The sequence below is a fragment of the Mesobacillus foraminis genome (assembly GCF_004340465.1).
Taxonomy (GTDB): Bacteria; Bacillota; Bacilli; order Bacillales; family Cytobacillaceae; genus Mesobacillus_B; species Mesobacillus_B foraminis.
The window spans coordinates 1-56,877 of the sequence record NZ_SLVV01000009.1 but is presented as its reverse complement, the minus strand read 5'-3'; the positions used below and the strand labels follow the sequence as shown (position 1 = coordinate 56,877).

The window sequence follows — 56,877 nt, the reverse complement described above, 5'->3', positions numbered from 1 at the left end:
GCAACCATAAAAAGAATGTATATAAAACCAAAAAGGGTAACCCATTGGGCATATTCTTTCTTCCCGACCTGATCCAAAATCGTATGCAAAAAGGCGACAACGATTCCCACACCGGCAATTTTAAATATGATATCTACATCCAGACCCATCTTTTTTTCCTCCCATTAACTACATCAGTAAGATGATTAATAACAGACCCGATAAAAACCCGAGGCTCTTCACCATTTTTTCGTATTTTTGCTGTTTGTCGCAGGCATCTGCTTCCTCACGTTCCAGATGAGTTATGGTAAGGATAATCTGTTTTTGCTGTGAGTATTTATCATGACGCCCTAATGTTTCTCCAAATTGCCGCAGGATTTCATACTCGCCCTGTTTGAAGGCGGTCAGCCTCCAAACCTCTCCCAGGCTCTCTTCCCAGGCTTCCTTGACCGTTGTTTCTTTTTCAGTCAGTCTTGCCGCAAAGCCTTCGAAGATCCAGGAAATCGGCTTGGCTAGCTGTGAAGCGAGTTTTCTTGCCGCCTCGTGGAGCGGCGTGTGGCCATACATGATCTCTGCTTCCAATGATTGCAAGGCGGATTTTAGCAGCCGCAGCTGTTTAGGACGTTCACTCAAGTGCCTGGAAGCCTCGATGCCCGTCCAAGTTGTGGCTGCAATAATAAATGCTGCTCCAAATAGCTTCAACATTTAAGTCACACTCGCTTTTTGAAGAATCCTCTGGCCTGATTCATCCCGGATGCAGGCTACCGTCCCAGGGCCTGCGCTTCTGGATAATTCAATAAACCTGTTGAATATTCCTAATTTGACCAGCGGTTTTAATGTGGGTCTTTTTATTAAATCCTCTAAGGAATTTCCATGGGTTGTCATGATTAATTTTATGCCTGCATGAACAGCTTCCATGATGGCCAATGCATCCTCTGTTCTTCCAATTTCATCGACAATCAGGACGTCCGGGCTCATGGAACGGATCATCATCATCATCCCTTCAGCTTTTGGACAAGAATCCAGAACATCCACTCTGGGACCGAATGTTAATTGGGGAACGCCGTTAACACAGCCAGCAATTTCTGAACGTTCATCAACAATTCCCACTTTTAAAGGAGGCAGATTCCTGGCCGTCACTCCGGTGGAGATCATTCTCGCCAAATCTCTTAAAAGGGTGGTTTTCCCTGTTTGGGGGGGCCCGATAATCATGGTATGAAGCCATTCTTTAGCGAATATGGATGGAATCAATGGTTCCGCTATTCCAATCTTCTCTCTGGCAATGCGAATATTGAAGGAGGAGACGTCCCGGATGGCCTTAACTTGTCCCCCGTCAAGAATGACCTTTCCCGCAAGTCCAACCCGATGCCCTCCCGCAATGGTGATGTACCCCTTCTTTAATTCTTCTTCGAGCGTATACATCGAAAAATTGCCGAGCTTATTTAACAGCTGGACAGCATCCTCGGGTAAAACAATATAAGATAAAAAATAAGGAACTCCTCCTGCGGTCACTTCCAAGGGCCTGTTTATCCTGACCCTTATTTCTTCCACACCTTCTTCCAGCAAAAGAGAACGTGTTTCCAGGGCATCTACAATTCGTTTCGGCAAAAAAGTCAGTATCTGTTGCATCCTCAGTCCTCCCTGAATAATCCCTCTCATTACTTAAAATGTATGCGGGCCTGGCCGCATTATGACTTTCAAACCTGAAGGTGGAAAGATAAAAAATTAATTGAAAGAACTTTAGACAAAAGACAGCAGAGAGTGGTAATTAGGAAAATTGCAGAAATAATCGGGAGTTCAGGAGGAAGCTGTAGCACAATAACAGCCCTATTTTCAACAAAGAAATATGGTACCCAGCAAACCGCTTATAATATTGGCTTATTTGCTCATAATGAAGGTAGAAGGGAGGCATGCTGAATGGTTAATGAAAATCATAAAAAGTTTCAAAAAGAACAAAAAGACTTAGAAAACAGATATTTGGGCGGAGCCCGCAATAACAATACAAAGGCCCAGTCCGACCCTGAATATAACAGCGGCAGCAATACGGATATTTCCCCTGGAGCCACAGGGAGACAATAAGAAAAAAAGAATGTTATCCTGATGAAACCATATCTATATAGAAAAAACAAAGCGGGGAATCAGGATGCAGCAAACTCAGTATCAACGTGATAAGTGGCCCTTTCTCGTTGTCCATGGCGAGGGCATTGTAAAGGCTAGCCCGGATACAGCGAGAATAGTAGTTGGAGCCAGGACTGAAAACGAGCATCTTCAAAAGGCCCAGGAGGAGAACGCAGACCGGATAGAAGGAATCCGAACTGTCCTGCATTTGAATGGAATTCGGAAAGAAGAAATTCAGACAACTGATTACAGAATCGAAACGGTTTACCATTATGCGGACGGGAAACAGACCTTTGCTGGCTATCTGGTTTTACATTTGCTTGCTGTGACAGTCCTCGGACCAGAAAAAGCAGGGGCGATAGTAGATATGGCTGTTAAAAATGGTGCAAACGAAGTTTCAGGGATCACCTTTTCATCTTCTAAATCACAAAACCTTTACCTCAACGCACTGTCTCTGGCACTGACGGATGCGAGGGTGAAAGCGGAGACAATTGCCAGGGCCTTTAGAGCAAAACTTCGGCCTGTGCCTATTTCAGTTATAGAAGCTGCATCTCCTCCCGCACCGGAGCCCTTCCTGAAGGCAGCATTTGACAGCTCGTCCACTCCTTCCACTCAAATTGAAATGGGAAGCATTCAGGTGAGAGCTTCAGTGGAGGTCAAGTATACTTATTACTAGTGGTCCGTTATGCTCTGGATCAGGTCCTGAAACAAAAATCCATTCTACGCAAAAAAACCTGCCCTCTTGAGAAGGCAGGTTTTTTCTTGATTTATTAGGCTCTTGAAACGTAAGAGCTATCTGTCGTGTTGATGATCAGACGGTCGCCCTGATTAATAAAGAATGGCACTTGTACAGAAAGCCCAGTTTCAAGGATTGCCGGCTTAGTTCCGCCTGAAGCCGTATCCCCTTTAATGCCTGGCTCCGTCTCCGTTACTTCAAGTTCAACTGTATTTGGAAGTTCCACTCCAAGAGTTTCACCCTGATACATCATAATGGAAACTTCCATGTTTTCCTTCAGGAATTTCAACTCGTACTCAATTGATGCTGCTGGCAATTCAATTTGCTCGTAGGATTCATTATCCATAAAGACATGCTGGTCGCCATTTGCGTATAAGTACTGCATTCTGCGGTTGTCAATTTGTGCTTTTGCAACCTTTTCTCCGGCACGGAAGGTTTTTTCCTGAACCGCCCCAGTACGAAGATTACGAAGCTTGGAACGCACGAATGCAGCTCCTTTTCCAGGCTTAACGTGCTGGAAATCCATTACTCGCCAAATCCCGTTATCCACTTCAATTGTTAAGCCTGTGCGAAAATCGTTAACTGAAATCATGTAGTAAATCCTCCTAGGTATTCTTAAAGAATAATCAGCTCTTTATCAGAGTATGTCAGTCTCTCATTATGATCTTCAGTGATCACAATATCATCTTCAATTCTTACACCGCCCAGACCAGGTATATAGATTCCCGGTTCGACAGTAACAACCATTCCGGGTTCCAAAACTATATCCGATTTCATGGAAAGAGCAGGACCTTCGTGAACTTCAAGCCCGATCCCATGCCCGGTTGAGTGCCCAAAATATTCTCCATATCCATGTTCAGCTATATAATCCCTGGTCAAAGCATCTGCCTGCTTCCCGGTCATCCCTGGCTTAATTTTGGAAACGCCCAGTTTTTGTGCTTCAAGGACGATATTGTAAATATCCTTAAGCTTATCAGCTGGCTCTCCGACTGAGATGGTCCTAGTTATATCGGACACATACCCTTTATAATAGGCACCGAAATCCAGAGTAACAAAATCCCCGGTCTCGATCAATTTGTCACTGGCCACACCATGCGGAAGAGCCGAGCGGTAGCCCGAGGCAACAATGATGTCAAATGATGAAGAAGCAGCTCCTGATTTTCTCATAAAGAACTCTAATTCATTCGAAACTTCAAGCTCTGTCAAGCCTGGACGAATAAAATTAATAATATGCTTAAATGCTGCATCGGCAATCTCCGCAGCTTCCTTTAATATCTTAATCTCAGAAGCAGTCTTAATCAAGCGTAACTTTTCAATTTCCCCTGAAATTGGGACTAGCTCGGCAGCAATCCCTTTCTCCAAAACTTTGTATAGAGAGAAAGTGACATGTTCCTCCTCAAACCCAAGCTTTTGGATTCCCAGCTTTTTTACCTGGGAAGCAACTTCTTCCGGTATGCTCCCTTTTTGTCGGATTATCTCATAACCAAGGCACTGCTCTGCGGCCTGTTCTGTATAACGGAAATCAGTGATAAATAAGGCTTTATTTTTTGTGATCAGTGCAGCTCCGGCCGTACCGGTGAACCCGGTGATGTATCTCCTGTTATAGGTGCTCGAAATCAACATACCATCAAGCCCAAGCTCTTCCAGCCTGCCTTGAAACTTTAGTAATTTTTCCATGTGCTTCCCTCTCCTAACTCGAAAAAAAGAATGTTCCCGTAAGAACATTCTAACATAACAGAATTCTTAACCACTACTGCGGGACATCAGCTTTGAAATTCTTTTTTTCCCTGTTCCCTGGCCTTTCTTTCAGACTCTTCGAACGAAATGGAATAGCCGACAAAAACGCCAAAAAGAATATAAAAGCACAGCGAAGTGACCAGCGTATTCTTCGAGAGATCCCAAAATGGCTTAATACCAGGAAAAATAGGGTTCAATACTAAAAAAACAAGCAGAAACAAGGCAATTCCATAGGCGATGCCAACCCACATGCTTTTTAACTTTCGTAAAATAACGTAATAAATCAATGATGCTACTATTGATAAGAGTCCAATAGCTAAAATGGAGAAAACCGTTCCAATCCACCCTTTTTTCCAATCCCCGATTGCCCATGGTTCCAGGATGATAGTGGGACGAATATCGGTCAAGTTTAAGGCATACGCAACCAGGGCTAACGAGCTCCAGAAAACTCCGCCAACCAGTCCGGTAATGATGGCCATAGTGATAGCGGACATCGGTTTCTCTCGTTGATTTTGTTCCAGCTTCTGTTGTTGTTGTTCTTCTCCCATACATCGCACCTCCATTCACCATTATGCCCATATCCAATGCATCCCTTGCATGATTGCAAAGATTCCTGCACTTATTTTAGGAAGGAAAATTTAATAGGGTAGAGGTTTTTAGGTTTTTTTAGTAAAATATAGGTAAGGTATATATGTATGGAAGTGATCATCGTATTGCCCAGAAAAAATGTAGGTTGGTGTATGCATGTCAAACGAACAAAAACCGGTTTATGGTGGTCAGGCAGTCGTTGAGGGTGTGATGTTTGGGGGCAAGCATCATTACGTGACTGCCGTCAGAAGGAAAGACCGTTCAATTGAGTACTTCGAACTTCCGCGCAAATCAAATCCTGTTGTTGCTTCTTTAAAAAAGATCCCTTTCCTCCGAGGAATTGTGGCGATTATTGAATCCAGTGCAAATGGTTCGAAGCATTTGAACTTTTCAACCGAGAGATACGATGTGGATCCTGCGGATGACCATTTAATCAAGGAACAGGAGCCTTCAAAGCTCTCAATGATTTTGGGTGTAGCCGCAATCGGAGTGCTGTCCTTTTTATTCGGCAAGTTTGCCTTCACATTAATACCAGTGTTCCTCGCCGATTTAACTTCACCCATCTTTCCAGGAAAGACACAGCAAATCCTTATCGAAAGTATTTTTAAATTGATCCTGCTTCTTTCATACATTTACTTTGTCTCCCTTACTCCCATCATAAAAAGGGTGTTCCAATATCATGGTGCTGAGCATAAAGTAATCAATACCTACGAAAGCGGCAAGGAATTGACCATAAAGAATGTCCAGGCACATTCACGTCTCCATTACCGATGCGGCAGCAGCTTTATCCTATTTACGGTGATCATCGGAATGTTCCTCTATTTCTTTTTTCCTACCGATTCTTTATGGATAAGAATCCTGACCCGAATTGCCCTGATTCCATTTGTATTGGGCATATCGTTTGAAGTTTTGCAGCTGACGAACAAACTGCGGGATGTTCCTGTTCTTAAATATCTTGGTTATCCCGGACTTTGGCTGCAGCTTCTTACAACAAAAGAACCAAACGATGATCAGGTGGAGGTGGCCATCCTTTCGTTCAATCGATTATTAAAAAAGGAAAAAGAGGCAGGAAAACAGCAAGAGACTGAAGAAATTGTATAAATAATTCAAATGTAAGTTTAAAAGCGGAAAAAATTGCTCATGATGCTCTTAGGAGGTGGCTTTCTTGAAAAATCGGACATCATTTTATATAGTGATTGGTTTAATTCTCCTTGCGGCTATTGGAATCATATCACAGCTGATTCATGATCCCGGCGTTTTCCTGAGGACAATTGCAGGTATGGTGTTAGTTGTCGCAGTAATCTACTTTCTAATTAATCGTTTTTCTAAAGCTAGCCCTCAGAAACACGAGCAGCGAGCATTCTATAAAGCAGCTAAAAGGTCCAAAAAACGGTTCAAACATAAGGACAGTGCCCCCCCTCAGAGACGTTCTACAGTAGGGTCACTGTCAGCTGCAAGGAAAAAAAAGAAAGATGCTTCACATCTGACTGTCATTGAGGGAAGAAAAGGAAAGAAAAAAAATCGAGCCTCGTTCTAAGGCTCGATTTTTTTAGTCGGGGAAACTCGTCAATACCCCCACTTTTTGAAAAAATCCATCGCGCAATCCCATCCAGCCTGCATCAGTGCCTGCTTTTTTTCTGCTGTCAGTTCAAATTCGGTTGTCAATACGCCATCTGTAGGAATAAAGATAATGTTCTTTTCATGCTTCCGGGATATATACCTGGCATCATGGGCGTCCTTCATTGTTTCAAAGAGGGCCTCAAACATCTTAACAGCATTTTTCACTTCATTTCTCGGACGCTCCGCAAGATTGTGACTTAGCTTGATTCCCAGTACAGGGCGCAACTTTTTTACATTCTCCCTGTCAAATAGCCACATTGGGAAATTGCTTAGTACCCCTCCATCCACTATAATGCTAGTTCCTTCATAATCCTTTAGCTTAACAGGTTCAAAGAAATAAGGAAGGCTGCAGCTCATCCTAATGGCTTTTGCAACTGAAAAGTTTTGAGGGTTGATTCCATACTTCGGCAAATCGTCAGGAATAATGAAAAGCCTTCCATTCGTCAAGTCGGAAGCAATGACCCGAAGCGACTCGGGAGCAATGTCTCCGAACGTCCGAACCCCCTTAGCCGCAAGTTTTTCTTCAATCCACTTTTCCAGCTCTTTCCCTTTATACAATCCAAGCCTCCAGTAAACAAACAGCCACTTCGCAAACTTGGAAGGAATGAACGTATTTCTCGAGTCCATGAAACTTTTTAAATCCATCTCATCCACCAGCCGGGTGACTTCCGCGCTTGTATAGCCAGCGGCTATAAGGGCAGCAATAAGCGATCCGGCACTGGTGCCTGCTACCCGTTTAAAGCGGAACCCCTTCTCCTCTATGGCAGCGTATGCCCCGATTAGAGCAAAGCCTTTTATGCCGCCACCGGAAAAAACGCCGTCTATATACATACAAGTCCACCCCTGTCAGTAACTTGCTTGTTACATTTTTAAGCAGGACTTTTGTAAAATAGTACGGCGTACAAGTATAAAAATTCACTTTTCAGGTAAAATATTGAATTTCTGCCTTCGGAAAAAAAGTATGAATATATTCCCGAATGGTATTTTCAAGCTCGTTTGCCTCCTCTGTAGGGTAGACATACTTTCCAATTCCATAACGGCCCCATTTATATTTCCGTTTTTCTTCATCCATTTCAAGCCTGGTTTTCGGGTACCTTTTCATAATGACTTTTTTAGCAGGCTTGGTATATCGATGCTGAATCAGTTCGAATGTAAGGTTGTCCAGGTCCACACCTGCCAGCGAATTATTTAACCGCTCAAACAATTCGTGATACCCTTCCTTCCAGCCTTCATGCTTGTAGATAGGAGCAACAATAAAGCCCAAAGGATACCCTGCGGCAGCTACCTTCCTTGCTGCTTCAAGACGTCCATCAAAAGAAGAGGTGCCTGGTTCAAAATTCTTAATAACATACCGCGAATTAATGCTGAACCGGAATCTCGTTTTCCCATTATGCTTGGCATCCAGCAAGTGATCAACGTGCTCAAACTTGGTGACAAACCTTAATTGGCCATACTCCTTGTCTGCAAAAAATTCTATGGTTTTTTTCAGTGCATGTGTCAGGTGGTCAATCCCGACAATGTCGGAGGTACAGGCAGCTTCAAACCTCGTTATTTCCGGTTTCCTCTCCTCCATATACTTATCAGCCTGTTCAAAAATCTCTTCAAGATTCACATAAGTCCTAATATAAGGCTTGCTGCCAAGTGTAGTCTGAAGGTAGCAATAATGGCAATGGCCCATGCACCCTGTTGCGAGCGGTATCGCATATTCGGCGGAAGGTTTGGAAGTGTCAAATTTCAGTGTCCTCCTCACTCCCACCACCAAGGTGGATTTCGCATTGCGATACTGCTGGAGTTCATTGTCTCCAGGTATTCCCCTGACCTGATTGTGGGAGGTAGTTTCTCTTATTTCCAGGCCCATGCTTTCAAACTTATCCTTCAACTCGCGGCCAAGAGGATACTCTAGCGCTTGAGGCTCAATATAGACAAGCTGCGGTACAAACGGCTTCATGGTTCACCCTCATTTCATTGATAACAAAGTTAACAATAGTATGGGCAAAATCAAAACAAGCTTCAGTATTAATTATTTCCAGTGTTCAGATGAAGAGTTCCTAATAGGGGGGGAGTTACAGCCGGCTGTCATAGAATTAATTTTGTTTACGTTGCCTTTCCTCTAGAAATCCTAAGGGACAGGCTCGTACCTTCGGTTTACGCTATCTTCCCCAGGAATAACCCGAACCTCAGTCACATCAAACGAACACATTCCAATAAGGATGCAGATAAATCGTTTAGCTCTTTGTTTTACATAGAAAAAAAAGGTGCCCCATGATCTGGGACACCTTCCTTAGTGATTGTTATAGTCCGCACTTTAACTGTGCATTACAGTTTGTACAAGTGTTGCAGCCGCCGATTTCTTTTACTTCCCCTTTACGGCAGACCGGGCAGGTGTTTCCTACCTCTGATCCAATGGTTACGTTCGTTGAACGCAGTTCATGGATAGTATCGACCAGGACAACATGCTGCTTAGCTTTTTCCTTTTTGGTCGCTTGTTCTTCTTCAAAGCTGTTTTCTTCCGCTTTTAGTGTCAGTACCTGGGTGTCGCGGGAGCCGTCCACATAAACCGTTCCGCCCTTGGCACCGCCTCTGTACAGACGCTCATACACCTTTTCAACCTGTTCAACGCTGTAGCCCTTCGGTGCGTTAACCGTTTTACTGATAGAGCTGTCAATCCATCGCTGGATGACACATTGGACATCCGCATGTGCTTCAGGAGCCAACTCCATGGCAGCTACAAACCAGCTTGGAAGGTTCTCCGGATCTGCTTCAGGATTTTGATCGAGGTATTCCTGCACAATATCTGCTTTCACTTCAATAAATTTCCCCAGACGCCCGCTTCTGAAATAAGAGAAGGAGAAGTAAGGCTCAAGTCCTGTAGAGACTCCAACCATTGTACCGGTCGATCCCGTCGGAGCAACAGTAAGCAAATGTGAATTGCGAATACCATTTTCAAGGATTGCCTGGCGTACGTCCTCAGGCATCTTTTTCATAAAACCAGTGTTGATAAAAGCATCTCTTAAACGATCCGTTTCTTCCTCTGTGCCTCCGTTAAGGAACGGGAAGCTGCCTTTTTCTTTGGCCAGTTCAATAGACGCACGATAGGCACTTGTTGCAATCGTTTCAAAAACTTTATCAACTAGCTCGTTGCCTTCTTCTGAACCGTATTCTGTTTCGCAATAGATCAGCAGGTCATGAAGCCCCATGACACCAAGGCCGACACGGCGCTCGCCAAGAGCTTGTTTCTTGTTGTCTTCAAGGAAGTATGGAGTCGCATCGATTACATTATCCTGCATGCGTACGCCCACTTCCACTGTGCGTTTCAGCTTTTCAAAGTTTACTGTCTTAGTTTCCTTGTCAGCCATTTCAGCGAGGTTCACTGCTGCCAGGTTACATACACTGTATGGTGCAAGTGGTTGTTCACCACACGGATTCGTTGCTACAACCTTCTGTCCATATGCCTGGGCATTTGTCATGTCGTTAGCATTGTCAATGAAGAAAATACCCGGTTCAGCCGAGTAGGTTGCACAAATATTAATCAAATTCCAAAGTTCTTTTGCCTTGATCGTCTTATAGGTGCGCACCTTGTAGCCCAGCTTTTCCCACTCGCGGACATCGCCGACTTTATGCCATTCTTCATTGTAGATTTTCATTGTTTCGGCATCATAAGATTCGACATCCGGGAAGCGAAGTTCATAATCGCTGTCATTTTCCACAGCTTCCATAAAATCCTTTGTCAGGGTAACGGAAATGTTTGCGCCAGTAAGGAATTCTGAGTTGTGTACAGTGAAGTTGCCGCCTGTCTGCAGCTTTTCTTCAGCATTTTTAATGATTTCAGCACTGAAGCCGCCGTAGCCAGGAATATTTTTATAGTTAACGATTCCCTGGTACATCGCTTCTTCCTGCAGTGACAGCGGGGTGAACTTAAGCTTTTCTTTAGCGTGTTTTTTTATGGTTTCATCCTGCGTGTTTTCGATCAGGAAGCGCAGGATACGAGGGTTTTGCATTTTGGAAATAATAAATTCAACAATATCCGGGTGCCAGTCTGACAGCATGATCATTTGAGCTCCCCTGCGGCTTCCGCCCTGCTCTACTAAATGCGTCAGCTTGGCGATGTCGTCCAGCCAGGAAACCGAGCCAGAGGATTTGCCGTTAACACCTTTCGCCAGGGTATTGCGCGGCCTGAGGGTAGATCCGTTTGTGCCGACTCCGCCGCCGCGGCTCATGATTTCCATTACCTGCTTGCGGTGTTCCGATATTCCTTCCCGTGAATCCTGAACAAATGGCATTACATAACAGTTGAAATATGTAACATCCGTGTCAGCCCCGGCACCGTATAGAACACGGCCTGCAGGAATGAAGTTCAGGCTCGACAGTTCCTGATAAAACTTCTCGAACCATTCCTGGCGCTTTTCTTCCGTCTTTTCAACCGAAGCCAGTCCAGTTGCATTGCGCTTTGCGATTTGCTCGTAAAATACTTCCAGCGGCTTTTCTATTACATCAAGAGATTTTTTAATGATGCCTGTCCTAGCTTCCTCTGGATTATCCAGCACCCCGCGAAACTCTTCTTCAACCTGAACGGTAGCAGTTTTCCTCTCCCAATCAAGCTCTAAAATAAACCCCAGGCCTCTTGCCGGAAACTTGGGATCCTCTTTAATAGTCAGAACTACAAAGTCTCCCTCGGACAATGTTACTTTTTCTGTATCCTTAAAGGTATAACGATCCAGCATAACAAGCCGGGATACCCCTTTATGAGTTGTTTTCATATCAGGCGTAATGGGGTGAACCTGAGGAAAAAGGCTAATATCCTTGTTAATATTTTCAATATTAATATTCATTTTTTGGCCAAGCTCAACAGACATAATCACATCTCCTTCTAGTAAAATTCAGAAATACCGTCCAGTTTACAAGCTTCTTAGATTTCACTGTTTCCTCTGGATGTACTTTCGAATTACCCTTACGTTATCACATCGAAACACCCAAAATCAATATATAGTGTATTTTAAATTTTCGACAACACTATATATTGATTCTAGGTCAACTATTTATGAATTTGTCAAACCTCAAATAGATTAAAAATATGAGAATAAAAGAGAGAAAAACGGATATTCACCATAAAACGATAAATTTTAACAAATTTCGCCCCTTGCTTTTTTAGGGAGAAATTATTTATACCAGCAAAAAGAAAAAGCGTACAGGCCGCTTATCTTTTGAAATTCCATTCATCACTTTCATATTTGGATTTTGCCAGATCGATCACATAATCCATTTCATCCTTAGTCAAGGTATAGGGTTCAAGTTCTATATTTAGCCCTTCTGCAAACCCTTCCCTGAAAGCAATCTTGGCTTCATCCATTTCGATTTTCCTGCTGCTGATATCGTTGATAGCAACGGCCTTTGATTTAAAAGCCTTCTGCATCCGCTCCTTTACCCGTTCACTAGGATAATTGAACAGACTGAACAGCTTGTCTTCATCCAGATCCAGGAGAATGGCACCGTGCTGGAGGATGACGCCTTTTTGACGTGTCTGTGCACTGCCTGCCACTTTTCGACCCTCCACGACAAGCTCATACCAGCTAGGGGCATCAAAGCATACAGCAGACCTTGGGTTCTTTAAAGCATTTCTCTCCTCCGCTGTTTTGGGTACTGCAAAATAAGCTTCCAAACCCAGATTATGAAATCCCTTTAAGATGCCTTCTGATATGACACGGTATGCTTCCGTAACCGTTTTAGGCATTTCCGGATGCTCCTCTGAAACAATGACACTGTATGTAAGCTCATGCTCATGGAGGACTCCCCTGCCGCCAGTCGGTCTGCGGACAAAGCCAAGCCCGTGGATTTTTACTGCCTCCATATTTATTTCTTTTTCGACTTTTTGAAAATACCCTACTGACAGTGTTGCGGGATTCCAGCCATAAAATCGGATAACAGGAGGAATTTTTCCTGCACTGTGCCAATCCAGCAAAGCTTCATCAAGAGCCATATTAAACGATGGCGACCCATACCCAGAATCGATATATCTCCATACTTCTTTTTCCATTCTTTCAACCTCTTTTATGTCGTTTCTAAAATAAAATATGACTAAAAATACGATTCCTTTCAGACCTTTAATAGTCTATCAAAATTTAATCCTAAAAACAAAGAAGGCAGTTCAGGCTGAATATTCCGAAAAGTTTCCTTTTCTACTAATTCCCTTTGCCCTTGCAGGCAATCACTTATATAATATAAGGTGGCGCAGTTAGCTTGAAAGGAGTAGAAACATTGGATACACTATATTTTATTCTCATTTTGCTTGCAGTTATCATCGCTTACTCTGCATTTATGTATTTTTATCAGAAGCGGATTGTCAAAACATTGACTGAAGATGAATTCAGAGCAGGCTATCGAAAAGCACAATTGATTGACGTAAGGGAACCGAATGAATTCGCGGGAGGACATATCCTCGGAGCAAGGAACATTCCAGTTTCCCAGCTGCGGATGCGAATGAAGGAAATTCGCCCTGACAAGCCTGTATACCTCTATTGCCAGAGTGGTGCACGAAGCGGCCGGGCGGCGCAAATGCTGCACCGCAAAGGATATAAAGATCTTTCCCACCTGCAGGGTGGTTTTAAAAAGTGGTCCGGGAAAGTCAAAGTAAAGTAACGTATTTTAATAAATAGTCTATTTATTAAAATATTATTTTGAAATCCCGATTTCCTCATAAGAAAAGACTCCGTTCATAAAAGCGGAGTCTTTTCTGTTATGCTTTATAATAACGCAGTATCGGCTTCCTTGCGGCCGTCGTTTCATCGAGCCTTCCAATCACTGTAGTATGAGGGGCTTCCTGGACAACCTCGGGATTCTCCTCAGTTTCCCGTGCAATCTGAATCATTGCATCGATAAAGGCATCGAGGGTCTCCTTCGATTCCGTCTCAGTAGGCTCAATCATGATGCACTCCTCGACATTCAGCGGGAAGTAGATGGTTGGCGGATGGTAACCGAAATCAAGCAGCCTTTTAGCTATGTCAAGAGTCCTTACTCCGAGTTTCTTCTGGCGTCTTCCGCTTAAAACAAATTCATGTTTACAATGCCTGTCATATGGCAGGTCATAATACTCTGCAAGCCTTCTCATCATGTAGTTTGCATTTAATACGGCATTCTCGGTCACTGCCTTTAAGCCATCTGGACCCATGCTCCTTATATACGTATAAGCCCGTACATTAATTCCAAAGTTGCCATAGTAAGGTTTGACTCTTCCAATGGACTGAGGGCGGTCATAATCAAATACATAGGCATCATTTTGTTTCGTAAGCACCGGTTTCGGGAGGAATGATGCCAGGTCTGCTTTAACTCCGACAGGACCAGAACCCGGCCCGCCCCCTCCATGAGGGCCTGTAAAAGTTTTATGGAGATTCAAATGAACAACATCAAAGCCCATGTCACCAGGTCGCGCTTTTGAAAGGACAGCGTTCAAATTGGCACCATCATAGTACAATTTCCCTCCGGCTCCGTGGACGATTTCTGCCATTTCGATAATATTTTCTTCAAAGAGGCCAAGTGTATTAGGATTTGTCAGCATCAATGCTGCAGTATCCGGACCAACAACTTTTTTCAAATCCTCAATGTCTACAAGTCCATTTTCGTTTGATTTCACTGTCACTGTTTCAAACCCGGCCACTGTGGCTGAGGCAGGATTTGTGCCGTGAGCAGAATCCGGGACAATTACCTTGGTCCTTTTTACATCGCCTTTAGATTCATGGAATGCCCGGATCATCATTAAACCAGTCCACTCACCATGGGCACCTGCGGCAGGCTGAAGGGTGACTTCGTCCATTCCTGTGATTTCGACCAGATGTTCCTGTAGATCATGCATCAACTCTAATGCTCCCTGGACTGAGCTTTCATCCTGCAGTGGATGGATATGTGCAAAACCGTTGTAGCGTGCTACATTCTCGTTGATTTTTGGATTATATTTCATTGTACAGGAACCGAGTGGATAAAACCCCGAGTCCACACCATGGTTTCTTTTTGACAAAGCAGTATAATGGCGCATAATATCAAGTTCTGACACTTCAGGAAGTTCGGGTTCCTCTTCCCGTATGTAGCCCTCTGGTATTAGATCCTCAAGCTTTTTCTCCGGGACATCCAATTCTGACAGGCTGTATCCAATACGTCCTGGGCTGCTCATTTCGAAAATTAGCTGCTGATTTTCCTTATGCATGGCAATCCCTCAATTCTTTTACAAACATATCGATTTCTTCTTTTGTTCTCAATTCTGTTACCGCTACGAGCATATGCCGATCCAGCTCAGGGTAGTCACGTCCCAGGTCATATCCCCCAATATATCCTTTACTGAGCAATTCCTGGTTAATCGACTTGACAGGAGCGTCCATTTTGACAACAAATTCGTTAAAGCATGGCCCCTCAAATACAATATTAAAGCCTGCTTCCTTAAATATTTTTTTCGCGTATCCAGCTTTTTGAATATTTGCAATGGCCATTTCCCTTACACCCTTTTTTCCCAAGGCAGTCATTGCTACCGATGCAGCCAGAGCATTCAAAGCCTGATTCGAACAAATATTTGAAGTCGCCTTGTCACGGCGTATATGCTGTTCACGTGCCTGAAGGGTCAGAACAAATCCGCGGCGGCCCTGATCATCCTTCGTCTGTCCTACCAACCTTCCTGGTATCTTTCTCATGAGTTTGGAAGTGACGGCAAAATATCCGCAATGTGGTCCTCCAAAGGCTGCAGGAATCCCGAATGGCTGTGCATCCCCAACAACAATGTCAGCCCCGAATTTCCCGGGGGGTGTCAAAGCTCCTAAAGCAAGGGGATTGCTTGATACAACAAAAAGCGCTTTTTGGGAATGGACAACTGTTTCAATCTCCTTCATAGGTTCGATTCGGCCAAAAAAATTAGGATATTGCACAATCACAGCGGCAACATCTTCATCTGCCAAGCTTTGAAGCTTTTCTGTATCCGTGATTCCGTCTTTATGAGGAACCTCGACCACCTCAATATACTGGCCCTTCGCGTAAGTCTTCACCACTTCCCTTGCCTCCGGGTGAACCGCTGCAGAGATAAGAATCTTTTTCTTTTTTGTCTGTCCTGCACTGAGCATGGCCGCTTCACCTAAGGCAGTACCCCCGTCATACATGGAAGAATTGGCTACTTCCATTCCGGTTAATTCACAAATCATCGTCTGAAATTCAAAGATTGCCTGCAGCTCCCCCTGGGAAATTTCGGGCTGATACGGTGTATAGGCGGTGTAAAACTCGGAACGCGATATTACATGGTCAGCAATAACAGGCGTGTAGTGATCATAAACCCCAGCCCCAAGGAAAGAAGAATAGGTTTTGGTGTCGGCATTCTTGCCGGCCATCCTTGCCAATTCCTTCATAAGCATTGGCTCTGATTTAGCTGCCTTAATATTATATTCACGATTAAAGCGCACGCTTTCTGGTATGTCGCTGAATAGCTCATCAACAGTGCTGACCCCCACGGCTTCAAGCATGGCTTTTTTATCTTTTTCCGTCAGTGGCAGATAACGATGCTTCATAGTTGTTCCCCTCTCCTATTGCTTCTTTTTTCTTTGATAAAAAGGTGTTTTCGTTACAGCTGCTTTTAATCTCTTTCCGCGAATCTCGACTTCAACTTCCGTTCCTGCTTCCGCATGGCTGGCTTCAAGCAAAGCAAGGCCTATATTTCTTTTTAATGTAGGCGACTGGGTACCAGTAGTGACCTCACCGATCCTGCTTCCATCCTTGTATACTGGATAGCCATGGCGGGGGATACCCCTGTCAATCATTTCGACCCCCACAAGCTTTCTGGGAACAGATGATTCTTTTTGCTTCAATAGAGCATTTTTGCCTATAAAGTCCTGTTCTTTGCTCAATTTGACAGCAAAACCGATCCCGGCTTCCAGCGGGGAAATATCAGGAGACAGCTCCTGCCCGTACAGCGCAAGATTAGCTTCAAAACGAAGTGTGTCCCTCGCTCCCAGGCCGCATGGAAGGACTCCAGCCTCCCTGCCGGCCTCCAGGATTGCCTTCCAGAGGCTTACTGCGTCCCCGGGGGTGCAATAAATCTCAAATCCGTCCTCTCCTGTATAGCCCGTTCTTGAAACCAGTACTCTCTTGCTACTGATAACAGCTTCTTTATTGAAGGAAAAAGGCCGCATGCCTGCTAGTTCGATACCTGCTGCAAGCTTTTTCAGAACATCTTCAGCCAAAGGTCCCTGAAGGGCTAACAGCGCATATTCCTCGGATACATTCTTTATCTCAACATCGCCTTCGAGATGTTCATCCAGCCATGCAAAGTCCTTTTCTATGTTGGACGCATTTACTACAAGCAGATAGTGTTCTGCTTCAAGCTTATAAATAAGGAGATCGTCGACCGTTCCGCCATTTTCATAACACATGGCTGTATACTGGGCACTCCCGGTTTTTAATTTGGAAACATCGTTTGTCATCATTCTTTGCAGATAGTCCAGACTGCCCGTTCCCTTAACCTCGATTTCCCCCATATGGGAAACATCGAACAGCCCTGCTTTGGTACGGACCGCCTGATGCTCTTCCTTGATGCTTGAAAATTGGACAGGCAGCTCCCATCCACCAAAATCAATCGTCTTCCCCCCATATTCTTTGTACACTTCAAACAGCGGTGTCCGCTTTAATTCTCCCATCATTTAACCCCCTTCAATAGATCAACTATATCGACTTAAGTATACGGGTATAACAAAAAGGACAGAGAACCCCCTCTTTAAAATGAGAAGGTCTCTGTCCTTGCACCTGAAAGTTTACCTCGACCATGAGGCTTTCCCCTTTGGTGGTTCCGTGTTAGGGAACACTCTCCAGAGCTGCGTCAAACAAGAGTTCTTTTGCCTGAGAGATTCACAGGATTTGCTTGCTCCTTCGGCGCTACATACGTAGTCTCTCCCCTTGCCGTCATCCGCTATTATAATTTTTTTCAGAATGGTTATGCTATACCATAAAAGCACCAGCATGTGTAAATGCCGTTATGTTAAATTTCAAAACATTAAATCTACTTCCATCCTACCATTATACGGTTCGTTCCGGCAATATATTTTTACCTCCAAAGGAGTGGGCAAGTTGACAGTTGAAATCATATTTAATTCCTCCTGGCAGGAGGAATTGCTGAATAGACTAACAAATGACGGGCCATGGGGCAGCTGGGACCTGTATAAGCTCGCTGTAGAAGTGGAAAAGCATACACTAGTTCCGGAATTTGAAGGCCTGCGGGCCCCTGTTCATATTCCCCAGCTAACCCCTCTTCCCCACCAATTAGAAGTAGCTAAACAGGTAGTGGAAAATATGCACGGAAAAGCGATCCTTGCAGATGAGGTTGGACTTGGCAAGACCATTGAAGCGGGTTTGATTTTAAAAGAATATATGATTCGTGGCCTTGTAAAAAAAGCTTTGATCCTCGTGCCAGCTTCTCTAGTACTGCAGTGGGAAATGGAACTTAACACAAAGTTTTTTATTCCGGCTGTCGCCCAAAAGAAAAGCTATATGTGGGAGCAGTACGATGTAGTGGTCTCATCGATCGATACGGCTAAGCGGAATCCACACAGGGATATCATTTTTAAACAGAATTACGATATTGTCATAATTGATGAGGCCCATAAACTGAAAAATAATAAAACCAAAAACTACGAATTTGTCCAAAGCTTAAAAAAGAAATTCTGCCTGCTTCTGACAGCTACCCCCATTCAAAATCGTCTCGAAGAAATTTTCAATTTAGTCTCTCTGCTAAAACCGGGGCACCTGGGCAGTGAATCGAGCTTTTTTGAAAAATATAAAAAGGATTCCCGTTCCATTCAAGATAATGAACATCTAAAGGAACTCATCAATAAGGTCATGATTCGGAACAGGCGGTCAGATACAGGCATTGAATGGAAAAAACGCCATGTTGAAACCATTCCGATTCATTTTACAAAGGAAGAACAGGACCTATATGACAGCATCCTTACGCTAAAAGAAGAACAAGGAATCACTCAAAGCCAGTTTTCAACAATGACGCTGCAGCGGGAAGCATGCAGCAGCAGGGAGGCCGTTTACTATACTCTAAAAAACATGCTTCAGCGCCAGGAAAACCCTTCGCCAGCATACGAAGCGACAATTGCCTCGTTGATCAAAAGGATTGAAGCTGTTCCCCGCAACTCTAAAGCGGAAAAGGCACTTGAACTAATCAAAAAAATAGGTGATAAAGTCATCATTTTCACAGAGTACCGCGCAACCCAGCTATACCTTCAATGGTTTTTACAGCAGCACGGCATTACTTCCGTACCATTCCGCGGAGGCTTTAAACGAGGAAAAAAAGACTGGATGAGAGAGCTCTTCCAAAAGAAAGTCCAGGTTTTGATCGCCACGGAAGCAGGCGGTGAAGGAATCAACCTCCAGTTCTGCAGCCATATCATTAATTTCGATCTTCCCTGGAATCCCATGAGGCTGGAACAGAGGATTGGGAGAATCCACCGCCTCGGCCAGGAAAAAGATGTCATGATCTATAACTTCGCGATTAAAAACACGGTCGAGGAACATATATTGAAATTATTGTATGAAAAAATTAATCTTTTTGAAAAAGTAATTGGAGACCTCGATGATATCCTGACCAGGCTTGAATTTGGGAGCATTGAAGACCATCTGATTGATATTTTTGGACACTCAGCTTCTGAAGGAGAAATGAAAATAAAAATGGAAAATTTCACTTCAATGATCCAATTTGCAGAGCAAATGAAAGAAGGGAATCACCATGCAGCAACAGGAAATTTATAAATTTCTTCATAATTACTTTGATTCGAACGGCTGTGAATTTGTTGAGCTAGCCGATGGTTATATGACAGTCCAATTGACCGAAGAACTGGATAAAGAGCTAATGAACAGGCCTTTCTATTGGCATTATCTCGAAAAAACAGGTGGAATACCCAATCCAATGAAACTTACCTTAATTACCGATCAAAGTAATGTTCCCGAAAATATCAAAGGGGAAAACATCCACTTCGGTTCACCAAGGCTACATCAAATCTTTGAATCCACCAAAAGGCTGGCCGGCTATATCCGCCTTTATGAAAATAAAGAAGGAGCAATGGGATCCCAGATCCCATTACTCCCCTGGCTATGTGTAAATATGAAGATTTCTTATCAATGTGACCGAAAACGAGATGTATACAAATCAATAGGTCTTCAATTGATTAACGGAAGAATGGTAACTGACTTTCACGATTTGCTGCTCAAGATAGAGTTAACTCCTAAAATCCCGGATTATGCCTTTACACTATCGCCGCTTATTATGCCAAAGAGCGGAATGGCGAGAATTGAAAGTCTTTTAAGAACATTGATCGCAGAAGAAGACCACAGCTGGGCAAATGACGCGAGAATAAGGTGGAAAAAAGACCTGGATTTATTGAAGCATTTTTATGAGGGTGATGAAAAGAACGAAAGCTACGAAATAGAACAACGAGCACTGAAGGATCAATTCGAACCTAAGATTCATATATCGATTATTAACGGCGGCTTATTTTATTTGACCGATAAAGCTGTATAAAAAAATACCCGGCTGATGGTAACAGGCCGGGTTCCTTATCTTTTTCGATTAATCATGGACATGAGTACAAAGGGCAAAATTCCAAACCACCGAAACAGGAATGATGATTTCTCCGCTTTTCTCTCCTGCTTATTTTTCAGTCGTTCCTCTTTTGGCTGATCGGCATATTTCACAACCGTCTGGGTAAGGTATTTTACATAATCGTTTGTTTTCATCTTTCACACACCCGCTTTCATTCATTAGCAAGTATGTCCTGAATTGTGTGATTTCAAACTCGAATATAACCTAACTCTTTTCCATCCATTTGACCAGTTTCTTCTGCACCGTATCAAAATGGCCAACCCCGACCCACTGCTCCTTTGTGAAAAGCTTCACCGTAAATGTAATCTCTGCCAATCCTTCAGGAAGAACTCTTGTCTGGTAGGCGACTGTACCCTTGGTATACAGAAAGGTTCCTGTTTGAGAGAGGTTATTTTCCTTTAAAAGTCCTTCAGCCCTTTTAACAGCAGATAGCAGATAGTATTCCTGAACAAGTATTACCTCTGTGTCCTTATAAAAACGCTTTTCCGCCATGTTTTGTTCAACAGTTATTAACAGGAGGAGACTAAAGAAGACCAGCATACAAAGTGAAACAGGGTAGGTGAATCCTCGCTCATTTTTCATCCTCTCCCCCCTGGACACTGAAAGATCTAACCGTGGCAGTATACTCCTTTCCATTCATATCCTTTACAGTTATGCAGTATCCATTCGTCCGGGGCGAAAAAGCCAAAGAGGCAACATTCTGCAGTATAATTTCATGGCCTGTGTAATTAACCCTCCTCCTGATTGCTGAACCATATTTTTCAAAGAGGACACTTTCTCCATTTTTATAGAGGAGCAGTTTGTCTTTATCGACGGTCATGCCCGTTGAAATCCGGGTTTCCCTTTTTAACTGGGTATTAAAAACTTCCCATTCAAGCCTTTGCACCCTGCTGTCCAAATAATTGTGCTGCAGCACCATTTTGACTCCTAAAGGCAAAAACGCCATCAGCATGCAAAAGGCTGTAAGGACAACCAGCATTTCAGCGATCGTAAACCCTCTTTCATTCAGAATATGCACATTTGAAGCTTGAAGTTTTGTTAAAACCATCGAACTCGACACACACCTTTACTCGGGATTCCTGATCCGCGGCACCCACTTTGACGCGAAAAACCCTCCCGTTTCTTTCGATACTTGAATCTTCCAGGGGTTCAGGGGTGAGCTTCATTTCCTGCAATCGATCATATAATAGATGCAGGGCATCTGCCTCTTGCCTGATTTGCATCGAATGTCCCAGAAGAGTGATGGCTATCGGCAGCAAGATACCAGTCGCCATCAGCCAGGCGGATAATGACAGGAGCAGTTCAGACATAAAAAAACCTTTATTGTTCAACCACATAGAAACGTCCTTTCCCAATAAGAATGGTCATCCGATAAACATGACTGTCTATCTTTATATGAAATGAACCAAAGTTTTTGATATTGCCGTCCTGTCCATATTGAAAATACAGTTTTAAGGTCCCTTCCCATATTTGGACTTCCTCCGAATAATGGCGTTCTAATAATATTGGTCCATTATACCGTGACCGAATATAGTAACAATGCTTCTCCGGCAAAATGTGTACAGTCACGTCTTCCTGGGCGGCAATCGAATGCTGCTGAGCAAAGAACAGATCGGACTTAAATTGGGAAAAGAACAAATTTTTCACAAGCGAATGGTGGGCAGGCTTTAACAGGAGGAAACTGCTGAAGGTCATAACGAGAAAAACCGAAAATACGATGAGGGTTTCTATTAAGGTAAAACCACCATTGTTCTTCATTCACTGGATTCTGGAAGCGTACTCACAGCTCCTGTAGAGCTGATGACGATTTCCTCGCCATCTGGACAGGTTGTCTGTTTTAAATAATCTTCCTTAACAAGATCAGCCGCACTGGCAGGCAGCTTGTTCTTGTCGATTTGATAAGCTTGGACCTGTCCTTCCACCATATGAAGGAAGGCTTCACATCCTTTCTTATTAATGTTGGAATTGTGCTTCGTTATGTTAGGTACTGTAATAATTAGCAAAACGGAAATGATCAGCAGGACAATCATCATTTCTATAAGAGTAAAGCCTTTTTCATTTTTCATAAAATCATTCCTTTTAATATGGTTATATTCCCTGCAATAGCTGAAACATTGGAAGCAGTATGGCTAAATACAGCGAGATGATAAGCAGCCCAATTATGGTATAAAGAACCGGCTGTACAATGCGCATGGCCCGGTCTGTTTTCTCCTCAAGCTGCGAGAGACAATTTCGGCTGTAATAAAACAACTCCTGATCAAGCTTTCCGTTCTCCTGGCCGGGCTTAATAATTCGGTATAGCTCCCCCTCAAAGAAGGAAAAGGATGCAATGGCCCGGTCAAAATCCAATCCTGTGGAAAGGCTGAGCTTGATTTCTTTACCAAGCTCGACGGAAAAAGGTTCATGGGTATTATTCTCAAAAACATTAAGTGCATCGATGACAGACAGTCCCCCGGAAAACAGATAGCTAAGCTGGACGGAGAAAAAGTGGGAATACAGTAGCTTAAGCAATTTTCCGATTACTGGTATCCGTACAAGCCTGTTCCTTTGCTCCAAAGCAGAGTACTTTCTAAAGACCAGATAATAATAAGCCGCTGCCGCCGAAAACAGTATGACTCCAAACGACATTAGAAGGGGAATAGCATTACCAAAGGATGTAATAATGGTGACGAATACGCCAGGATCCACGTCCATATCCTGATAGAGCGATGAGAATTTCGGGAGGAGTACGTGGTCAACAAAGTAAAAGAGGATAAAGGTCATGAAAGCAAGGATCAGAGGGTAGGTAACAAGTTTTTTCAGCCTGTTGAAATCATTATCGCGTTTAAGGACCATGCCGCTCGCCTCAATAATGGCATTTCCCAGCCCTCCATGCTGCTCGGCAAAATAGACATAACTGATGAGATTTTTATTGAAATTTAATTCTGTCAAAACTTGATAAAAGGGGTAGCCCTCCCGTAAGTCCGACAGGCTTTCGTTCATTTCCCTCTTTTGCCTTGGCCTAAGGTAAAAGGAAACAGATTCGATTGCTTCAGCAAGCGGGTAACCTCTCAATAGCAGCTCACCTGCTCTTTTAAGGAAGGTCGCCTGTTCCCGAACTGTCCAATTATTGACTCTGTTCATTCACTATCCACCTTTTAATCTCTTCTTCCTTAATAAATCCAAGAGAAACCCCTTTTAATATGGCATCTTTTAATGTTGGATAATGATAATCAGCAGCTTCCCCTCTCGATTCCGCCAAAACAGCAGACAATGCCCTTCCTGACAGAATCTCAAAGATACCCCCTCTTTTCCCCCTGCCGGCTGTATAGCAAAATGGAGAACAGCCCTCACTGCAAAAAGGACATGTGAGTTCCACTAACCTTTGGGCTGTCACCGCAATCAGTGTCTGTTGAATTTCCAGCCAATTGACTCCAAATTCAAGAAGCCGATAGATTGCACCTTTGGCATCGCGGGTATGCATGGTCGACAGCACAAGGTGCCCTGTCAAAGCGGCCCGCACAGCAATCTCGGCTGTTTCTTTATCACGAATTTCTCCCACCATAATAATATCAGGGTCATGCCTGAGGATGGCTTTTAAACCGGCGGAATACGAAACACCTGCTTTCTCATTCACTTGAATCTGCAGCACAGTGTCATTCAGTTTCTCAATCGGATCTTCGAGTGTAATAACATTGCGGTTGATTACCTGGGATGCTTCTGATAGAAGGGAATAAAGAGTTGTGGTCTTGCCGCTTCCTGTTGGACCTGTAAGGATGATTAGACCGTGGGCATGTTTCATAAGAGAAACAAGTTTTCTCGAGGTTGACGGGAACAAGCTTAGCTGATAATGGGGACTTAAATTTTGCTGCGGAAGAATCCTGATCACCATACTTTCGCTTTTGTTGGCAGGAAGCGTGGATATCCTCAAACCTACAAGGCTGTCTTTAAATCGGTAGGCATATGCCCCGCTCTGCGGCCTCCGCTTATCGCCAATATCCATTGAAGCAGTAAATTTAAAGTGTGACACTAGTCTCTCACTGTCTGAATTTCCCAGGATCAGCCTTTGCATCAATTTGTTTCCCAGGCGAAATTTGATTGCCGAGTCTTTTCCCCGGGGGATAATGTGGATATCTGAAGCACCTTTTTTAAGGGCATCAGCCAAAATACTGTCTGCTAAATCCTGTATTGATTTATCAATATTGAACGCCTCCTTTAAATTCTTTCACTATAGTATTCTTCGTTTTTAGGGCGCTTACCTCCCGGCCTTAACGATTATTTGTGTATAAATTATGACAAACCATTTGAGTATGGTTACCTTCGTTCAAGAATTCGCCATTTAGTTGTGAACATTTTCTAAACATATAGTGTTAACAGTGTAAACCTTATACTAAAGGCTTTATTCTGTATCTATAAGAAGTAAATTTCAAGTTTCCCGAGGTGAACTTAAATGGAACAGACATTGAAAATCACTAGCGTTCTATCAGATCCAACCCGTTATTATATTTATCAGTACATTACGAAACAGCATAAAGATGTAACCGTTCAGGAAATTGCAGACCAATTCGAAATACATCCAAATGTTGCAAGGCTTCACTTATCCAAGCTGGAAGATGTAAACATGCTTTTGTCGGAAACGAAGAAAACTGGAAAAGGTGGTCGGCCGAGCAGACTTTACCGCCTATCGGAGGATGTTATCCAGCTCCATTTCCCATATCGGGACTACCAGCTTCTATCTAAAATTACGCTGACAACGATGATGTCCCTGGGAGAAGAAGGAAGAATGGCCTTATACCATACAGGCAAAAGCCTTGGCTCTGAATTAATTGAGCAGGAAAAAGCCTCCCACCATCTGGCTTCAGCATCCATTACTTTTCAGCAAAAATTGAATATTATTAAAAGCGCTTCAACCCTCGCAGGTTTTTATCCTGAATTTGAAACAAATGATGATGAGACTAAGATTTTCTTTCAAATTTTCAATTGTCCATTTAAAGAAGTGGCAGCCGAACATCCTGAAACAGTCTGCGGGATGCATGTTGAATTTTTAAAGGGAATGTTTGAATCGGTGTTCGGGGATATAGAACTTGTTGAAAAGGAGAATATTATCGCAGGCTGTGATTCCTGCTCCTACCATGCCCTAATTGTACAATGATCAATCGTTATTTACATTCCCCTCCTCTTTACTTTATAATTGGTATGTGTTGGACTTGTATCGTAAAAGGAGGGGTGGCTTTTGGATCGGATGTACAGAGTTTTAGCATTCTGGACGGGAATTTTTGCAGTTATGTTCTATTTAGGGCATATGCCAACGACGTCCTTGATTTTCTTTGGTCAGACTGGGTTCTTCTTGCTGTTGAGCTACTTGAAGTTGTCCGAGCGGATGTATCTTTATATCTTCGGCGCATACTTAACGATTTTCTTTGCAGGATTTACTTACTGGACAACGTTCATGATGACGCCGGGTGCAGGCGGACACTAATATTAACGTAAAAAAAAGCGATTACTGCAATCGCTTTTTTTACGTTATCCCCAAATATCCGTTCCTCTTGTCCCACTCCCTGTTCCTTTGCCTTGAACAATAACATGGAAGGCACTGCTGATCCCCCCTGGTAGGATGAGGCTTCTGATTGCCCGATTCCGTCTGCTCGTATCCGAAAAAGGATCCAGATCATAATTTTCTTCAAGCTCTTCCAATATACCGGCCTTCATTAAAAATTCGTTCTGCCTAAGAATGGAAAGAAGCCTTAAACCCAATGATTCTCCCTGCTGGATCAAAGCATCAAAATGAACGTGGCTGGTTATATCCATCCTGCCCGGATGCTTTAAAATATCCTCGATCATCTGATGCTGGTAATACCCTCTGAGACTCCCATTCCTTCTTGCGGGATGCTTCCAATCCTCATAGGAATATCCGTAGTCTGCGGTAACGGCAATTCCCCTGTATAAAGCACTTCCTATTTTCTTTATTACCCTCTCCATTTCCAACGGGATTTCCATGCGCTGCCCATCTAATAGATGTATTCCCTGCACGCGAATGAATCTCAGTATTTCCTGATTTTCCAGCGGTGCCAGCCTTTCAGCTAAACGCTCGCCCTCTATTGTTATCATAACCTCAAAAAGCTTGTCTTCTTTCTTTTCAATAACATGAACAGGAAGTGCATCAAATAGTTCGTTGGAAAAGAACAGTCCCTCAAATTGCGGCAGATCATCAATATCATTATACTGGGTGACATTGCTCAAGTGATCAAGAGCCTCAGCCTGGAGCTTCCTGTGAAAGGGACTTGTTTCTATGATTGAATAGGTTAATGGCATGTCTGAGCATCGATGCCAGCCCTTAATAAACGCCTTGGCAAACCGGCCATTGCCTGCGCCCATTTCACATACAGATGGAGGTAAATCAAGTTTGCGATAGATCCTAGAATACCATTTACCGATGATTTCCCCAAATATATCTGATACATTGCTGGAAGTGATAAAATCACCCTTGGTTCCAATCTTAACTAGTTCGTTCATATAATATCCTTGCTCGGTATGATACAGGGCTGTTTGGATATAATCCGCATATGTAATCATGTTCCTGTCACTGTTTTCAATTTTTTTCCTTAGAATAGCATGCATGTTGGGACCTCACTGTTTTAGAAATCCTTGGGAAATGGGATACAAAGCTAGAACCCGTTTAAGAATGGATTAGAATCCATCTCTTGTCTTATGGTGGTGACGGGGCCATGCCCAGACAGTACCAAGGTCTCTTCAGGCATGACAAGCAGTTTCTTATGGATGCTTTTCAAAAGTGTTTCATGGCTGCCCCCTGGAAGATCAGTCCTGCCAATGCTTCCTTGGAATAGGGCGTCACCGGATGCAACCAGCCCTGCTTCTTGAAAATAGAAGGAGATGCTGCCCGGTGAATGTCCAGGTGTTTCTAAAACTGTAAAAGTAAATTCCCCAATGGATAAATCCTGGTTCCCTGATAATAAATAATCAGCCGGCTCTGCTTTTACTTCCCCCATGCCAAATAGCCGTGATCCATTCAATACTGGATCGGTAAGCCACTTTTTCTCCTGGGTATGAAGATACACCGGTACGGAATATTTCGCCCTGATTGGTTCCACTGCTCCAATATGATCAAAATGTGCATGTGTCAGCAAAATGGCTGCTGGTTTTAGCTTTTTTTGGTTTAAATAACGAAAGACCTTCTCTGCCTCCTCCCCGGGATCAATAATCAGGCAGCTGTTATTCCTGTTGGACAGGATATAGCAGTTGGTCTGCAAAGGCCCCAACGGCAGCTGATACCATTCCATGCTTTTTACCTCCATATGAATTGATTTAATAACTACCTCTATTCTACACTATTAATAGGTAAGGCTTAAGTTTTTCAGGAAGGAAGAATACATCGTATGGAAGTTATGATTGGCGTCGAGGCAGCTGCGCTCATTAGCGAAATTCCAGAGTTTGAAGAATTAATGAACTCGGACTGTAATGTCATTGAACGTTTCGGCACAATATATATCTATCGGGACCTTCAGGCGGCGATCAATGCCTGTGATGTGCTGATTGATGCAGAGCTTTATGAAAATATGCATACCTTCATCAAACATGCTAATGGCAAACCTGGCGAGTGCTTCTTTGATTGTGGTTTTAGTGATGGCTCAAACGTGTATTTATTCAAGGATTTATTGTTTGCTTTTTATCTGGAAGGGGATGACGAACTTCAGGTCAAAATGGCAAAGGAGCAAATCGAAGAGCATTTAGTTTTTGAAACTGTTTTACACGGTGTGAATGTCCTATATGCAGAAAAACAATTTGATTCATTGGTAAAAGGAATCGCCAGGGCCTATAACTGTGAAGCAAGGTTTTTAGACCTCGACAAATGAATCAAAAACCTATAAAATAATATCGAATGTATCTACATATAGGCATCAAGCCTGTCCGTTGACTTACAAATCTTTGATGTTTTCACAACATCTGTAAAAGGGGGCTTTTTCATGGGACTAGTCATCATTCTTGCGTTAGTTACACTTCTTGCAGCATACGGAACTTTTTCTGCCTTAAAAAACAAGAACGTACTCGGAATCATATTTGGCGGGGGATCCTTTCTCGTCTTTGGCTGGTTTACGGTTATGACCGTCATTCACCACGGCTACCCGGTAGCACACTAACACCTAAAAAAAGACCGCTTAAAGAAAGCGGTCTTTTTTATGTACTATTCAAGAAGGCTCTTCACTTTTGCAACTTTATCTTCCATCTTCCGTGTTACATCTCTTCTGTCATCAATCCTGATGTTCGTTGCTACACGAAGGATCCCCTGGGAAAATGGGGCCTCATGCATGGCCTGAATTACTTCAAATAAAACCGGCAGCTCCCCTTCAATAATCGTATTCATGGGGGTAAGCTGGAAGCGTATCCTCCCTTGCTTCTCAAACGTGGCAAGGATTTTTTGTATTTCGGCTACATAAGTACTGACACTTGGTGACTCCGTGCCAATTGGAATAACGGTAATATCTGCAATTGCCATTATTTTTCTCCTTTCAATTGCTCCTGGCTTTTGACCAGACTGTGAATCTTCTTCTCCCTCAAATCAATGACCTCTTCAAATTGATGACCATAAAGACACAGTTCACCTTGAACGGAACAGGATAATGGCTCATTGGCCAGTCCGGTAACCAGGTCAACTTCTTTGCCCTCCTTAAAAGAGAACCGGGAAAGGGTAAATTCTTCGCCATATAAATCAGCTTCACCACCGGTTACAGGACGAAAATAGATAAAAGATCCCTGGCTATCCATTATATCATAATAGGGTGTCAGCCAGCCGGAGTAGGTCGTAAGCTGAAATACCTTTAGGCTTGAAATGGTTTCTAAATCCTTTGTCATAAAACGGTAAACAGCAAATTCCGTATTTTCCTGATTTGCACTGACTGCCATTATCACTTTTTTGGAGGAGTCAATATGGTGGACTGACGAAAGGAGCTCACTCTGCTTTTGATTGGATAGATTTTGTTCAATTAAAGGGGCTTGAAGGTCAGGGCTGTCTTGATCCCAGTTAAGAAATAGTATTTCGTCGCTTGATTTCCAAACTGCAAATGGCTGTGGCAAATCCAACTTAGAAAGACTGTCTTCATTGATTTTAAGGAGATACGTTTTGTAGCTCCAGTCTTCATTGAAAGCTGTAACCAGCACTTCCCCATCTCCTTCTTTATTCCATTCAAAAGAAAGTTCATAGGAGTCTATTCTTTGGTCAGCCAGAATTTTGCCATCATAATCAATGATGGTGATTTCTGCTTCGTGGGTGGACCGTGCTGAATGAATTAGAATTTGCTTCCTTAAAGAATTCACTTCAGCTTTAACAACAGGAAATTCACTCTTAAAAATCAGCTTGTCGGCACCAGTACTCAACTGGTGCGTGAAAAGCCGGGAGCCATCAGCTGCTTCTGTTATATACAGGATTGTATCATTGGTAACCCATCCTGCTGCCCGGTTGAATTCTCCCTTTTCAGGATTTACAGGGAAGATCTTTCGTTCCGCTGAAGATGTTTCTGTGCTTTCTTTTTCATTGGGAACATCATGAGAGGTGCCTGAATGAAGCTGAACAGAGCTATCCTTAAGGCAGCCACCCAGGATTGGCTGCACCGCGATTAACAGGATAAGTAAAATGAACATTTTTACGGGGCTTACTTTTATTTTACCGGAGTCAGACACTTCAATCCCACCTTTCCCGCTGTATCTATCTGTACGAAATACCAGGAAAGAATGTTTCAGCTTTATCAAAAACCCTTCTATTAGCATGGGACGCATGACTCAATCAATGCTCTCCCCCCTATGATTTCGAACTAGATCGTGCTTGTTATAGAATCGCAGTAAATCACCATAAATTATTTTGTCTGAATACTCAAGTTCAGTCTTTGCCTTTTTTATATATGGCATGCAGAAGCGCTTTTCAATTGGTTCCCCTGTTGTCTTATCATAACAGACATCCTTCGCAAAGACATGATCCTGAGTGATAAAGCTGCCATCACGAAGAAGGGTCCATTGAAGTCTGTCTTTGCTGAATAAATCTGTTCCAAATTGAATATCAGCCTTTGTCTCTACTCCCAGCAAATGAAGGATCGTAGGCCTCAGGTCAATCTGGCCGGCAACAGTTGACACTGTCTGTCCCTTCATTCCTGGGATGTGAATGATTAAAGGGACACGCTGAAGCTGTATGCTCTCAAATGGAGTGATTTCCTTTCCAAGAAATTCACCCATCGTTTTATTATGGTTCTCTGATATCCCGTAATGGTCACCATAAATAATGATAACCGAGTCATTATAAAGACCTTGATCTTTTAATTGCTGAATAAACAGTTTAAGGGCTTCATCCGTATATCGCACTGTCGGGAAATAGTGATTAACCGTTTTATTATTGGAGGTATAGGGTTCTATCAACTGATCTTCTTCGTCCAGTTCAAAAGGAAAATGGTTTGTCAGGGTAATGAGCTTAGCATAAAACGGCTTAGGCATTTCGTTTAAATGGCGGACGGACTGTTGGAAGAAGTCTATATCTTTCATCCCCCAGCCAACAGAGTTCTTTTCTGTCACATGGTAATCAGCGAGCGAGTAGTATCGGTCATATCCTAATGTTTTATACATGATATCCCGATTCCAAAAGCTTTTGTTATTCGCATGCAGCGAAGCGGTGAAATAACCATAATAATGCAGGATTTCAGGAGAGGCTTTGAATTGATTTCCAGCGTGGGTAAAAAAAACAGCACCCCTGCTTAGCGGATATAAAGAGTTATCTACAAGAAACTCTGAATCGGAGGTCTTCCCCTGACCCGTTTGATGATAAAAGTTTTCGAAATAAAAGCTCTCCTTTATAAATTCGTTCAGGAAGGGGGTAATTTCCTGCCCATTAACTTTCTGGTTGATAACAAAATTTTGGGTTGATTCCATCGAAATAAGGATGATATTTTTGTTTTTGGCAATCCCAAACATTTTTTTGTCAGGTTCCTTAAATCCTGCCCGTACATAATTAGCAATTTCGGCCAATTCACTTCCATCTGCAAGGGCGCGCTGAGCCGAGGATTTTGATTGGAGAAATAGATCATATAAATGATAATTATAAGTACCTATATTTTTTACCAGCATTTCGCGGTCAAACGTTCGAGTCAGTAACTGAGGCCGTTCAGTCTCAGCCAAGCCGAGATTAAATAGAACCATTGCAATAGCACTTAAAAAAAAGGCCCTTTTTTCTGACCGGGAAACAGAGCTGATTCTTAAAAAGACAGGACGGAGCTTCAATAAGCCAGCAAGAAGGATCGTGTCTATGAAAAACAACAAATCTTGCCAAATAATCAGTTCATCGATACTGCTTCCCAAATCACTCATATTACTGGTCTGAAACAGGACAGGTATTGTGAGGTAGTCATTGAAAAATCGATAAAAAACGACATTGGAATAAAGGATGAAAGAGAGGACAAGGCTGGCGGTCAGAATATATCTGTCCCGGTTTTTAATAAAAAATCCCGCTCCCAATACAATCATCAGGAAGCTGAGAGGATTAATAAAAAGAAGAAATTCCTGGATCCAATTTTCAATTGGGATCGTAAAGCTGGTTTTATAAACAATATATGTTTTCAGCCATAGCAGGATGATAGCTAAAGACGTGGCAGTTATCTTCAATTTTTTTTGAGACACCATCTTTCATTCCCTCCGTTATTTTGCCTGGCATGCCATTATAGCTTGTATTCAATTAATGAAGTATTCGAGTGAATAAAGAAACCACTCAGTTACAGGGTTCCCTTTGATTAAGATGTCCTAAACAAAAAAAGTTCCAGCAGTCTCTCTGTATTGAAGGAACAAAAAAGGAGCGGCCCTATGCAAGAGCCGCTCCTTCTTCTATATTATAAGGAAATTTTGTTTTTAACCAGCCAGGCTGCACCAATGACTCCAGCGTCATTGCCAAGGGTTGCTATGGCAATTTCTGTCGACTTGGCCACACTTGGGAACGAATGCTTCAAGAAGTTTTCCTTGACTGGCCCAAGAAGAATGTCCCCTGCCCTCGAAACACCTCCGCCCAATACAATCTTTTCCGGGTTGAGTGTATTGGCAATATTTGCAAGAGCTACTCCCAGGTGGGAAGCGACATTTTCAATAACCTCTAATGCACTCTTTTCCCCATTCCGTGCTGCATCGAAAACGTCTTTGGCAGATACCTGCCCATATTCCCGGAAGATCTCTCCAAGTTTCCCTTCTTGCTGCCCTTTTTGAAGTGCTTCATGTGCAAGTCTGACAATCCCTGTTGCTGAAGCAATCGTTTCAAGGCAACCGCTTTTTCCGCAATTACAAGGAGCCCCGCCAACAGCAATTGAAGTAATGTGCCCTATTTCACCTGCGGCACCTCTTTTCCCATGGACAATATCACCGTTTGCGATCACACCCCCTCCTACACCTGTACCGAGGGTAACACAAACAAGGTCCTTGGCACCGTTTCCTGCACCTTTCCACATTTCACCCAATGCTGCAACATTTGCATCGTTATCAACAACGACAGGCAAAGACGTCTCCACCTCAAGAAGATCCTTCAATGGATATTGATCCTTCCAGCCAAGGTTTACAGCCTCATAGATAATGCCACTGGTCAAATCAACTGGTCCAGGGGCACCTATCCCTATTCCATGGATTTCATTTTTGGAATGTGCCAGCTCATCCAGCTTGTGATCAATTGCTTTGGCTATATCTGTCGGGATGTTTTTCCCTTCATTTGACTTGTCAGTGGGAATCTCCCACTTATTAAGAATTTCCCCGTAAAAGCTAATAAACGCAATTTTAGTAGTGGTTCCGCCTAAATCGACTCCTACCAGCCACTTTTCAGCCATCTTCTCTCCACCCTTATTTCTCTTTTTGTCTTTTTTCCCGTTCCAGTCTGATTTCATGTCTTAGGAGCATAATGCCTGATTGAAAATCTGCCGGTTCAATCAACTGTGCTGCATAGAGTTCTTTTAACTCTGTCTCCATAAGTTCAAGGTCAGCCACTCTGTCTCCTACATAGATAACGGTTCCAAATTTTTTTAAGAACTGCTGAATCTCATATACTGTCTGCAATGTAGTCCCTCTCATTTTGTGAACAAGTTTACATTAAAAGTATAATCGATACCAATCTCTATCTCAAGTACCCTAGTATCCATAATAATAGATAAAAAAGGTAAATCTTCCTCTATTACCGATCTGGATCTTTTGGGTGAAGAACCGTTGGCCTCCTGTTTTTTAGCGGCATGGGAGACCTTAGCAGCACATCCCTGAACGCCCTGAAATTAAACGGAATGAACGGCCACAAATAAGGGATTCCAAATGATTTCATTCTAATTAAAAGCAACAGGATCAGCAGGATTCCGACTACAAATCCAAACGTATGGAAAAGGGCGGTAGTAATCAGCAGGAAAATCCTTACAAGGCGGTTCGCAAGGCTCATTTCATAGCTCGGAGTTGCAAAAGTTCCAATGGCGGATATTGACAAATATAAGATAACCTCATTTGTGAGCAGGCCAACTTCGACCGCGACTTGTCCAATCATCAGAGCGGCGATTAAGCCGAGGGCAGTTGCCAAGGATGTTGGCGTATGGATGGCAGCCATCCGCAGTGCATCAATCCCAAATTCTATAATGACAAATTGAAGAAACAACGGGACTTCTCCTGGATCATTTATCCCTATATAGGAATATCTCTCTGGCAGCAATTCTGGATTAGAAGCTAACAGATACCAGAGTGGCAGCAAAAATACTGAAGCCCAGACAGCAGCATAGCGGACCATTCGGAGATAGGCGCCCACGAGCGGTTTGTTTCGATATTCCTCGGCATGCTGCATATGATGCCAATAGGTTGTCGGTGTAATCAGGACACTCGGGGAGCCGTCTATGATAATGCAGACATGCCCTTCATATAAATGAGCAGCTGCAGTATCCGGCCTTTCGGTATACCTGACATTGGGGAACGGGTTCCAGTGCCTGCCAGAGATAAATTCCTCGATTGTTTTATCTGCCATCGGGAGTCCATCCGTATCAATTTTGGAAAGGGAATCCTTAATGTTTTTGACGATTTCAGGTTCCGCGATATCCTCTATATAGCATACAACAATATCGGTCTTTGACCTTCTGCCTACCTGCATGTACTCCATGCGCAAAGTACGGTCTCTGACCCTTCTCCTGGTTAGGGCCGTATTAAATACGATCGTTTCAACATACCCATCACGGGATCCTCTTACCACTCTCTCTGTGTCAGGCTCCTCTGGACCCCTTACAGGATAGGTACGGGCATCGATAATAATTGCCTTTGTTAAGCCATCCACCAGCAAAACGGTCGGGCCCGCCAGGACCTTATCAGCGATCGCATCCAGGTCGTCTGATGTCTCAACTTCGACATAAGGGATATAGGTGTGAACAAGTTTCTTCAAAGTATCGGACTGAAGATCTTCTGGCTTCAATTTGGCCAGAAATTTCATAATAAGATGCAAAAGGTCGTCTTTAGCGAATCCGTCAATCAGGAACATCGCCATTTTCTTTTCAGCATATTCTACATCGAGCTGAATCACGTCAAAACTTTTGCCTACGCCCAGTGCCTCTCGCAAATATTTAACATTTTCTTCAATATTTGCTTGAACAAGATGCTTTTTTGATTGTTCCATCATTCACCTCGAAAATCATAAATCTGACATAAAAACACCATATATTTCCTTCTTCCACTTCCATCATAGCCAGCGGGATAAGAAAACATACTATTCAATTGCATGTAACTGCTGTAAGGTGAATATGGTTTGTAAGGGGACAAACTTTTAAGGGAAGGGATAATATTCATGAGCATATTCCGTGCATTCCTCATTTGTGGCTTGGCAGGATTGGCTATTATTGTTTTTAGTGTCTTCTTTCGGGAGGAATCCAGGGAAACCATTATCTTTTTCCCTATAAATGAAAATGTCAAATATAAGAGTGCTAATACAGGCCTGGCTATTCGGGAAGGAAATAATAGTGAGGCATACATCATTGAGTGGGAGGCAAGATCGGCCCTTGGGCAGAAAGCATACCTTCGCCAGGATGTGGGTCTTCTTTTCAAAAACGGCAAGCTAATAGAAAAGATTGGAGATTGGAGGCAAAATACTGACAGCCTTAAGCAGGCTCGCACTCTTGAAAGGGACGATACCGCAAAATATGAAGGCATTACCTTTCACCACTCGGAGCTTCATAGCCTGGCAGATAAAATTTCGAGCGCTCAGCATATGTCAAGTGATTTCCTTTACGTCATTAAGGCTCCACATAGTACAATGACCTCCTTTAGGGTTCCTCAAACTGCGGAAGAAGAAGAATGGAAGCTGTTATTGGATAAAACCATCAGCAACCAGCTTGAATACGGTCTTTCCAATTTTTTGAAACAGCTGCAATTAAAACCGAATCAATATACTACCCTGCCTTTGACGGATCTGCCCAAATATACGGACAGGCCTCTTCCAGGACTTAGTCTATCGGACAGTCAAATGGCTATAGGAAAATTATGGGAAGGTCTCTATAAAAATTATTTCCACGGCATAAAAAAAACGAATGGCACCGTCATTAGTCCAATTGGCAGCACCATCCCGCTCCTTGTCTTTACTCTGGATAAAAATGTTCTATACGTCCTGACCAGAACCTCCGATGGAGAAACGGTTATTCTTGCTCAGCAGATTGGAGGTACGAACTGATTTTTTTGTTCAGCGACTGGTAATCAGATTTTTCGGGGCTTATCTTAAGAGCATTCTCCGAGTGAATCAATGCCTGCCGGAAATTCTTTTGCTCAAGATAAACCAGCGCCAGATTGTAATGTGCCTCATGGAAATTGGGCTTCAGTTCCAGTACAGTTTCAAGATGTTCTGCAGCGTTTCCCAGGTTACCTCTTTTTATCTCCGTATATGAAAGTAGAAATAAAATATCCGCAGATTCACTCTGCTCCTTTTTTTCAAAATCATCCAGGAGGTTAAACGCTTTGTTGTTCTCTTCAGTTTGTATATACTCCTGTGCGAGGAGAAGCACAGACTTTTCATCAACGACGGCAGCGGAATCGCTGTAGCCATATTGAAGCAAACCATATATGGAGGAAAACGTCACAATTATGAATAAAACCTGAAGAGCAAATTTTCTTTTTTTAGGGAGATGAACAATGCCAGCGGCTGCAAATCCTCCCAGCAAACCGCCGATATGGCCGGCATTATCGATTCCGGGTACAGTAAAGCCAAACAGGAGATTAATAGCCAGTACAATCAAAATGTTCATCCCCATCGACCTGAAAAACAATCGCGGGAACACAGATCCAAAATAAAGCAAAGCACCAAAACAGCCAAATATGGCACCGCTTGCTCCTGCTGACAGGCTGGGGCTAAACAGGAAACTGGCCAGCGAACCGGCAAAACCGGCCAGGATATAAATAAATAAAAATCTAAAATTGCCATAGATCCTTTCCACCATTGGCCCCAAATAATACAGCGCCAATGAATTCATAAACAAATGCAACGCTCCGATATGCAGCAGTACAGGAGAAAAAAAACGCCACCATTCCCCTTCTAAAATAAGAGGATTAAACTTGGCTCCGAATTTTATTAATGTGGAAGTATTGGTACTCCCTCCTTTTAGTTCCATTAATAAGAACAAAAGAATCTGTGCAGCAATGAGGAAGTATGTGAAAAGGGGCTTTCCAGATTTAAACATTTCGTTCTCGGCTTTTGACCGTGCTGAAGCTTTCGATAAAGCTTGACTTTTTAGTTGTTCTATCTCGATTTCCGGATTTCCTGATTCATCCGGCAAGTTGAAGGGTTCCCCCCAAATGGATTCAAGGCGCTTGAGTGCCTCGGTTTGACTTGTTCTGTCCAAAACGGTGGTTTTCACTTGAATTTTCCCATTGCCCGGACCTGTTAATGGATCAGTTAAAAGGTGCTCATAGTCATCCACAGGAGGATAGGCAGTGAAATAAAGATTTATTATCGACAATTTCCTACGGACAAATTTTTTTCTCATTCTCTCTCCATTTACAGCAACCATCTCGATATCCTTTTGCAGCCAATTGCTCCAATCCAGATTATAGCAAAGAAGCCTTACAACCTGGGCCTCCCTATTCTCTGTCCTCTCAAGCCATATCTCTCCCTGGTCCCTTGAAATCTGTATGACCCGGTATCCCTTGCCGACAATTAAAAAATGGGCAGTCCTCCAGAACAAATACTCTTCTATCAAACTCAATTTCTCCCCTACTTTCTGATCGATCAACTAGACTGCTATGTCTGTACTTCCTATCATTATAAACTAATTCGAACCACTTAAACATTGAAGCAGTCCAGTTCGTGCAGCCTTTGTTAAAACTGCAGACCGTTACACAAAAAAGAGAAAAAAGACCACTTATGGGGTCTCTAGTGGTCCTACATCCTTCTCATTGCCAGTCGTTTGGGCCAGAGAAAACAGATTGAAACATTCTCCTTCGAAAACCAGGCATTCCCATGAGGGAACTCACAGCCAATCTTCTCAGGATGGTATTGCCCAGCAGGATATTCATCACCCTATACCGATTTTGATAAACAAAGTAACTAGCCATTAACAAACAAAAAAAGGACATTAATCTTGTCAACATATACATCCCTCCACTTCTAGTTTGAAGCAAGGATGTTGATTTTATCCTTTTTCCTTAAAAATATCTACATAAAATAACCGCCCAAAATGGACGGTTACTTTACGCTAGCTTTATGACGAGAATACAGGCTCCATAACTTTCTTTAAGACTTGGACAGAATGCTGAAATTGTTCTTGCTCTTCTTTTGAAAGCTCGAACTCTAATACTTCCCGGATCCCGCCTCTGTTTACGATGGCAGGCACACCAATATAAATATCACTCTGGCCATATTCACCATCAAGATAGGCCGATACCGTCAAGATTGAATTCTCATTTTGCAGGATTGCTTTTGTTAAGCGGACAAGCCCCATGGCAATTCCGTAATAGGTTGCTCCCTTCCGCTGAATGATATGATAAGCGGCATCACGGACATTGATAAAGATATTGTCCAGATCTTCCTGCTTATAGTCTTCCCGCTCTTCAATGATCGTTTTTATTGGCTTTCCGCCAATATCAGCGTGGCTCCAGACCGGAAGCTCTGTATCACCATGCTCGCCGATGATATAGGCATGAACATTTCTTGTATCAATATTAAAATAATCTCCTAACAAAAAGCGGAATCGCGCTGTATCCAGAATCGTTCCCGAACCGATGACCCGCTCCTTGGGCAGTCCTGAATACTTCCGTACGGCATATGTAAGGATATCGACCGGGTTTGTAGCAACAATGAAAATCCCGTCAAAGCCGCTGCTCATCACATCTCCTACAATGCCCTTAAAAATGTTCGCATTCTTTTCGACAAGGTCCAGTCTCGTTTCTCCCGGTTTTTGGTTGGCACCTGCACAGATGACAACGATGTCAGCATCTCCGCAGTCTGCATACCCTCCGAACCAAATCTTTGTTGGTGATGGAGCGAAAGGCATCCCGTGGTTTAAATCCATTGCATCCCCTTCGGATTTTTCCTTATTTAAATCAATAAGTACAAGTTCCTCTGCAACTCCCTGGTTTAACATAGCAAATGCATAACTGGAACCCACAGCTCCTGTCCCAATCAATACAACACGGTTAACACGATTCCTCAATTCAAATCCCCCTTTTGCAGAGCTACCTCCGCTTATTTCATAGGCATCTACATACACTACATACACCTATAAATTAATAATAGGCGATAATTACCTTTTTTAATATTAAAAAGCAGGATTAACCGCTATAAAAAATTATTCCCAAAATAGCAGCTATCAAACAAGAAATGAAGTTAACCGCATCGTTCCGAAGCCAAGAAATCCCTTTTATCCGTGTCGTCTCCAGGCCGCAGTGGACGGTCTTCTCAACGTATTTCCCGCAATTGCGGCATGAGTAGCCCGCCTGCCAAAATGCGCCGATAATCGTATCTATACACATTCCAGCAAATCCAAATCCTGCAATATAAAAGAATTCTCTTGATTCGAGCTGGAACAGGTAAGTGGATATTCCAGCTATAAAAACCGCACCGAATCCTCCCGCAATTGTGCCTTGCAATGACACGGCACCGGAAGTTCCAGTCTTTACTCTTTTAAGATCATTAATGGAAAAGGGCGGCCGCTTGCTTAGTGAACCGAGTTCAGACGCCCAGGTATCGGCGTTTGCTCCGGCCAGTGAAATGCAAAATGCAAGCAATAACAGCACACTGTCCCAAAAATAAACTCCGAGTGCAGCCACAGCGGCAATACCGCCATTGGCAGCTACCTGAGCCCAGTCACGTGTAGATCCTTTTTCATGAAAGTCCTCCAAATGGTCCTTTTTCATTTTCTTATAGCTTGATAACAGACTGGAACTGATAAAAAAACAGCCCATTACAGCTAGTCCTTGAATGCCAAGCCCAACTGCAATCAAAAGTCCCACCGCAAAGGCAGCAGCCCCCCCGGAAAGAGAGAGTAACGCAAAATGCCAAGCCGCAAAACATATAAATGCAATTAGGATGATATAAAATAAATCATTGGTCCACACAATGAAATACCCCGTTTTCAGTAACAATCTTCGAAACAGGCAAATCATGAGGTTCGATCGGCAATTCTGGAACCAGCTGCTGTTCAAATGCGAGAGATAGGGTTCGCCCGCTATAACTCTTTAAAAAGCGGTCATAATACCCTCCTCCAAATCCTAGTCTGTAACCTGTCTTGGTAAAAGCCAAACCCGGTACAATCAGCAGGTCAATTTTTTCGGGTTCTACCATTTCCGTCTCAGCTTCTACAGGTTCATACAGGTTTGAATAAACTGTTTCAAGCTGGGCAAACCTGGTCAGCTGCCTAAAGATCATCTCCCGGTTTTTTGGCTGGCATTTCGGCACTGCAACACGCTTTCCCTGTTCCCATGCTTTTCGGATTAATTGGAAGGTATCCACCTCGGGAGCTCTTGAAAGTGTAATCCCTATCGTTCGTGCTTCCACCCACGAAACGTCGCTATAAAGATTGCGGGCGATTTGGCAGGATAGATCCTCATATAATGGCAGGTTCAGCTCTTCCAGCTTTCCCTTCATGGCTGTCCTCAGCTTCTTTTTTTCATTCAACTTCATTACCTCCTGTACCCTTTTATCAGTCCTAACTGGCTTGCCTTCGACATTCGTAAATATGTAAAAAAAGACAAAAAAAAGCAGCCGGGAAAATTCCCGTTGCTGCTTATTTTGTCTCACGATGTGCAGTTGCACGCTTTTCTCTTGGGCAATATTTCTTAAGCTCAAGACGATCTGGATTATTACGCTTATTTTTTTTAGAAATATAGTTACGGTCTCCGCACTCTGTGCAAGCTAACGTAATATTTACACGCATGTGATTTCCCTCCAAACTGATTAACCTAGGTTCGTTCATACGACTTTTCTATAATATCACTTTTCCCCGGGAAATGCTAGTGGCTTTTTTACAATGAAAGAGATTGTTTTTTTCTGTGCCTTCAAATCACCCCCATGATTATAGAACTATCCTTTCATTGGTGGTTCTCCTATACTTTATACCTATTTTTCTATAGGTAAAAATTTAGAATCGAAAATTGTCGAAAGGAATGTTAAAATGTTTCAGGGTGTTATAATAAATTGGCTAAGGAGGAGTTTTATATGGGGTATTTGATGATTGGCCTTCTTGCCTTTGCTGTTTTGGTATTTGTTCTTTCTTTTTTCCTTAAGGATCCATACAAGGAATTGCGTGAAGAAATAGACCAGTTGACCATTCAGCAGGTTCAGGAAATGTATCAAATCAAGAAGAAATTAAAGTTGCTGGAAGAAGAGCTTCTCGTCGATGGAGACAGGCTTTATGGAAGAAATCCTCAATATAATGACAAAAAGGAAATTCATGAAATTATAAAAAATCAGGTTTGGTCGCTCGCACAGCAAGGCCGGGAAACAAGCCAGATTGCGAAACAATCCTCTCTATCCATTGAAGAGGTCGAGCAGATTATTCGTGAATTTTCCATTCGGGGGATGGCAAAGTGAATAAGCAGGCCGCGAGATCATTTTCACTTGGTATATTATTTACATTATTGATTGCCTGGTCGGGGACACAGCTTTTTACACAGGAAAAAAGTGCGTCCACTTCCACTTCAGCGGCAAAGGATATACTCGACGCTCAGGGATATGTTGTGTTAACACAAACTGAATATGAACAATTAAAAACACCCCCTGCTGTTGAACAGCAGCAAAGCCCAGCAAACAAGAGCAGTAATGCAGGGACTTCAGACACCGAGTCCCCGACAGGGACAGAAAAGGAAGATAAAGAGACAGAGAAAATTTATAGGTTAAGAATCTCTTCCGGCATGAGCCCGGTGGAGATTGCCGAAATACTGGAATCAGAGCAAATAATCAAGGATGCCGAAGAATTTGAGCGCTTTTTGATTGATCATGACTACCATACAATGGTTCAGCTCGGTACGTTTGAACTTAAAAGCGGGCTTACTAACAAGGAAGCAGCAGATATTATCACAAAAAATTAGGAGCAGGGATATGCCTGCTCCTTTTTTGATGCCAATTTAATTGTTTAGGTCGTACCGTTTTCCCTTCACCAGATAGAATATATGCTCGGCTATATTGGTCACATGGTCTGCAGCACGTTCCAAATACCTGCTTATGAATGACAGCTGGGTAATCTGGGGCAAGTGTCCTGGATTGCTCTGGTTGAGCTGCAGCAGGTCCTGGATGGTTTGCCCATATAGTTCATCCACCTGATCATCCATCTCGGCTACTTTTTTAGCCTTCGAAAGATCTTCATCATTAAAAGCCTCCAATGACAATGTAAGCATCTGCAGTGTCAGCCGATGCATTTCCCTGATATGTTCAATTGGTTTTACCAGTGGCTCCGCACCGATACGGATGGTAGACTTGGCAATATTGACGGCAAAATCAGCAATCCGTTCAATATCATTGGCAATCTTGATAGCCACAATTATTCTGCGCAAATCCACTGCAACTGGCTGCTGTTTTGCAATCAAGAGGATGGCAAAATCATTAATATCTTCTTCAAGGATATCTGCCTTTGTATCATCCTCGATTATTTCAAGCGCTGCTTCGATATCTTTATTTTCAAGTGAATCCAGGGATTTCGTCAGTGCCTCAGCGGAGAAATTTCCCAGCTCAAGCATTTTATTCTGCAATTCTCTTAAATCTTCTTCAAATCTTTCCCTGACAACCATACAAATGCTCCCTTCTAAGTACTAACCTATAGTTCAAAATATCTCTAATCGTTCAAATCAACCAAAACGTCCTGTAATGTAATCCTCTGTTCGTTTGTCTGAAGGGTTAGAAAAGATTTTATCTGTATTCGCAAATTCAATGACCTCTCCATTTAAGAAAAATGCCGTTTTGTCCGAAATCCGTGCTGCCTGCTGCATATTATGAGTAACAATGATTATGCTGTAGTCTTTTTTCATTTCCTGAACAAGTTCTTCGACCTTTAAAGTAGAGATTGGATCCAGGGCGGATGTAGGCTCATCCATTAAAATCACGTCTGGTTCGATCGCAAGGCATCGGGCAATGCACAGACGCTGCTGCTGTCCGCCTGACAGGCCGTATGCATTTTGATTTAGTCGGTCCTTGACCTCATCCCAGATAGCGGCCCCGCGAAGACTCTTTTCAACAATTTCGTCCAATATTTTTTTGCTGCGGATCCCATGGATTTTCGGGCCGTATGCAATATTTTCGTAAATCGATTTCGGGAAAGGATTAGGCTTCTGGAATACCATGCCTACTCTAGTCCGTAAATCTTCAACTTTAAAGTTCTTATCAAGAATATTTCGTTCACGGTATAATATTTCTCCGGAAATACGGACAGTAGGCACTAGCTCCACCATTCTGTTCAAGGTTTTAATGTAAGTGGACTTCCCGCAGCCTGATGGACCTATAATGGCTGTCACTTCGTTTTCATTTATCGCAAGGTTAATATTCTTTAAGGCATGACCTTCCCCGTACCAGAGATTTAAATCTTTTGTATTATATACAACCCTTTTAGGTGTTTCCTCGGCATTTTGTGTTTCCTGTTTCATCATTGTCTTCTCGCGATCAGTTAATACTGCCATTTAAGTACACCCTTCCTGGAATTAAAATCTTTTTTGAAATTTGTTTCTGATAATGATGGCAATCGAGTTCATTGCAAATAGGACAATTAACAAAATAACAATGGTTGCTGCTGCAAGGTTGGCATATTCTGCAACCAAAGCGGAGTCGAGTGTCCAATAATAAATTTGAACTGGCAGTATTGTAAACCGGTCAAATATCCCTTCTGGAAGAGGAATCAATAAAGCTGGAATTCCCAGTACTACAAGCGGTGCTGTCTCACCAATTGCCCGGGAAAGCGCGAGAATTACACCTGTCAAAATTCCAGGTATTGAGGCCGGTAATACAACGTTTTTCACAGTCTGCCATTTTGTTGCCCCCATCCCATAAGAGGCTTCTCTTAAAAATTGAGGAACAGACCGAATGGCCTCCTGACTGGCAACTACTACTACAGGCAGTACCAGCAATGCCATGGTCAAACCGCCTGCCAGCACGATTGACCCTAAATCAAGGGCCCTGGCAAATATCGTTAATCCAAGGATTCCGAAAACGACTGACGGGACTCCTGCCAGATTGGAAATATTCGTTTGAATGAAAGACTGAAGGCGTCCTTTTTTCGCGTACTCTTCTAAATAAATCGCTGTTCCCACTCCCAGGATCATCGTAACTGGTGCAACCACAAGCATTAGCCAGAGAGTACCGAGTATCGCACCCATAATTCCAGCCCTCTCAGGATCAGTAGAGAGTCTGTTTGTTAAGAAACCCATATTCAGCGAGCCAAGCCCATCGGCAAGTACCCGGTAAATAAGAACGGCCAATACTAACAGGCCAAACAGGGTTGCCAGAAAGAAAAGAGTTTTGGCAAGGTTATTAGCGAATAAACGTGAGCCCATTTTCTTTTGGACCTGGGCTGCATCAATATACTTCATAATTAATACTCCTCCCTGAATTTCCGAGAGATATACTGCGCAAGCAGATTCATAACCAGAGTAAATACGAATAATGTCATGGCTACGGCATAAAGACTGTAATAAAGGGTTGTACCAGCTGCTGCCTCTCCACCTGTTACCTCCACTATATAAGCTGTCATGGTTTGCATCGATTGGGTAACATCAAATGTAAAGTTCTTTGAGCTTCCGCTGGCGATGGCTACAATCATTGTTTCGCCTATTGCCCGTGATATGCCCAGAACAAATGAGGCTATAATGCCAGAAATGGCAGCAGGCACAACAACTTTCCAGGTAACTTCGAGTTTCGTAGCACCCAGTGCCAGAGCACCTTCTCTCATTGTATTTGGTACAGCACTCATAGCATCTTCAGATAATGAAGCTACCATTGGGATGATCATGATCCCCATAACCAAACCAGGACTAAGAATATTGGTGGGTTCCAATCCCGGGATAAATGACCTCAATAATGGCGTTACAAATGTAAAAGCAAAAAACCCATAGACAATTGTTGGGATACCTGCCAATACCTCCAGCATCGGCTTTAAAGTTCTTCTTAATTTTTCCGATGCATATTCACTTAAAAATACAGCGGTCATAAGGCCAATCGGAATCGCAACAACCATGGCAATAGCCGTTGAGATTAGTGTACCCGTTAATAATGGCAAGACTCCAAAAACAGCATTTTCGCCCAAGGGCTTCAGTTGCGTTCCAGTAAAGAAATCTAAAAATGGGACCTCTCTAAAGAAGTTAATGGTTTCAGTCAATAAAGTTAAAAGGATTCCTATTGTTGTTAATATCGAAATAGCTGCAATACCAAGCAAGATTCCAGGTATTAATTTTTCAAAGGTTTGATTAAAATTTTTTGATTTTTTCTTTTCCTGAATAAGTTCACTAACTTTTATAGGTTTACCTGATTTATGATCCAATGTTTTATCCAAGATTGAAAACCCCTTTTCTCCTCGTTTAAAGGAAAAATATAACACCCCATAAAATTTAACAGGCAAGAAGATGAGAAGCCATTTCTCCTCATCTTCACTGCATTTTATTTCAAGCCATTTAAAGCATCAAGGGACGTTTTAACATCCTCATCTGCTAATGGAGCAAACCCAGTTTCTTTAGCAACATCTTGCGCATTTTCCATTGTGTAAATCGCATAATCCAGTACTTCAGGTTTTTCTTTTGCATTATTCACATTAAGATAAGTGAAAACCGGACGGGTAAATGGAGCATAATCACCATCTTCAGCAATTGTATCTAGTGTTGGTTCAACCGGTCCTTTGCCAAAATCAACTTTTACTGCGGCAAGTTTATCGGTGTTGCTTGCATAGTAGCCATATCCGAAGAATCCAATGGCGTTTTTATCCTTTGAAACCAGGTCTACTAGTGTAGAATAATCCTGCTGTAAATTTATATCTTCTGGCAGATCCTGTTCTCCAAGGATTGTTTCATACATGAATTCATAGGTACCATGATTTTCATTAGGTCCATATGTCTTAATTTCCTCGTTTGGGAATTCAGAGCGAACATCAGACCACTTTTTCTTTCCTTTGCTTTCAAGGAAGATATCAATTACTTCCTGTTGGGTAAGCTCTTTAGCCCAATCGTTATCTTTATTAATAACAATGGTGATTCCATCTAAAGCTACCTTCATTTCCTGTGTTTCAATACCAAGCTTTTCAGCTTCAGACTTTTCTTCCTCTTTGATCTGGCGGGAAGCATTGTTGAAATCCGTTCCGCCTTCAGCAAGGAACTTTTTAAAGCCCGCAGAAGTTCCAGCACGGCTTACTTCAACGGAAACCCCTTCTTGCTCATTGGTCATATAGTTTTCGGCCATTTGAGCCATGAAAGGATATACAGTTCCTGAACCATCTATGATCACGCTGCCTTCTAATTCTTCACCATTTCCATTTCCATTTCCTTCATTAGCATTATCATTTCCTCCACACGCTGCTGTCATTGCCATCACGGCGGCAACAAGTGTAAGAAGGCTGGCTTTCTTAAGACTTTTCATTACGTGATTCCCCCTAAGGTTGGTTGTATGTCTTACAGGTAAAAGAATACAAGCTCAGTATTAATGATGTTTTAACTGAATGTTAAGGTTTTGTAAATTTAATGATTCGATGCATAAAGGTAATTATTACTGGGTAAAATTAATTTTGTTTTCTAGATATAGCTTTTCCAAAGTCAAAAAAAAAAACTGCCCAGATGGGCAGTTTTTTTTATTCATCTATTTCTTCCAGAAGGGCAGCTCCTTCTGCTTTTTCTTCTATCTCTTGCACAGGCTGTTCAGGATTCATATTCTTCTCGTGGCGCTTATCTTTCAATTCAAAGTAGGTATCTAGGACCCTTCGGCCAATATCATTGTTTGCGTGATGGCCTGTGCTTCCTTCATAAGCCCACGGCACCATTACAGCCATGGCAATCTCTGGATTATTATATGGAGCATAGCCAACCAGACTAAGATTCATCACTTCAGGCGGTTCATTAAATTTGCTTCTCTCCGGTCCATCATAGAATGCCTCAGCAGTTCCAGTTTTGCCAGCAGGCTTGTAATCAGCGCTGGCGAAGCTTCCATATGCTGTGCCGCTTGGTTCCTGCATTACGCGGCGAAAGCCTTCCTGGACTCCTTCAATCCAGTTTTCCTCGGCATCCACTGAGTTAAGGACAACAGGTTCAAAAGATTTAATCACTGGACCCACTTTTTCTTTATCCAGGATTGGTTCCCTGATCTCTTTAACCAGTCGGGGTTTTATCCTGTTTCCGCCGTTCGCAATGGTCGAAACATATTGAGCGAGCTGCATGGTGGTGTAGGTATCATACTGCCCAATTGAAAAGTCGAGCAATTTACCAGGGGCATTCTCTGTCCCTTTAAACCCAGCCATTTCATTAGGCAGATCAATTCCCGTCCTAACTCCAAGACCAAACTGGGCAAAGGAATTCCTGAAGATATTGAATGTTCCCGGCTTTAATGACAGCGGCTGGTTAAACTGATAATTTCCGCCGCCGACATTAATGGCAGTCCTGAACATAAAGACATTTGAAGACACTTTTAATGCATTTTTGTAATCGAGGATCCCCAGGCCTGATTTCCAGGAACGCTTAGGCTCTGTCCCTTTGATTTTCACTGGTGTATCATAAAAAGTCGTATAAGGTGTAATGGCACCAGTGCTGAAACCTGTAAGGACCGTCGCCCCTTTTACAGCAGAGCCAACATTATAGGAAGTAGTGATATTTCCAAGGGCAAAATCCTGCACTTCGCTTCGGCCTGTTTCTTCATTCCTTCCGATCTGTTTCCCAGCCATTGTCAAAATATCGCCGGTATGGGGATCCATTAGAACGACAAAAGCACGGTCAAGCAATCGGGTGCCGGACTGCTGCTTAGCCTTCAGCAATTCTTCCTCAACGATCTTTTCAACCGCAAGCTGCAGGTCCATATCAATCGTTAGGACAAGATCCTTTCCTCTTTCTCCTTCAGTGATCACTTCCGTATCAAGCACGTTTCCAGCTTTATCAGTTACATTCTTCACTTTGGCCTTCTGGCCGTGAAGGACATCCTCATATTGCAGTTCCAGATAGCTCTTGCCTACCCGGTCGTTGCGGCTGTAGTCTCTGGATAAATAGTACTCAAGGCGCTCTCTTGGGAGCCCTTCATCTGAATCCGTTACTTTCCCGAGAACAGTCTGCAGAGTCTTCCCAAAAGAATATTTGCGGTTCCAGTTGGTAGTAGTATCTACGCCTGGAAGCTGTTCCAGATTTTCACTGACTGCTGCGTATTCTTTGGCTTTGACGCCTTCCTTGACGATTTGCGGCGACAAAGCATACCCGCTGTTAAATTCCCGGAATATTGCCAGGACTTCGAGATCACTTTCCGAAAGCTCATTCAGCTCCTTTTCTGTGATTCTCTCCAGCTGCAGATCATAAATTTTCTTATCGTCTATTTTCTTTTCGTTGTATAAAGCCCATTCTTTTTCCGTTATTTTCGCCTTGGCCAGGTCAGGGTTCTTTATGATCCAATAATCCTTTTTGTCCCTTTCCCTTACTTTATCTGTTTCCTTGTCAATTATTTTCGCGAGGCGCTCTGCCACCTCGAGCATTTCTTCCGTACTGGTTCCCTGGCTTTTTGTATAGGTAATTGCATTGCTAGAAGTATTATCCACAATTGTCTTATGATTGCGATCATACATTTTCCCGCGGGGAACCGGGCTGTTCACCGTAACATCTTCCGTCCGCTCAATTTCCCTTTTAAAATCTTCCCCATATACAATCTGGACTATGCCAAGCCTCAAAATCAGCATCGAAAATAATAAAAATACGGCTAAAAACAGCATATTCAGCCGAAATGGCACTTTTGTCTTCTTTTTCTTTCCCAACGTTTCTCCTCACCTTTCTAATTCAAAGGTTGTCCGTGGCAAATGCACTAAACATTATTGTAAAGGAAAAGTTGGTATAATTCTATTGTCAAATACTACTGTTTTCTTACTCCCCAAAAGGACCCATTCTTTTATGTAGACGAGAATTTCACATGCCTGATAAAAAAGTAGATACATGTGTGGCCGCTGCCAATGATTAAAAGCAAGATGGGGATGCCTGTTTCCTTGTTAAAAAAATGGATGGCACCCAAAAAAAGAAGAATTGATAGCGCTCTTCCTATGTTCAGGAAGATTTCTTTTACAACAATATACTCAATCCTCATTTCTGCAGCTTTCCAGCCCGAGCCAATGACATCATAGGTCAGCGACATGTAAGGGACCAGCAGGAGCGGATACGCCACTGCAATAAGCGCAGCGTACATAAGCAGCCGATAATAGGTAACATCAAAAATAATTAAAAAGATGGAAAGATAAAGCAGGATTCCTGCATAAAGAATTGATTTCTTCCGGTATTCCTTCTTCAGCATCCTTGAAGCAAAAAAATAGGCGACGAAGGAGATTCCGGAATTAATTAAGCCGAAAGTCCCTAATGCCATTTCACTTCCAGTTGAAATAAAGACAAAAACAGAAACGATAAAGGCAAAAGTACCTTCCCTGAGTCCCTGAAACACATGGGCATTAGTGATCATTTTCCAATTCCGGTTATGTTTCCTCTCTGTCCAAATCCGCAAAAACCAATATTTTCCTCCTGCTGGTCTGCGCTTTAAGAAGAAACTCAGAAAGACAGCAATTGAAAACAGGACAAGAGACAGTCCAAAAATGATGGTGTAGCCCGTAAACTTCTCCAGCCTTGAAATGATGAGGCCGGCAGCAATAGGGCCGATCATCCCCCCTGCAGACGAAAGAATGCCTAAAAATCCATTAAAGAAATCCCTCGTCTCAGGTTCAGTAATCTCAAAAGTAAGGACATTAAAAGCCAGCCAATAAAACCCATATCCAATACCAAGCAATCCCCCAAGAATCAAGAGAAATTCGGATGCCTTTGTTCCGAAAAAAAGCACGGCCAGATAAAAAACAGCCAAGAAAATGACGCCCATTCTTAGAACGATGACTCTGTCGACTTTCTTTGCCCACCTGCCAGCTACAATAAATGTTAATGGCTGCATAATGACAATGGAAAGATTATAAATTCCAAGGTCTGAAAAGTCACCGGATTGCTTCCATAAATAAATATTCACAAATGTATTCGACAAGGCTACGCTCAGCGAATACAATCCCCCAATCAACAGGAGCAGGGTTAAATCCTTTGTAAGTTCAACGTCACCAAATAGTTTTTGCAGTTTGCTCATCTAGAAACTCCCCTTTTCTTCTCGGGTAGTTTCTAACAATCTCAACTTCCTTATTCATGTTATTGGAAACATTGATCAATAACAAAGGGGCAGACGAATTCGCCTGCCCCTTTGTTAATTTAATGATTATTTTGCTGCGCTGTAACGCTTGCTGACTTCTTCCCAGTTTACTACATTCCAGAATGCGCCAATATATTCAGGACGTCTGTTCTGATAGTTTAAATAATAAGCATGCTCCCAAACATCAAGACCAAGAATTGGAGTCTTGCCTTCCATTAATGGTGAATCCTGGTTTGGAGTGCTTGTGACTTCAAGCTCGCCATTGTTAACGACCAGCCAGGCCCATCCGGAACCAAAACGAGTTGTTGCCGCTTTTGAAAATTCTTCTTTGAATCCTTCATATCCGCCAAATTTATTGTTGATCGCTTCTGCAAGCTCACCAGAAGGCTCTCCGCCGCCGTTTGGAGAAATCACTTGCCAGAACAAAGAGTGGTTCGCATGTCCGCCGCCATTGTTGCGCACTGCAGTGCGTGCGGCTTCAGGAACAGCATCCAGATTAGAAACAACTTCTTCTACTGTCTTTGAAAGAAGTTCCTGATTTCCTTCAAGAGCGTTATTAAGGTTTGTTACATATGTGTTATGGTGCTTCGTGTGGTGAATGTTCATTGTTTCCTTATCGATGTGTGGTTCAAGTGCATCGTATGCGTATGGTAGTTGCGGTAGTTCAAATGCCATTTTAACATCCTCCTATGTATCGAATATGCTCCAGAGAATCATCCAAATCCAGTAAAATGGATAGCAGATATATTCTTAGGGCGCTAGCCTAAGATTACCAAAGAACGGTAATCGTTTCAAATAAAATGCTTATTTTCACCGAAATTATTGTTACCGCTTTCGTAAGAATCTATTCTATCAAGGATCAGAATATTGATAATTCGATAATTTGTCACTTTTTCAAATCCCTTTTATCCCAATGATTTTAGCACATCTGATCTAATCCAAATACAATTAACTCCAAACCGCTATTAACTTGCCTTTCCCTTATCTTTTAAATCTAATTTAGAGGCATCTAAAAGGAGAAGAATCGCGTGAAAAAAACCCTTTCTTTGTATACTCTAATTTTGCAAAATTTCATTGGCACCGAGCCTGTTCAAAAGGTTAAGGCCGGTACGATCCTTTTTCAGGAAGGAGATTCTGTCGAAGCTGTTTACCTCGTATTGAGCGGGTCCATTTCCCTTGGGCGCGTGCACATGAAAGGGAAAGAATTTATCATGACAATCATGAACAGCGAGGAAATTTTAGTAGAATATGATCTGTTCAAATCATTTCCCAGGTATTATTTTTCGGCAAAGACAATGACCGATTGTGACATCCTAATGATTAAAAGGGAAGCATTCGAAAATTATCTCTCAAAAGACACTGCCGTGATGCATTCCCTAGCAAGCTGGCTCAGTACCCGCTACCTGAAAGCTCAAATGAAGTGCCAGGATTTAATCATGAATGGAAAGAAAGGCGGGCTCTATTCTATCTTAATCCGCTTATGCAACAGCTATGGAGTCAGCAATGAGGATGGAATACAGATTGACCTCCCCCTCACCCACCAGGAGCTCGCGAGCCTGACTTTCGGAACAAGGGAGGTGATCCAGCGGATGCTAAAGGAATTGCGCGAGCTGGATGTGATTTCGTATGATCAAATGAAATTTACAGTTAAGAACCTTAAGTATTTAAAGAAAGAAGTAGACTGCCAAAGCTGTCCCTTAGAAATTTGTGGATTAAATTGAATGTAAAAAATCGTGCCCCTTAAGCACGATTTTTTAGATAAGGATATAGAAATAAACGAGCATAATGGCCTGGATTACCCCTTTAGTTACAATGCTGCTGATAAAACCAACAACCGAACCAAAACCAATTTTGACTGCATCCAGGAGATTCTTCCTGTGGACAAGAAGTTCTGCAAGTGCTGCTCCAATGAACGGACCTATCAGAATCCCCAGGACAGGGATCACAAAAGGACCGGCAAGCAGACCGATTGTACTCCCCCAAACCCCTGCTTTGGAACCCCCATACTTCTTTACACCAATGATATTAGCAGCGTAATCGGCTCCAAACAATAAAACGACAAACATTCCTTGTACCGCCCAAAACAGCCAGTTCAAGTCCTCAAAACTGAAAAATACTCCATAAAGAAGAAAACCGCCGATTATAAAAAGAACACTTGGAATAACGGGAACGAACAGACCTGCAAATGCGATGACAAACAGTATAATGATGATGCTCCAATAAATGTAATCCACTATATCCTTCCTTCGCAAAAAATAAGACAAGGGAAAAGATTCCCTTGCCTTATCTTACCACTAATGGCTCTCACCTAAAACATAATCGGCAATATTGACTGCATGATCGCCAATCCGCTCCAGATTGCTGATGATATCAACAAAGACAATCCCGGCCTGGCCGGAGCATACTCCTTCACTAATCCTCATAATATGCTGCTTCCGCAAGCTTCTTTCCATCTTGTCTATCTTCTCTTCTTTCCTGACTACTTGTGTCGCGATATCTTTATCATTATGATCAAGGGCCTGCAATGCCTCGTTAACCGTTTTGATGGTAAGCTCGAACATTTGATCAAGATCATCCATCGCGGTGTCTGTCATCTTCACTTTGTTTGCCTGCTGATATTCGATCAATTCGATGATGTTCTCAAAATGATCCCCTATCCGTTCAATATCTCTAACGGTGTCCATCAGCATGCCATGCTGTTCTGATTCGTTTTCCGATAAAGAACTTGTTGAAAGCATGACAAGATAATCTGTAATTTTCCTGTCCAGATTATTGATGGCGTCTTCCAGCTGATAGGCGGTGTCGGCATTTTTTGTATTCTTTGTTTTTATATACTGATTGGTTTCTTCAAGCCCCTGGACAGCAAATTTTCCCATTCTGAGGACTTCTTCCTTGGCTTGTCCAATAGCAATCGACGGAGATTGCTCGATAAACACCGGATCCAGATGCTTCGCTTTATAATCGACAATGGCATCCTCTCCGGGAATGAGCTTTGTCACAACATAAGCCAATCCGGCAACAAAAGGAAGCTGTATCAACGTATTTGTGATATTAAAGGTTCCATGGGCAAATGCGATCGTCATTTCCGGGTTAAGGTTTAATGACTCCTGGAATATTCTGATCAAACCAGTAAATGGTGTTAATAGAATCATGAAAATCAATGTTCCAATTAAATTAAACAGAACATGAGTGGCTGCAGCCCGCCTTGCAGCTACCGATGTACCAATGGCAGCAAGAATCGCTGTAATCGTAGTCCCAATGTTATCACCAAACAGGACTGGCAGGGCCGCCTCAAGAGTAATAAGGCCGTCGCCGAACAATCCTTGAAGAATCCCGATCGTAGCACTTGAGCTCTGTACAATGACAGTAAAGAGTGTACCTACAATAACACCAAGGATCGGATTCGTGCTCAATTCCACTGTAAGGTCATGGAAAGACTCGAGCCCTCTCAGCGGCTTCATTCCCCCGCTCATCAGCTCAAGACCATAGAAGAGCGCTCCGAATCCAAATACAATCTGCCCTAAGCTGTGGACCTTTTTATTTTTAAAGAAAAACAGAAGGATAGCTCCCAGCGCGATAATTGGCAAAGCATATTCACCAATATCGATCCCGATGATGAAAGCAGTGATCGTTGTTCCGATATTGGCCCCCATGATGACCCCAATGGCCTGTCTTAAAGTCATAAATCCTGCGCTGACGAGACCCACTGTTATGACAGTAGTTGCCGAGCTGCTTTGGATGAGTACTGTGACAAGTACACCTGCGAGGACGCCCATAATTGGATTGGTCGTGAACCTGTCCAGAATATCCCTGAGTCGGTCACCCGCAGACTTTTGCAAGCCATCCCCCATATATTTTAATCCAAATAAGAAAATACCAAGGCCGCCAAAAAATTCAAACAGCATTTCCTGTACATTCAGTTCCATTGATTCAACCCCTACTCTTTTTTTCGACAACTCTCAACAAACTCGCTATCATTATGCTTATGTTTTAAGAAAGTGTAAATATATTCGAAGGGAAATTTACATTTCTTTAACATTCCAGAGAAATGTTACAAGAATATTACAAGGGTTTGGCTTTAACTTGTGTATATATATTAGTGAAGTTAAAATTAATTCGTTGAATACAATAAAGGGTGTGTAATGATGAATATTTTTAAACAGCTTTACCGAAGTTTATTTTCGCCAAAAGACATAGCATCTTTTCGGTTTCAGGGAATTGGAAAAACGATCTTATATGTTTTTATCCTGACTTTACTGTCAATCCTCCCGACTGTTTACTACTCTGCCACAGCAATGATGTCTGCGGTCGAGGCAACCAAACAAACGATCAATGAGGATTTACCTTCCTTTACAATTGAAAACGGACAGCTTCAGTCTGATGCCACCCAGGAGAAGGTAATTGATAAGGGCAGTATTACCATCGTCTTTGATTCAACAGGAAAGCTGGATGCACAAAAAGTATCTAATTCGGACGATACTCTGGCAATCCTCAGGGATGAAATTGTCCTGAGTGCTGCCGGAGAGACTAATTCCATCCCTTACACCATGTTTGCCCAGGAAACGATTACAAAGGATGATATTAGTACTCTTCTTAATCATTCGGACAGAGCTCTTGCTTTCATCCTGCCATTGTTATTTTTGATCATTTTCGTTTTCACCAGTGCTCTTGCATTTATCGAAATCTCAATTCTTGCCTGGATTGGCCTGTTGTTGAAAAATGCTGCCGGCAAAAAGCTGGCCTATCGCCACTTATGGAGGATGACAGCATACAGCATCACTCTTCCAACCATTTTTTTCATGATCATGTCCATCCTTCAGACAAATGTTCCCATGGGATTCTTAATTAACTGGTTCATCAGTCTTACCATCCTGCTTTTGGCTATTAAGGAGGTGCCTGGATCTAAGGACCAGCCGAATCTGTCGTGACATGTGAGAAAATGCGCCTGATCAGGCGTATTTTTTTGTTCTTATCCCGCCCGCCCCGGCATATATATGGACAAACCTTTTTAGATGGAGGATTGCCTAATGAAGAAGCTAGCCGGATTCCTGTTTATTATGCTCCTAATATACTCTATTTACCATGATATTCAGCATGGCACTCTTCCAGCCGCTGTCTCTGCAGTACAAGTTGAAGAAACAGAACCCCCAGCAGCAGACAAGTCCTATTTTGAAAAGAAAATCCAGCCCGGTGAAACAGTACTTTCCGTAATGGAAAAACAGTTTGATGGACCGGTCCCGGTTCCAATAACAACTATTGTAAATGACTTCCAGGAACTGAACAACGGTCTGGACCCCAAGGAAATCCAATTAGGCAAGTCATATAAGTTCCCGGAGTATTGAGTTGCTGATTAGCACAATTTAATGGTAATCAACTTTTCTTGTCAATATCGCCGAATGACTGATAAAATATATGAGTGATTGGAAAATCAGACTGTATTTCTTTTTATAAAAGGAGCGAATCACTGTTGAGTGAATTAATACATCGTACGAAAACTCGTCCTGTGCGAGTAGGTAATTTAACAATAGGCGGGAACAATGAAGTCGTCATCCAGAGCATGACAACGACAAAGACCCATGACGTGGAAGCTACCGTAGCAGAGATCAAGCGCCTTGAAGAAGCGGGCTGCCAGATTGTAAGGGTAGCATGTCCTGATGAACGGGCGGCCAATGCCATCGCTGAAATAAAAAAACGCATCAATATTCCACTGGTGGTGGATATCCATTTCGATTACAGGCTAGCCTTGAAAGCGATAGAAGGCGGGGCTGATAAGATACGGATCAATCCGGGGAATATTGGAAAACGCGAAAAGGTTGAAGCTGTCGTCAAAGCAGCAAAAGAGCGCGGCATACCGATCCGGATTGGAGTCAATGCCGGATCACTCGAAAAAAGAATTCTTGAAAAATACGGATATCCTACTGCTGACGGCATGGTCGAAAGTGCTTTGCATCATATAAAAATCCTCGAAGATCTGGATTTTCATGATATCATCGTCTCCATGAAAGCGTCGGATGTAAACCTTGCAATTGAAGCATATGAAAAAGCTGCACAAGCTTTTGACTACCCTTTGCACCTTGGCATCACGGAATCAGGAACGCTCTTCGCCGGGACAGTTAAAAGTGCAGCAGGACTGGGAGCAATTCTTAGCAAGGGAATTGGCAATACTCTAAGAATTTCTTTAAGTGCCGATCCCGTTGAAGAGGTTAAAGTAGCCCGGGAACTGCTGAAGTCATTTGGTCTTGCCGCCAACGCGGCTACTTTGATTTCCTGCCCAACCTGCGGCAGAATAGAGATTGATCTTATCTCCATTGCAAACGAAGTAGAAGAGTATATTCAGAACATTAAGGCCCCTATTAAGGTAGCAGTCCTCGGCTGTGCCGTTAATGGACCTGGTGAAGCGAGAGAGGCAGACATCGGGATTGCGGGGGCACGTGGAGAAGGACTTCTCTTCAGGAAAGGGGAAATCGTAAGAAAAGTCCCAGAAAAAGAATTGGTAAACGAATTGAAAAAGGAAATCGATAAAATCGCTGAAGAGAAATTAAATGCGATGGCGCAAAACTAAAAATTTATGAAGTGCAAAAGAGGCTGGGACAAAACCCTGCTCTGATAATGAAAAAGCCGGTGAAATTTACGACGAGTAAATTTCACCGGCTTTGATTATTTTTACAATAA

General features: G+C 42.7%; 62 protein-coding genes and 1 riboswitch (1 of these 63 only partly in view). Of the genes, 18 read left to right on the top strand and 44 right to left on the bottom strand.

The features are described 5' to 3' along the window. The 3 genes in view from spoIIIAC to spoIIIAA are tightly spaced (at most 19 nt apart) and all read right to left on the bottom strand, a layout consistent with a single transcriptional unit that may run on beyond the window. A protein-coding gene (gene spoIIIAC, locus EV146_RS17020) for a stage III sporulation protein AC (RefSeq protein ID WP_121611881.1) crosses the window boundary here: on the bottom strand, positions 1 to 149 show its 5' portion. The gene continues 58 nt to the left of window position 1, outside the view; only the first 149 of its 207 coding nucleotides appear in the window; it begins with the start codon at positions 147 to 149; its stop codon lies off the left edge, out of view. Positions 150 to 168: 19 nt separating this feature from the next. Then, positions 169 to 684: a stage III sporulation protein SpoIIIAB gene (gene spoIIIAB / locus EV146_RS17015; protein ID WP_132008655.1), complete on the bottom strand. Its 516-nt coding sequence runs from the start codon at positions 682 to 684 to the stop codon at positions 169 to 171. Then, a complete protein-coding gene (gene spoIIIAA, locus EV146_RS17010) occupies positions 685 to 1,608 on the bottom strand; it encodes a stage III sporulation protein AA (protein WP_132008652.1) in 924 nt (307 codons plus the stop codon). A 288-nt stretch (positions 1,609 to 1,896) separates the two neighbouring features. On the opposite strand from spoIIIAA, the gene EV146_RS27615 reads away from it, so the two are divergent. After that, positions 1,897 to 2,058, top strand: a complete 162-nt coding sequence (locus EV146_RS27615) for a hypothetical protein (protein WP_162990229.1) — start codon at positions 1,897 to 1,899, stop codon at positions 2,056 to 2,058. Positions 2,059 to 2,122: 64 nt separating this feature from the next. After that, on the top strand, positions 2,123 to 2,773 hold the full coding sequence (locus EV146_RS17005; protein WP_132008649.1) for an SIMPL domain-containing protein: 651 nt from the start codon (positions 2,123 to 2,125) through the stop codon (positions 2,771 to 2,773). A gap of 94 nt (positions 2,774 to 2,867) precedes the next feature. On the opposite strand, the gene efp is transcribed toward EV146_RS17005, so the two are convergent. The 3 genes from efp to EV146_RS16990 form a co-directional block, all read right to left on the bottom strand. Beyond that, positions 2,868 to 3,425 (bottom strand): elongation factor P, encoded by a 558-nt coding sequence (gene efp / locus EV146_RS17000; protein ID WP_132008646.1) that lies wholly within the window; start codon positions 3,423 to 3,425, stop codon positions 2,868 to 2,870. A gap of 23 nt (positions 3,426 to 3,448) precedes the next feature. Beyond that, on the bottom strand, positions 3,449 to 4,510 hold the full coding sequence (locus EV146_RS16995; RefSeq protein ID WP_132008643.1) for a M24 family metallopeptidase: 1,062 nt from the start codon (positions 4,508 to 4,510) through the stop codon (positions 3,449 to 3,451). An 86-nt stretch (positions 4,511 to 4,596) separates the two neighbouring features. After that, positions 4,597 to 5,118, bottom strand: coding sequence for a YqhR family membrane protein (locus EV146_RS16990; protein WP_132008640.1), 522 nt, complete (start codon positions 5,116 to 5,118; stop codon positions 4,597 to 4,599). A 196-nt stretch (positions 5,119 to 5,314) separates the two neighbouring features. Here EV146_RS16990 and EV146_RS16985 point away from each other — a divergent pair, with 196 nt between their 5' ends. Beyond that, a complete protein-coding gene (locus EV146_RS16985) occupies positions 5,315 to 6,259 on the top strand; it encodes a DUF1385 domain-containing protein (protein ID WP_121611866.1) in 945 nt (314 codons plus the stop codon). A 55-nt stretch (positions 6,260 to 6,314) separates the two neighbouring features. Continuing rightward, a complete protein-coding gene (locus EV146_RS16980; protein WP_309136119.1) occupies positions 6,315 to 6,695 on the top strand; it encodes an SA1362 family protein in 381 nt (126 codons plus the stop codon). Between the two features lie 29 nt (positions 6,696 to 6,724). Here the strand turns inward: EV146_RS16980 and EV146_RS16975 are convergent, their stop codons facing one another. From EV146_RS16975 to EV146_RS16960, 4 genes are all read right to left on the bottom strand, one after another. Then, positions 6,725 to 7,609: a patatin-like phospholipase family protein gene (locus EV146_RS16975; RefSeq protein ID WP_121611862.1), complete on the bottom strand. Its 885-nt coding sequence runs from the start codon at positions 7,607 to 7,609 to the stop codon at positions 6,725 to 6,727. 91 nt (positions 7,610 to 7,700) lie between these two features. Next, entirely contained in the window at positions 7,701 to 8,726 is a 1,026-nt protein-coding gene (splB, locus tag EV146_RS16970) for a spore photoproduct lyase (RefSeq protein WP_132008634.1), read from the bottom strand. Between the two features lie 343 nt (positions 8,727 to 9,069). Next, the gene (locus tag EV146_RS16965) at positions 9,070 to 11,631 is read right to left on the bottom strand and encodes a vitamin B12-dependent ribonucleotide reductase (protein ID WP_132008631.1); all 2,562 of its coding nucleotides are present in this window, start codon (positions 11,629 to 11,631) and stop codon (positions 9,070 to 9,072) included. A gap of 341 nt (positions 11,632 to 11,972) precedes the next feature. Further along, on the bottom strand, positions 11,973 to 12,809 hold the full coding sequence (locus EV146_RS16960; RefSeq protein ID WP_132008627.1) for a lipoate--protein ligase family protein: 837 nt from the start codon (positions 12,807 to 12,809) through the stop codon (positions 11,973 to 11,975). A 281-nt stretch (positions 12,810 to 13,090) separates the two neighbouring features. Between EV146_RS16960 and EV146_RS16955 the strand changes: the two genes are divergently transcribed. Further along, a complete protein-coding gene (locus tag EV146_RS16955; RefSeq protein WP_373566080.1) occupies positions 13,091 to 13,411 on the top strand; it encodes a rhodanese-like domain-containing protein in 321 nt (106 codons plus the stop codon). A 97-nt stretch (positions 13,412 to 13,508) separates the two neighbouring features. Here the strand turns inward: EV146_RS16955 and gcvPB are convergent, their stop codons facing one another. Genes gcvPB through gcvT form a run of 3 tightly spaced genes read right to left on the bottom strand, consistent with a single transcriptional unit; the run spans position 13,509 to position 17,433 of the window. Then, positions 13,509 to 14,969, bottom strand: a complete 1,461-nt coding sequence (gcvPB, locus tag EV146_RS16950; RefSeq protein ID WP_132008621.1) for an aminomethyl-transferring glycine dehydrogenase subunit GcvPB — start codon at positions 14,967 to 14,969, stop codon at positions 13,509 to 13,511. Continuing rightward, a complete protein-coding gene (gene gcvPA / locus EV146_RS16945; protein WP_132008618.1) occupies positions 14,962 to 16,308 on the bottom strand; it encodes an aminomethyl-transferring glycine dehydrogenase subunit GcvPA in 1,347 nt (448 codons plus the stop codon). Before gcvPA ends, gcvPB begins: the two co-directional genes overlap by 8 nt. Positions 16,309 to 16,323: 15 nt before the next feature. Further along, a complete protein-coding gene (gene gcvT, locus EV146_RS16940) occupies positions 16,324 to 17,433 on the bottom strand; it encodes a glycine cleavage system aminomethyltransferase GcvT (protein WP_132009187.1) in 1,110 nt (369 codons plus the stop codon). A 177-nt stretch (positions 17,434 to 17,610) separates the two neighbouring features. Further along, a riboswitch (glycine riboswitch) is annotated at positions 17,611 to 17,699 on the bottom strand. Between the two features lie 161 nt (positions 17,700 to 17,860). On the opposite strand from gcvT, the gene EV146_RS16935 reads away from it, so the two are divergent. Together EV146_RS16935 and EV146_RS16930 are read left to right on the top strand one after the other, a co-directional pair. After that, the gene (locus tag EV146_RS16935) at positions 17,861 to 19,546 is read left to right on the top strand and encodes a DEAD/DEAH box helicase (RefSeq protein ID WP_132008615.1); all 1,686 of its coding nucleotides are present in this window, start codon (positions 17,861 to 17,863) and stop codon (positions 19,544 to 19,546) included. Then, entirely contained in the window at positions 19,524 to 20,315 is a 792-nt protein-coding gene (locus EV146_RS16930) for a YqhG family protein (protein WP_132008612.1), read from the top strand. Before EV146_RS16935 ends, EV146_RS16930 begins: the two co-directional genes overlap by 23 nt. Positions 20,316 to 20,350: 35 nt before the next feature. On the opposite strand, the gene EV146_RS16925 is transcribed toward EV146_RS16930, so the two are convergent. From EV146_RS16925 to comGA, 8 genes are all read right to left on the bottom strand, one after another. Further along, positions 20,351 to 20,530: a YqzE family protein gene (locus EV146_RS16925; protein ID WP_121611843.1), complete on the bottom strand. Its 180-nt coding sequence runs from the start codon at positions 20,528 to 20,530 to the stop codon at positions 20,351 to 20,353. A gap of 70 nt (positions 20,531 to 20,600) precedes the next feature. Next, positions 20,601 to 20,978: a competence type IV pilus minor pilin ComGG gene (gene comGG / locus EV146_RS16920; RefSeq protein WP_158287126.1), complete on the bottom strand. Its 378-nt coding sequence runs from the start codon at positions 20,976 to 20,978 to the stop codon at positions 20,601 to 20,603. After that, complete coding sequence (gene comGF, locus EV146_RS16915) at positions 20,968 to 21,444, bottom strand: competence type IV pilus minor pilin ComGF (protein WP_132009184.1); 477 nt, start codon at positions 21,442 to 21,444, stop codon at positions 20,968 to 20,970. The genes comGG and comGF overlap by 11 nt, the downstream gene beginning before the upstream one ends. Further along, the gene (locus EV146_RS16910) at positions 21,398 to 21,706 is read right to left on the bottom strand and encodes a hypothetical protein (protein ID WP_132008606.1); all 309 of its coding nucleotides are present in this window, start codon (positions 21,704 to 21,706) and stop codon (positions 21,398 to 21,400) included. Before EV146_RS16910 ends, comGF begins: the two co-directional genes overlap by 47 nt. A gap of 10 nt (positions 21,707 to 21,716) precedes the next feature. Beyond that, positions 21,717 to 22,154, bottom strand: coding sequence for a competence type IV pilus minor pilin ComGD (comGD, locus tag EV146_RS16905; protein WP_132008603.1), 438 nt, complete (start codon positions 22,152 to 22,154; stop codon positions 21,717 to 21,719). Continuing rightward, on the bottom strand, positions 22,151 to 22,462 hold the full coding sequence (gene comGC / locus EV146_RS16900) for a competence type IV pilus major pilin ComGC (RefSeq protein WP_132008600.1): 312 nt from the start codon (positions 22,460 to 22,462) through the stop codon (positions 22,151 to 22,153). Before comGC ends, comGD begins: the two co-directional genes overlap by 4 nt. Before the next feature lie 22 nt (positions 22,463 to 22,484). After that, on the bottom strand, positions 22,485 to 23,519 hold the full coding sequence (gene comGB, locus EV146_RS16895) for a competence type IV pilus assembly protein ComGB (protein ID WP_132008597.1): 1,035 nt from the start codon (positions 23,517 to 23,519) through the stop codon (positions 22,485 to 22,487). After that, positions 23,503 to 24,576 carry a competence type IV pilus ATPase ComGA gene (gene comGA / locus EV146_RS16890; RefSeq protein WP_132008594.1) on the bottom strand — a complete coding sequence of 358 codons (1,074 nt, stop codon included), beginning with the start codon at positions 24,574 to 24,576 and terminating at the stop codon, positions 23,503 to 23,505. Before comGA ends, comGB begins: the two co-directional genes overlap by 17 nt. Positions 24,577 to 24,825: 249 nt before the next feature. Here comGA and EV146_RS16885 point away from each other — a divergent pair, with 249 nt between their 5' ends. Both EV146_RS16885 and EV146_RS16880 read left to right on the top strand, forming a co-directional pair. Continuing rightward, complete coding sequence (locus EV146_RS16885; protein ID WP_132008591.1) at positions 24,826 to 25,527, top strand: helix-turn-helix transcriptional regulator; 702 nt, start codon at positions 24,826 to 24,828, stop codon at positions 25,525 to 25,527. 81 nt (positions 25,528 to 25,608) lie between these two features. Continuing rightward, positions 25,609 to 25,854, top strand: coding sequence for a DUF2626 domain-containing protein (locus EV146_RS16880; RefSeq protein WP_121611823.1), 246 nt, complete (start codon positions 25,609 to 25,611; stop codon positions 25,852 to 25,854). 44 nt (positions 25,855 to 25,898) lie between these two features. On the opposite strand, the gene EV146_RS16875 is transcribed toward EV146_RS16880, so the two are convergent. Further along, a complete protein-coding gene (locus EV146_RS16875) occupies positions 25,899 to 26,993 on the bottom strand; it encodes a class I SAM-dependent methyltransferase (RefSeq protein WP_132008588.1) in 1,095 nt (364 codons plus the stop codon). A gap of 47 nt (positions 26,994 to 27,040) precedes the next feature. Further along, positions 27,041 to 27,673, bottom strand: a complete 633-nt coding sequence (locus EV146_RS16870) for an MBL fold metallo-hydrolase (protein ID WP_132008585.1) — start codon at positions 27,671 to 27,673, stop codon at positions 27,041 to 27,043. 96 nt (positions 27,674 to 27,769) lie between these two features. Here EV146_RS16870 and EV146_RS16865 point away from each other — a divergent pair, with 96 nt between their 5' ends. Together EV146_RS16865 and EV146_RS16860 are read left to right on the top strand one after the other, a co-directional pair. Beyond that, complete coding sequence (locus EV146_RS16865) at positions 27,770 to 28,246, top strand: hypothetical protein (protein WP_132008582.1); 477 nt, start codon at positions 27,770 to 27,772, stop codon at positions 28,244 to 28,246. A gap of 111 nt (positions 28,247 to 28,357) precedes the next feature. Beyond that, positions 28,358 to 28,531: a DUF2759 domain-containing protein gene (locus EV146_RS16860; protein ID WP_121611815.1), complete on the top strand. Its 174-nt coding sequence runs from the start codon at positions 28,358 to 28,360 to the stop codon at positions 28,529 to 28,531. 44 nt (positions 28,532 to 28,575) lie between these two features. On the opposite strand, the gene EV146_RS16855 is transcribed toward EV146_RS16860, so the two are convergent. From EV146_RS16855 to EV146_RS16830, 6 genes are all read right to left on the bottom strand, one after another. After that, positions 28,576 to 28,887 (bottom strand): MTH1187 family thiamine-binding protein, encoded by a 312-nt coding sequence (locus EV146_RS16855; protein ID WP_132008579.1) that lies wholly within the window; start codon positions 28,885 to 28,887, stop codon positions 28,576 to 28,578. Then, complete coding sequence (locus tag EV146_RS16850; protein WP_132008576.1) at positions 28,887 to 30,068, bottom strand: YqgU-like beta propeller domain-containing protein; 1,182 nt, start codon at positions 30,066 to 30,068, stop codon at positions 28,887 to 28,889. The genes EV146_RS16855 and EV146_RS16850 overlap by 1 nt, the downstream gene beginning before the upstream one ends. Positions 30,069 to 30,167: 99 nt before the next feature. Beyond that, on the bottom strand, positions 30,168 to 32,048 hold the full coding sequence (locus tag EV146_RS16845; protein ID WP_132008573.1) for an LTA synthase family protein: 1,881 nt from the start codon (positions 32,046 to 32,048) through the stop codon (positions 30,168 to 30,170). 203 nt (positions 32,049 to 32,251) lie between these two features. Continuing rightward, positions 32,252 to 33,226, bottom strand: coding sequence for an ROK family glucokinase (locus tag EV146_RS16840; protein WP_132008570.1), 975 nt, complete (start codon positions 33,224 to 33,226; stop codon positions 32,252 to 32,254). Between the two features lie 13 nt (positions 33,227 to 33,239). Continuing rightward, complete coding sequence (locus EV146_RS16835; RefSeq protein ID WP_121611804.1) at positions 33,240 to 33,452, bottom strand: YqgQ family protein; 213 nt, start codon at positions 33,450 to 33,452, stop codon at positions 33,240 to 33,242. A 115-nt stretch (positions 33,453 to 33,567) separates the two neighbouring features. Then, positions 33,568 to 35,028 (bottom strand): spore germination protein, encoded by a 1,461-nt coding sequence (locus EV146_RS16830; protein ID WP_132009181.1) that lies wholly within the window; start codon positions 35,026 to 35,028, stop codon positions 33,568 to 33,570. Positions 35,029 to 35,196: 168 nt separating this feature from the next. On the opposite strand from EV146_RS16830, the gene EV146_RS16825 reads away from it, so the two are divergent. Beyond that, the gene (locus EV146_RS16825) at positions 35,197 to 36,075 is read left to right on the top strand and encodes a hypothetical protein (RefSeq protein ID WP_132008567.1); all 879 of its coding nucleotides are present in this window, start codon (positions 35,197 to 35,199) and stop codon (positions 36,073 to 36,075) included. Here the strand turns inward: EV146_RS16825 and EV146_RS16820 are convergent. From EV146_RS16820 to rpmG, 5 genes are all read right to left on the bottom strand, one after another. Continuing rightward, entirely contained in the window at positions 36,041 to 37,600 is a 1,560-nt protein-coding gene (locus EV146_RS16820; protein WP_132008564.1) for a rhomboid family protein, read from the bottom strand. The genes EV146_RS16825 and EV146_RS16820 overlap by 35 nt on opposite strands. A gap of 495 nt (positions 37,601 to 38,095) precedes the next feature. Then, positions 38,096 to 39,046, bottom strand: coding sequence for an L-lactate dehydrogenase (locus tag EV146_RS16810; RefSeq protein ID WP_121613950.1), 951 nt, complete (start codon positions 39,044 to 39,046; stop codon positions 38,096 to 38,098). A gap of 118 nt (positions 39,047 to 39,164) precedes the next feature. Next, positions 39,165 to 39,950: a DUF92 domain-containing protein gene (locus tag EV146_RS16805; RefSeq protein WP_241993944.1), complete on the bottom strand. Its 786-nt coding sequence runs from the start codon at positions 39,948 to 39,950 to the stop codon at positions 39,165 to 39,167. Beyond that, positions 39,937 to 40,515, bottom strand: a complete 579-nt coding sequence (locus EV146_RS16800; protein ID WP_132008558.1) for a 5-formyltetrahydrofolate cyclo-ligase — start codon at positions 40,513 to 40,515, stop codon at positions 39,937 to 39,939. The genes EV146_RS16805 and EV146_RS16800 overlap by 14 nt, the downstream gene beginning before the upstream one ends. A gap of 103 nt (positions 40,516 to 40,618) precedes the next feature. Next, on the bottom strand, positions 40,619 to 40,768 hold the full coding sequence (rpmG, locus tag EV146_RS16795) for a 50S ribosomal protein L33 (RefSeq protein WP_090740981.1): 150 nt from the start codon (positions 40,766 to 40,768) through the stop codon (positions 40,619 to 40,621). 281 nt (positions 40,769 to 41,049) lie between these two features. Between rpmG and EV146_RS16790 the strand changes: the two genes are divergently transcribed. After that, complete coding sequence (locus EV146_RS16790) at positions 41,050 to 41,424, top strand: hypothetical protein (protein ID WP_132008555.1); 375 nt, start codon at positions 41,050 to 41,052, stop codon at positions 41,422 to 41,424. Continuing rightward, a complete protein-coding gene (locus EV146_RS16785) occupies positions 41,421 to 41,921 on the top strand; it encodes a hypothetical protein (RefSeq protein WP_132008552.1) in 501 nt (166 codons plus the stop codon). Before EV146_RS16790 ends, EV146_RS16785 begins: the two co-directional genes overlap by 4 nt. 36 nt (positions 41,922 to 41,957) lie before the next feature. Here the strand turns inward: EV146_RS16785 and phoU are convergent, their stop codons facing one another. The 8 genes from phoU to EV146_RS16745 form a co-directional block, all read right to left on the bottom strand. After that, positions 41,958 to 42,617, bottom strand: coding sequence for a phosphate signaling complex protein PhoU (gene phoU / locus EV146_RS16780; RefSeq protein WP_132008549.1), 660 nt, complete (start codon positions 42,615 to 42,617; stop codon positions 41,958 to 41,960). Between the two features lie 57 nt (positions 42,618 to 42,674). Continuing rightward, the gene (gene pstB, locus EV146_RS16775) at positions 42,675 to 43,469 is read right to left on the bottom strand and encodes a phosphate ABC transporter ATP-binding protein PstB (RefSeq protein ID WP_121613948.1); all 795 of its coding nucleotides are present in this window, start codon (positions 43,467 to 43,469) and stop codon (positions 42,675 to 42,677) included. Positions 43,470 to 43,520: 51 nt separating this feature from the next. Beyond that, positions 43,521 to 44,405 (bottom strand): phosphate ABC transporter permease PstA, encoded by an 885-nt coding sequence (gene pstA, locus EV146_RS16770; RefSeq protein WP_132008546.1) that lies wholly within the window; start codon positions 44,403 to 44,405, stop codon positions 43,521 to 43,523. A gap of 2 nt (positions 44,406 to 44,407) precedes the next feature. Beyond that, a complete protein-coding gene (gene pstC, locus EV146_RS16765) occupies positions 44,408 to 45,364 on the bottom strand; it encodes a phosphate ABC transporter permease subunit PstC (protein WP_241993943.1) in 957 nt (318 codons plus the stop codon). Between the two features lie 104 nt (positions 45,365 to 45,468). Beyond that, positions 45,469 to 46,437 (bottom strand): PstS family phosphate ABC transporter substrate-binding protein, encoded by a 969-nt coding sequence (locus EV146_RS16760; protein WP_132008543.1) that lies wholly within the window; start codon positions 46,435 to 46,437, stop codon positions 45,469 to 45,471. A gap of 208 nt (positions 46,438 to 46,645) precedes the next feature. After that, positions 46,646 to 48,754 carry a peptidoglycan D,D-transpeptidase FtsI family protein gene (locus EV146_RS16755; RefSeq protein ID WP_241993951.1) on the bottom strand — a complete coding sequence of 703 codons (2,109 nt, stop codon included), beginning with the start codon at positions 48,752 to 48,754 and terminating at the stop codon, positions 46,646 to 46,648. Between the two features lie 173 nt (positions 48,755 to 48,927). Continuing rightward, entirely contained in the window at positions 48,928 to 50,145 is a 1,218-nt protein-coding gene (locus EV146_RS16750; protein WP_132008540.1) for an MFS transporter, read from the bottom strand. 126 nt (positions 50,146 to 50,271) lie between these two features. After that, positions 50,272 to 50,880 (bottom strand): superoxide dismutase, encoded by a 609-nt coding sequence (locus tag EV146_RS16745; protein ID WP_121611780.1) that lies wholly within the window; start codon positions 50,878 to 50,880, stop codon positions 50,272 to 50,274. A 353-nt stretch (positions 50,881 to 51,233) separates the two neighbouring features. Here EV146_RS16745 and EV146_RS16740 point away from each other — a divergent pair, with 353 nt between their 5' ends. Next, positions 51,234 to 51,926, top strand: a complete 693-nt coding sequence (locus tag EV146_RS16740) for a Crp/Fnr family transcriptional regulator (RefSeq protein WP_132008537.1) — start codon at positions 51,234 to 51,236, stop codon at positions 51,924 to 51,926. Positions 51,927 to 51,959: 33 nt separating this feature from the next. Here EV146_RS16740 and EV146_RS16735 read toward each other — a convergent pair whose 3' ends face one another. Together EV146_RS16735 and EV146_RS16730 are read right to left on the bottom strand one after the other, a co-directional pair. Further along, positions 51,960 to 52,439 carry a DUF456 domain-containing protein gene (locus EV146_RS16735; RefSeq protein WP_121611776.1) on the bottom strand — a complete coding sequence of 160 codons (480 nt, stop codon included), beginning with the start codon at positions 52,437 to 52,439 and terminating at the stop codon, positions 51,960 to 51,962. A gap of 60 nt (positions 52,440 to 52,499) precedes the next feature. Next, positions 52,500 to 54,131 (bottom strand): Na/Pi cotransporter family protein, encoded by a 1,632-nt coding sequence (locus EV146_RS16730; RefSeq protein WP_132008534.1) that lies wholly within the window; start codon positions 54,129 to 54,131, stop codon positions 52,500 to 52,502. Positions 54,132 to 54,347: 216 nt separating this feature from the next. Here EV146_RS16730 and EV146_RS16725 point away from each other — a divergent pair, with 216 nt between their 5' ends. The 3 genes from EV146_RS16725 to ispG all read left to right on the top strand — a co-directional run bounded on the left by EV146_RS16725 (position 54,348) and on the right by ispG (position 56,767). Continuing rightward, positions 54,348 to 55,133, top strand: coding sequence for a DUF1189 domain-containing protein (locus EV146_RS16725; RefSeq protein ID WP_241993942.1), 786 nt, complete (start codon positions 54,348 to 54,350; stop codon positions 55,131 to 55,133). Between the two features lie 99 nt (positions 55,134 to 55,232). Continuing rightward, positions 55,233 to 55,547 (top strand): hypothetical protein, encoded by a 315-nt coding sequence (locus EV146_RS16720; protein WP_132008531.1) that lies wholly within the window; start codon positions 55,233 to 55,235, stop codon positions 55,545 to 55,547. A gap of 125 nt (positions 55,548 to 55,672) precedes the next feature. Continuing rightward, positions 55,673 to 56,767 (top strand): flavodoxin-dependent (E)-4-hydroxy-3-methylbut-2-enyl-diphosphate synthase, encoded by a 1,095-nt coding sequence (ispG, locus tag EV146_RS16715; RefSeq protein ID WP_121611768.1) that lies wholly within the window; start codon positions 55,673 to 55,675, stop codon positions 56,765 to 56,767. Positions 56,768 to 56,877 lie beyond the last annotated feature (110 nt).

Coding starts and splice junctions, on each gene's coding strand:
- spoIIIAB (WP_132008655.1), bottom strand. CDS start 684: ATGTTGAAGCTATTTGGAGCAGCATTTATTATTGCAGCCACAACTTGG.
- spoIIIAA (WP_132008652.1), bottom strand. CDS start 1,608: ATGCAACAGATACTGACTTTTTTGCCGAAACGAATTGTAGATGCCCTG.
- EV146_RS27615 (WP_162990229.1), top strand. CDS start 1,897: ATGGTTAATGAAAATCATAAAAAGTTTCAAAAAGAACAAAAAGACTTA.
- EV146_RS17005 (WP_132008649.1), top strand. CDS start 2,123: ATGCAGCAAACTCAGTATCAACGTGATAAGTGGCCCTTTCTCGTTGTC.
- efp (WP_132008646.1), bottom strand. CDS start 3,425: ATGATTTCAGTTAACGATTTTCGCACAGGCTTAACAATTGAAGTGGAT.
- EV146_RS16995 (WP_132008643.1), bottom strand. CDS start 4,510: ATGGAAAAATTACTAAAGTTTCAAGGCAGGCTGGAAGAGCTTGGGCTT.
- EV146_RS16990 (WP_132008640.1), bottom strand. CDS start 5,118: ATGGGAGAAGAACAACAACAACAGAAGCTGGAACAAAATCAACGAGAG.
- EV146_RS16985 (WP_121611866.1), top strand. CDS start 5,315: ATGTCAAACGAACAAAAACCGGTTTATGGTGGTCAGGCAGTCGTTGAG.
- EV146_RS16975 (WP_121611862.1), bottom strand. CDS start 7,609: ATGTATATAGACGGCGTTTTTTCCGGTGGCGGCATAAAAGGCTTTGCT.
- splB (WP_132008634.1), bottom strand. CDS start 8,726: ATGAAGCCGTTTGTACCGCAGCTTGTCTATATTGAGCCTCAAGCGCTA.
- EV146_RS16965 (WP_132008631.1), bottom strand. CDS start 11,631: ATGTCTGTTGAGCTTGGCCAAAAAATGAATATTAATATTGAAAATATT.
- EV146_RS16960 (WP_132008627.1), bottom strand. CDS start 12,809: ATGGAAAAAGAAGTATGGAGATATATCGATTCTGGGTATGGGTCGCCA.
- EV146_RS16955 (WP_373566080.1), top strand. CDS start 13,091: ATGTATTTTTATCAGAAGCGGATTGTCAAAACATTGACTGAAGATGAA.
- gcvPB (WP_132008621.1), bottom strand. CDS start 14,969: ATGCATAAGGAAAATCAGCAGCTAATTTTCGAAATGAGCAGCCCAGGA.
- gcvPA (WP_132008618.1), bottom strand. CDS start 16,308: ATGAAGCATCGTTATCTGCCACTGACGGAAAAAGATAAAAAAGCCATG.
- gcvT (WP_132009187.1), bottom strand. CDS start 17,433: ATGGGAGAATTAAAGCGGACACCGCTGTTTGAAGTGTACAAAGAATAT.
- EV146_RS16930 (WP_132008612.1), top strand. CDS start 19,524: ATGCAGCAACAGGAAATTTATAAATTTCTTCATAATTACTTTGATTCG.
- EV146_RS16925 (WP_121611843.1), bottom strand. CDS start 20,530: ATGAAAACAAACGATTATGTAAAATACCTTACCCAGACGGTTGTGAAA.
- comGG (WP_158287126.1), bottom strand. CDS start 20,978: ATGAAAAATGAGCGAGGATTCACCTACCCTGTTTCACTTTGTATGCTG.
- comGF (WP_132009184.1), bottom strand. CDS start 21,444: ATGGTTTTAACAAAACTTCAAGCTTCAAATGTGCATATTCTGAATGAA.
- EV146_RS16910 (WP_132008606.1), bottom strand. CDS start 21,706: ATGTCTGAACTGCTCCTGTCATTATCCGCCTGGCTGATGGCGACTGGT.
- comGD (WP_132008603.1), bottom strand. CDS start 22,154: ATGAAGAACAATGGTGGTTTTACCTTAATAGAAACCCTCATCGTATTT.
- comGC (WP_132008600.1), bottom strand. CDS start 22,462: ATGAAAAATGAAAAAGGCTTTACTCTTATAGAAATGATGATTGTCCTG.
- comGB (WP_132008597.1), bottom strand. CDS start 23,519: ATGAACAGAGTCAATAATTGGACAGTTCGGGAACAGGCGACCTTCCTT.
- EV146_RS16885 (WP_132008591.1), top strand. CDS start 24,826: ATGGAACAGACATTGAAAATCACTAGCGTTCTATCAGATCCAACCCGT.
- EV146_RS16875 (WP_132008588.1), bottom strand. CDS start 26,993: ATGCATGCTATTCTAAGGAAAAAAATTGAAAACAGTGACAGGAACATG.
- EV146_RS16870 (WP_132008585.1), bottom strand. CDS start 27,673: ATGGAATGGTATCAGCTGCCGTTGGGGCCTTTGCAGACCAACTGCTAT.
- EV146_RS16865 (WP_132008582.1), top strand. CDS start 27,770: ATGGAAGTTATGATTGGCGTCGAGGCAGCTGCGCTCATTAGCGAAATT.
- EV146_RS16860 (WP_121611815.1), top strand. CDS start 28,358: ATGGGACTAGTCATCATTCTTGCGTTAGTTACACTTCTTGCAGCATAC.
- EV146_RS16855 (WP_132008579.1), bottom strand. CDS start 28,887: ATGGCAATTGCAGATATTACCGTTATTCCAATTGGCACGGAGTCACCA.
- EV146_RS16845 (WP_132008573.1), bottom strand. CDS start 32,048: ATGGTGTCTCAAAAAAAATTGAAGATAACTGCCACGTCTTTAGCTATC.
- EV146_RS16840 (WP_132008570.1), bottom strand. CDS start 33,226: ATGGCTGAAAAGTGGCTGGTAGGAGTCGATTTAGGCGGAACCACTACT.
- EV146_RS16830 (WP_132009181.1), bottom strand. CDS start 35,028: ATGGAACAATCAAAAAAGCATCTTGTTCAAGCAAATATTGAAGAAAAT.
- EV146_RS16825 (WP_132008567.1), top strand. CDS start 35,197: ATGAGCATATTCCGTGCATTCCTCATTTGTGGCTTGGCAGGATTGGCT.
- EV146_RS16800 (WP_132008558.1), bottom strand. CDS start 40,515: ATGAAGTTGAATGAAAAAAAGAAGCTGAGGACAGCCATGAAGGGAAAG.
- rpmG (WP_090740981.1), bottom strand. CDS start 40,768: ATGCGTGTAAATATTACGTTAGCTTGCACAGAGTGCGGAGACCGTAAC.
- EV146_RS16790 (WP_132008555.1), top strand. CDS start 41,050: ATGGGGTATTTGATGATTGGCCTTCTTGCCTTTGCTGTTTTGGTATTT.
- phoU (WP_132008549.1), bottom strand. CDS start 42,617: ATGGTTGTCAGGGAAAGATTTGAAGAAGATTTAAGAGAATTGCAGAAT.
- pstB (WP_121613948.1), bottom strand. CDS start 43,469: ATGATGAAACAGGAAACACAAAATGCCGAGGAAACACCTAAAAGGGTT.
- pstA (WP_132008546.1), bottom strand. CDS start 44,405: ATGAAGTATATTGATGCAGCCCAGGTCCAAAAGAAAATGGGCTCACGT.
- EV146_RS16760 (WP_132008543.1), bottom strand. CDS start 46,437: ATGAAAAGTCTTAAGAAAGCCAGCCTTCTTACACTTGTTGCCGCCGTG.
- EV146_RS16755 (WP_241993951.1), bottom strand. CDS start 48,754: ATGCTGTTTTTAGCCGTATTTTTATTATTTTCGATGCTGATTTTGAGG.
- EV146_RS16750 (WP_132008540.1), bottom strand. CDS start 50,145: ATGAGCAAACTGCAAAAACTATTTGGTGACGTTGAACTTACAAAGGAT.
- EV146_RS16745 (WP_121611780.1), bottom strand. CDS start 50,880: ATGGCATTTGAACTACCGCAACTACCATACGCATACGATGCACTTGAA.
- EV146_RS16730 (WP_132008534.1), bottom strand. CDS start 54,131: ATGGAACTGAATGTACAGGAAATGCTGTTTGAATTTTTTGGCGGCCTT.
- EV146_RS16725 (WP_241993942.1), top strand. CDS start 54,348: ATGATGAATATTTTTAAACAGCTTTACCGAAGTTTATTTTCGCCAAAA.
- EV146_RS16720 (WP_132008531.1), top strand. CDS start 55,233: ATGAAGAAGCTAGCCGGATTCCTGTTTATTATGCTCCTAATATACTCT.